The organism is Stenotrophomonas maltophilia, assembly GCF_003970865.1.
GTDB lineage: Bacteria > Pseudomonadota > Gammaproteobacteria > Xanthomonadales > Xanthomonadaceae > Stenotrophomonas > Stenotrophomonas maltophilia_AR.
On record NZ_RXLZ01000035.1, the window covers coordinates 1 to 52,045 of the forward strand.

A 52,045-nucleotide genomic window follows, 5' to 3' on the forward strand; every position below is an offset into this window, starting at 1 on the left:
GTGTTTCGCTTCGTGCTGCTGGTGGGATGGGGTGGTGGCCTTTGCTCTTTGCTCCTGGTAGATGTCGAGCTTGCTCGACTGCCCTTGATCTTCGCGAATAGCAGTCGAGCAAGCTCGACCTCTACCAAGGCAAGGCAACGGCAGGCGAGCAAGCTCGACATCTACCAGGGCAAGGCAACAGCAGTCGAGCAAGCTCGACATCTACCAGGGCAAGGCAACAGCAGTCGAGCAAGCTCGACCTCTACCAGGGCAAGGCAACGGCAGTCGAGCAAGCTCGACATCTACCAGGGCAAGGCAACAGCAGTCGAGCAAGCTCGACCTCTACCAGGGCAAGGCAACGGCAGTCGAGCAAGCTCGACCTCTACCAGGGCAAGGGCAACAGACGTCGAGCACGCTCGCCGCTACTGACAGAATCTGTCAGCAGGTGCGTTCCACCATAAGCGCTCCCAACAACGGAGCTTCCCCATGTTCAAGCCCAGCACCTTGATGCAGTACGTGCGCGACGTCGCCGCCAGCGCCACTTTCTACAGCGGCATCCTCGGCAAGCCACCGGTCGAGCTGTCGCCCGGCTTTGCCCTGTTCCTGCTCGGCGATGGCGCCGCACTGGGCCTGTGGCAGCGTGACGACGTGCAGCCACAGGTATCCGCGCAGGCCGGTGCCGCGGAACTGGCGATGGTGGTGGCCAACCCGGAGGCTGTGCAGCAGATGCACGATGCCTGGCGCGCGCTCGGCGTGCAGATCCTGCAGGCGCCGGTGACGCTGGAGTTCGGCCATACCTTTGTCGGGGCAGATCCTGATGGCCACCGCCTGCGTGTGTACAGCCGCGCCGAGGGATTGGTGGCGCGCAATTGATCGCCCGCATTGCGTAGATCCACGCCATGCGTGGATGCGGGCAAAAAAAACGCCGGGCAGTGCCCGGCGTTTTTCCAGTTCATGTGCCAACCAACGGTTGGCACCCACCGATAAGGTGGCCGATCAGCTGGCCAGCGCCAGGTCGTCCATCATCGCGCGCAGGAAGCGGGCGGCTTCACCACCCGTGGCTGCACGGTGGTCGAAGGTGACCGACAGCGGGATCACCTTGTGCGCTTCCACGCCGCCCATCACCGGGGTCATCTGGTGGCGGGCACGACCGGCACCGACGATGGCCACGCACGGCGGCACCACGACCGGGGTCGCGTAGCGGCCGGCGAACATGCCGAAGTTGGACAGCGAGATGGTGTAGCCGCTCAGTTCCGAGGCGGCGATGGAACGCGATTCCACCTGCTCGCGCAGGCGGTTGACGCCTTCGCGGATGCCACGTGCATCGAGCATGTCGGCATTGCGCAACGCCGGCACGAACAGACCGTCGTCGGTGTCCACGGCGATGCCGATGTCCACCTGCGCGTGCAGGGTACGGGTCAGCGCTTCACCGTCGAACCAGGCGTTCATCGCCGGCACCTTCTGCGCGGCGACCACGATCGAACGCACCAGGCGGGCGGTGACGTCGTTGCCGGGCAGCCAGGCATGGATGTCGGCGTCGTCGTTCAGCGTGGTCGGCACCACCTTGCTGTGCGCATCGGCCATTACGCGGGCCATGTTGCGGCGCACGCCCTTCAGCGGTTCCGGCTGGCCCTTGGCGACCACGCCCGGCGGCTGGGTGCGCATCGGCTTGCCGGCGGCGGACAGCGGGGTGCGGGCTTCGCTCTGCACCGGGGCAGATACCTGCGCCGGGGCCGGCGCGGCATACGCGGCGGCAGCGACCGGCGCCGGAGCAGCGCCGAGCTTGGCGGTGCCGTTGGCGGCAGCCTGCTTGACGTCGGCCATGGTGACCGCGCCATCGGTGCCGGTAGCGGCCACGCGGCTCAGGTCCACGCCCAGCTTGCGCGCCATCGCACGCACGGCCGGCACGGCCTTGACGCCACCGACGGCCAGCGCCTGTTCGGCGTGCACGGCATTGGAGCTCTGCATGGCGCCGACCACAGTACCGGCGTCATCACGCTCGGCCGCGGCGGGCTTGGCTTCTTCCGCGGCGACCGGTGCAGCCGGCAGCGGCGGCGGGGTCGGTGCCGCAGCCGGCGCGGCGTGGCCATGGCTGTGGCCGGTGTCCTGGCCATCGGCACGCTGCGGCAGGTTCGGGTCCAGCTCGAAGCTGGCCAGCACCGAGCCGGTCGGGATGATGTCGCCGGCGCCGCCGGACAGCTTCAGCACCTTGCCGGAGAACGGCGAGGGCACTTCCACCACGGCCTTGGCGGTCTCCATCGAGACCAGCGGCTCGTCCAGCTTGATCACATCGCCTTCCTTGACGAACCACTCGACGATGGTCGCGTCCGGCAGGCCTTCGCCCAGGTCGGGCAGGTTGAAGTTCTTGGTCTGGCTCATTTGCAGTTCTCTTCCAGCAGTTCCAGTTCGCGGGCCGGCAGCCAACCCGTCGCGCCATTGGCGCGCTCGGACCACCACCACCCGCCGTGTTCGTGATGAAGCTTCACCATCTCGCCGCTTTCCACATCCAGCTCGCGGGCGTCGTAGTCGCACAGGGCTTCGGCGCGACCCTCGTCCAGCAGCTGCAACCAGGCGATGGGCGCCCATCCAGCGCGCCCATCGTTGGTGCGTACCCAGGCAAACGCCGGCCATTCCTCGTCACGGACACCTACTTCGACGATCTGGCCGGTGCGGAACCGGAGCGGGTTGGGATACTGGCTGCGGTAAGCCCCCAGAAGGCGGGCCCGCATGTCAGCCGGCCGCCACCGCGCGCTTGGCCGCAGCCACGATCCGCTCAACGCTCGGCAGGTACTTCATTTCCAGGCGGAACAGCGGAATGTGGGTGTCGTAGCCAGTGACGCGCTCGACCGGGGCCAGCAGGTCGTAGATCGATTCCTCGGCCAGGCGCGCGGCGATCTCGGCGCCGAAGCCCGCGGTCTTCGGGGCCTCCTGCACGATCACGCAGCGGCCGGTCTTGGCCACCGATTCGGCGATGGTGGCGAAGTCCAGCGGACGCAGCGTGGCCACGTCGATGACTTCGGCACTGATGCCTTCACCGGCCAGCTTGTCGGCCGCTTCCAGCGCTTCCTTCACCTGCGCGCCCCAGGTCACCAGGGTCACGTCGGTGCCATCGCGCAGCACGAAGCAGACGTCCAGCGGCAAGGCTTCGCCGTCGTTGACGACCACTTCCTTGTACTGGCGGTAGATGCGCTTGGGCTCCATGTAGATCACCGGATCCGGTTCGCGGATCGCGGCCAGCAGCAGGCCGTAGGCGCGCTGCGGCGACGACGGCAGCACCACGCGCAGGCCCGGCACGTTGGTGAAGATCGCCTCGTTGGCTTCGCTGTGGTGTTCCGGTGCGCGGATGCCACCGCCCCACGGCACGCGCAGCACCATCGGGCAGTGCAGGCGGCCACGCGTGCGGTAACGCAGGCGTGCGGCGTGGCAGACGATATGGTCGACCATCGGGTACATGAAGCCGTCGAACTGGGCTTCGGCCACCGGCTTCATGCCCTGTGCGGCCAGGCCGATGGTCAGGCCGGCGATGGTGGTTTCATCCAGCGGGGTGTCGAGGATGCGGTCCGAGCCGAAGCGCTGCTGCAGACCGGCAGTGGCGCGGAACACGCCGCCGTTGACGCCCACGTCTTCGCCCAGCACCAGCACCGACGGGTCGTGTTCCAGCTCCCAGGCCAGCGCCTGGGTGATGGCTTCGATGAGGGTGATCGGGGTGGTGGTCATGCTGTCATCTCCGCGCGCGACGGCAGCGCTGTCGGCGGCGTTGGTGTGCGCGCCGGGCGCGCCGTTCTTGATCTCATCCATGGCGCTTCTCCAGGGCGATCGCCTGGGCACGCTGGGCCAGCAGGTCCGGCGGCGGATCGGCATACAGGAAGTCGAACATCGCCTCGACCGGCTGCACCGGCGTGTTGAGGTACAGGTTCACTTCCTCGTCCACGCGCTTGCCGCACTCGGCAACCCAGGCGGTCTCTTCGTCTTCGCTCCACACACCGGCGTTGATCAGGTACTTGCGCAGGCGCAGCATCGGCTCACGCTGCCAGGCATCCTTCACTTCGGCGTCGTCGCGGTAACGGCGCGCGTCATCGGCGGTGGTGTGGTCGGACAGACGGTAGGTCATCAGTTCCAGCACGGTGCCGCCGTCGCCGGCCAGCGCACGTTCGCGCGCCTGCTCCATTGCCGCCAGCACTGCGATCAGGTCGTTGCCGTCCACCTGCAGGCAGTGCAGGCCGCCGGCCAGGCCTTTCTGCGCCAGCGTTTCGGCACCGGTCTGGGCCGAACGCGGGACCGAGATGGCCCAACCGTTGTTGACGATGCACAGGATCAGCGGGAGCTTGTAGGCGCCGGCCGAATTCAGTGCTGCGTAGAAGTCGGTCTTGGAGCTGCCGCCGTCGCCGCACACGGCCACCGCGATCTGCGCTTCCTTGTTGAGCTTGAACTTCAGCGCCGCGCCGGCGGCATGCAGGCACTGGGTGGAAATCGGCACACAGAACGGGAAGTCCTTGGCCGCGTTGCCGCCGTAATCGTTGCCGCGTTCGTCGCCGCCCCAGTACATCAGCACGTCGTGCGGGCGCACGCCACGCATGAACATCGCGCCGTACTCGCGGTACGAAGGTGCGAACACGTCGTCCTTCTGCATCGCCGCGCCGATACCCACGTGCGCGGCTTCGTGGCCCAGGCAGGCGGCATAGGTGCCGAGCTTGCCAGTGCGCTGCAGCGCGATGGATTTGCTGTCGAACGTACGTACGAACAGCATCTGCTTGAACAGCGGTACCAGGACCTTGGGGTCGCGCAGCGACGCGGGCAGGTCATCGCGGACGAGCGTGCCGTCCGTATCCAGGTACTGCAGGTATTCGATCTTGAATTCAGCGGCAACCGTCATTGCGTACTGCACCTTCGACAGAGAAGTTACAAATGATATGAATCGCCATGTTAAGGAACGCGTACGGAATAGCCTTCCTGCGCCGCAACACGGCGATTCCCCGTTTTACCCCTGCCGGCGGGTGGGGGGCCAATAACAACAACGTATTCAGTCGTTGCTGCAAAGCATCAGAATACGCCTCTGGCTGACCGCCAGTACAACGGCCTGGACGGTTCCACGCGCAGGCCCGGGATCGGTCGATGCTCCACGGCCAACCGCACGCCCGGGTATGGATCTGGCGGCTGCCAGCGCGGCGGCAACGCGCTACCCTTGCCGCCCCCGATCTGGTCCCGCCCATGTCCGTCGACAACAACCAACGCGATCTCGAAGCCGGCATCCACACCGACCTGCAGGGACGCCTGACCTACGGCGGCTACCTGCGGCTGGACCAGCTGCTCAGCGCGCAGCAGCCGCTGTCCAACCCGCCGCACCATGACGAGATGCTCTTCATCATCCAGCACCAGACCTCGGAGCTGTGGCTGAAGCTGCTGGGCCATGAGCTGCGTGCCGCAATCGGCTTCCTGCAGCGCGATGAAGTCTGGCAGTGCCGCAAGGTGCTGGCGCGCAGCAAGCAGGTGCTGCGCCAGCTGACCGAGCAGTGGTCGGTGCTGGAAACGCTGACGCCGTCCGAGTACATGGGCTTCCGCGACGTGCTGGGCCCGTCGTCGGGCTTCCAGTCGCTGCAGTACCGCTACATCGAGTTCCTGCTGGGCAACAAGAACGCGCAGATGCTGCAGGTGTTCGAGCACGATGCGGCCGGGCAGGCGCAGCTGCGCACCGTGCTGGAGGCGCCCAGCCTGTACGAGGAATTCCTGAAGTACCTGGCCCGCTTCGGCCATGCCGTGCCGGCGGTCTACGAGGCCCATGACTGGACCCAGCCGCATGTGGCCGACGACGCACTGCAGCCGGTCTTCGAACGCATCTACCAGGATACCGACCGCTACTGGCGCGAATACTCGCTGTGCGAGGACCTGGTGGACCTGGAGACCGCCTTCCAGCTGTGGCGATTCCGACACATGCGCACCGTGATGCGGGTGATCGGCTTCAAGCGCGGCACCGGTGGCTCGTCCGGCGTGGGCTTCCTGGCCAAGGCGCTGGAACTGACCTTCTTCCCCGAACTGTTCCAGGTGCGCACCAGCCTGCAGGCCGCGCCCCCGGCAGAACAGGGCTGATCCGTATTCAGCTTGGATCCCGGCCGGCGGCTGGATCGTTTCAGATGCAAGTTCAGAGAGCAGGCTGGCACCTGCCTCAAATGGCGTGTATTTGACGTGAACGCCAGAAGTCGGTGATCCTCGCGCGTTGCTCCAACTGCACATCGGACGTGCTCGTCATCCACCGAACCAGGAAATCCGCATGAGCCTAAACGCCACTGCGAACACCCCAGAGCCGGCGCTGCCGGACTTCAAGACCACGCTGGGCCACCCGCGCCCGTTGTGGATGCTGTTCATGACCGAGTTCTGGGAGCGCTTTGCGTTCTATGGCATCCGTTGGGCCTTGGTGCTGTACATCGTCGCCCAGTTCTACAACGGCAGCGCTGCCGGTGAAGGCGATGCCAGCCGCATCTACGGCGCCTACCTGGCCCTGGTGTATGCCGCAGCGATCTTCGGTGGCTACGTGGCCGACCGGGTACTGGGCTATCAGCGATCGATCCTGACCGGCGCGATCATCATGGCCGCCGGCCTGTTCATGATCTCGCTGCCGCAGGAGCACATCTTCAAGCTCGGCTTGGCCACGATCATCGTCGGCAACGGCCTGTTCAAGCCCAACATCTCGACCATGGTCGGCAAGCTGTACGGCCTGAAGGACGAGCGCCGCGATTCGGGCTTCACCATCTTCTACATGGGCATCAACATCGGCGCGATGATCGCCCCGGTGCTGACCGAGTACCTGGCCCGCAAGGTCTTCGGTACCGATGCGATGCCGTCCTACAAGGTCGTGTTCATCGCCTCCGGCGTGGGCATGCTGATCTCGCTGGTGTGGTTCTACATCGGTCGCGCCGGCCTGAAGGGCATCGGTGCACCGCCGGCCGGCGCTGAAGGTTTCGGCCGCATCATCATGGTGCTTGTCGGCGCCGTGGTCGCCATCCCGGTCGCCTACTTCCTGCTGGCCACCGGCGCCACCGCACTGGCCTGGATCCTGGGTGCGATGTTCACCGCGCTGGCCATCCTGCTGCTGGTCGAGGGCATCCGCGAGGGCAAGGTGCAGCGCGACCGCGTGATCGCCATGCTGATCATCTTCGCCTTCAACGTGATGTTCTGGATGTTCTTCGAACAGGCCGGCAGCTCGTTCACCTTCCTGGCCGAGAACATCGTCAACCGCCAGATGGGTGACTGGACCTTCCCGACCGCGTGGTTCCAGTCGGTCAACTCGGTGGCCATCATCACCCTGGCGCCGATCATCGCCTGGATCTGGGTGGCCCTGGGCCGCGCCAATCCGTCCATTCCGCGCAAGTTCGGCCTGGGCCTGCTGTTCAACGGCGCCGCCTTCGCCCTGCTGATGTATGCGCTGTCGCAGATGGTCGTGGACGGCAAGATCCCGTTCTGGACCCTGTTCATGGTCTACGTCATCCAGTCCGTGGGTGAGCTGTGCCTGTCGCCGATCGGCCTGTCGATGGTGACCAAGCTGGCCCCGGTGCGCCTGGTTGGCTTCGGCATGGGTGGCTGGTTCCTGTCCACCGGCATCGGCAACAACCTGTCGGGCATCTTCGCTGGCGTGGTCAGTGGTGAAGGCGGCATGACGGTCGAGTCGGCCCTGAAGGGGTATACCTTCGGGTTCTGGGCCCTGATCGGCTCCGGCGTGGTGCTGTTCCTGGTCGCCCCGCTGATCAACAAGCTGATGCACGGCGTCAAGTAATGATGAGAGGGTAGAAGGCATGCGTAGCAAGCTCGGTGGTGCAATGGTGGTGGTCTGTGCGGCGCTGATCGGCGCCTGTTCCCAACCGCAACCGCCTGCAGCCGCCGAGCCTACGCAGCCTCTGGATACCCGACCCACCGAGCCACCGGTCGCTGACCCCAGCGAACCGGTGGCCTCGGGCAACACCCCGGTGGCGGCGGACATCGCCGCCATCGCCGGGCTCGGCGCGCAGTTCGATCCGGCCCGCAACCCCGCCGACGACCTGGCCACCGCCAAGGTGGAAGCGCAGCGCGGCAAGAAGCGCATCCTGCTCGAGGTCGGCAACGCCGCCTGCGACCGCTGCCGGGCGCTGGACGAGGTGGTGGAAGGCAACGGCGACCTGCGCCGCTTCCGCGATGCCCACTACGTGTGGGTGAAGGTCAACGCCAGCGACGAACAGCCCAACACCACTTTCTTCGCCCAGTTCCCGATGATGGAGCGCGACTACCCGTATCTGCTGGTACTCGATGCCGATGGCGGACTGCTGGTGTCGCAGGCCACCGGCGAGCTGCGCAAGGGCGAAGCCTTCCAGCCTGCGCGGGTGACCGCGTTCCTCAAGCAGTGGGCGCCTGACAAACCGGAATAGGGGTAGTGCCGGCCGCTGGCCGGCAAGCTCTGGTGGGTGCCGACCGCTGACCGCCAACCCCGGTGGGTGCCGACCGTTGGTCGGCACTGATGTCGGGTCGCATCCACGCATGGCGTGGATCTACTGTGGTTGCGGTCACATTCCCGGAATCGGCATCTCAATATCGCAACGCGCTCGCCGTTACCGGCAAGGACCTCAGTCGACATCCCGTCGATGCAACCTTCCGGAACGCCCATGCACAGCGACCACGCCGAACGATTGCCCGAACCTGCCAGCGACCTGGCCGAGGCTGGGGCAGGCGAGGGCGTGACCCTGCCCCCGCAGGAGGCGCTGCTGGATGATGCCGGTACCGGCGACGACACCGTTGAACTGGCGCCGCCGCGCCACCGCCTGCCGCAGATCGCGCTGCCCGACAACGTCGTGCTGAAGGGTGCGGTGCAGAAACTGGTCGAGCAGAAATCACGGCTCGATGCATTGGCCGCCGACGGCCAGCTGGCCGGGCTGCTGCCGCCGGAATGGCAGGGCCATGGCGTGCGCGCGATCGAACTGTCCACCTTCATCCAGGGCGTGCTGCCGTTCCTGCAGCCAGGCGAGCGTGGTGAGACCGCGCCTGCCCGCCTGCCGGTGCGCCATGTGCTGGGTGACGACAGCCGCTGGGGCCTGGACGATGTCGCCGAACCGAAATCGCTGGCCTGGTACCTGGCCAGTGACGAACGCGCCACCGCCGGCAGCAAGGACGTGGCCGAGGCGTATCTGGTGGGTGCACTGGGGCTGGCGTGGATGCAGGAAGGGCGCAGCCGCCCCGGTTTCCTGCGCGCGATGGGCCAGGACAGCCTGGCGGCACGGGTGACCATGCTCGGCTATCCGCCGGCCAACGAACTGGCGCTGTACAGCGTCACTGCGCACGGCCAGCCGCAGATCTGGTGCGTGCATGGCCGCCGCCGCATGCGCCTGCTGGTGGCGCCGTGGCTGAGCGTGCCGCTGCTGACCGCCTACGGCGTCCCGGCGCCGGTTGCGTGGCCGTCCAGTTTCCCGCCGGTGGAGGCGGTGGCCGAGCTGCTGGCGACCGCACGGCAGGGGCGCGCGCTGCCGGAAGTGGACCTGGCCAAGGCGGTGGCGAAGATCGCCGAAGATGCCGCATCCGACGCCTGGCAGCCGGTCAGCCTGCTGCAGCTCAACACCTGGTCGCCGCGTTGGCACTTCTTCCTGGGTACCTTCGTCGGCCTGCCGTCGCTGCTGCTCGTAGCTGCCGCGCTGGCGCTGCCGGGGGCGGTCGAAGCGGCCACGGTTGCCGCCTCGCTCGGCTTCGCCGGCGGTGCCATTGCCGCACTGGCGGTGCCGTGGATCCATGCACGCCGCAAGCATCTGAGTTGAAAAAAGGGACGGAGGGGATTAAGCCGCAATCAGCACAGATGTGCTCAAAACGACTTAATCCCCTCCGTCCCCTTTTTGCTCAGACCCCTTCGCCCATCCGCTCCAGGCCTTCGCCGGCCAGGCGCAGGATCAGCTTCTCCAGCACCTGCTCTTCCTCTTCGCTCAGCACCGACATCAGCTTGCGGGTGATCTCGATCACCATCGGCGCGATGGTCTCGTACACCTCGAAGCCGGCTGCCGACAGCGCCAGCACCGAGCGGCGGCGGTCGTCGCCGTGGGTCTCGCGCTTGATGAAGCCGCGCTCAAGCAGGCGGGCCACGGCGCGGCTGACCGCCACCTTGTCCATCGCCGTGCGGTCGGAGACCTCGCTGGCCGAGGAGCCCGGGTACAGCGCCAGGATGGTGATCACCCGCCATTCGGGGATCGCCAGACCGTAACGATCGCCATATAGCTTGGCGATGTTGCCGCTGACCCGGTTGGACAGCACGCTCAGCCGATACGGCAGGAACTGTTCCAGGTCGAGCAGGACGTGCGAGGAACGCAGGCGGGTCGAAACGGGATCGGCGGGGCTCATGTTGCGGTGCACCTTGCTGGTGGTTTCAAGTGTAACTATAAGGGGTAGGTCCAGACCCTGCATTCTCGCCGGGTCCCTACCTGCCCGCACCTGGTTTGTACCGATGCGGTACCGATTCGGAGCCACGCCATGAATACCGCAGTCCCGACCGCCTCGCACCCCAACCCCGGCATGCAGGTCACCACCTTCGAGAACCCGATGGGCATCGACGGCTTCGAGTTCGTCGAATTCGCCGCCCCGGCCGGCCGTGGCCAGGAGCTGCACGAGTACTTCCGGAAGATGGGCTTCAGCGCGGTGCTCAAGCACAAGCAGCGTCCGATTACCGTCTATCGCCAGGGCGACGTCAACTTCCTGGTCAATGAAGACCCCGATTCGTTCGCTTCGGACTTCGCTGAAAAGCACGGTCCGTGCGCCTGCGGCTTCGCCATTCGCTTCAAGAAGCCGGGCCAGGAGGTCTACCAGACCGCGCTGGGCAACGGCGCCGAAGCCATCGCCTTCAAGCCGGACAGCAAGGCGGTCAGCGCGCCGATCATCAAGGGCATCGGCGACTGCATGCTGTACCTGGTCGATCGTTACGGCAGCGCCGGCAGCATCTTCGACGGCGACTACGAGCCGATCGCCGGTGCCGACCTGCACCCGGTGGGCTTCGGCCTGACCTTCATCGACCACCTGACCCACAACCTGTACTTCGGCAACATGCAGCAGTGGTCGGACTACTACGAGCGTCTGTTCAACTTCCGCGAGATCCGCTACTTCGACATCAAGGGCCTGAAGACCGGCCTGGTGTCCAAGGCGATGACCGCGCCGGATGGCATCGTGCGCATCCCGCTGAACGAATCGTCCGACCCGAAGAGCCAGATCAACGAGTACCTGGATGCGTACAAGGGCGAGGGCATCCAGCACATCGCCTGCTTCACCGAGAACATCTACGAGACCGTTGAAGCGATGCGCGCGCAGGGCGTGGACTTCCTCGATACGCCGGAGACCTACTTCGACGTGATCGACCAGCGGGTACCGAACCACGGTGAAGACGTGGCGCGCCTGGCGAAGAACAAGATCCTGATCGATGCCGATCCGGAAACCCACCAGCGCAAGCTGCTGCAGATCTTCACCCAGAACTGCATCGGCCCGATCTTCTTCGAGATCATCCAGCGCAAGGGCAACGAAGGCTTCGGCGAAGGCAACTTCACCGCGCTGTTCGAGAGCATCGAGCGCGACCAGATCCGCCGCGGCGTGCTGTAAGGTCTGCAGGCAATGCCGGCTTCCCGCCGGCATTGCCTGTCCGAATGGTAGTGCCGGCCGCTGGCCGGCAATCTCTGGAGTTCCCATGTCCCCCGCCATCACCGCCCGCGGCTACCAGTCCGGCTTCGGCAACGAATTCGCCACCGAGGCCGTCGCCGGCGCGCTGCCGGTCGGGCAGAACTCACCGCAGAAGGTGGCCCACGGCCTGTACGCCGAACAGTTGACCGGCACCGCGTTCACCGCGCCGCGCGGCAGCAATCGCCGCAGCTGGCTGTACCGGATCCGTCCGGCGGTGACCCATGGCGAATTCACTCCGTTCGCGCAGTCGCAGCTGCAGTGTGATTTCGGCGCACAGCCGGCCTCGCCGAATCAGCTGCGCTGGAGCCCGCTGCCGCTGCCGCAGCTGCCGACCGACTTCGTCGAAGGCCTGTACACGATGGGCGGCAACGGCTCGCCCGACGCGCATGCCGGCGTGGGCATCCACCTCTATGCCGCCAACCGCGACATGGTCGGCCGCTACTTCTACGACGCCGATGGCGAGCTGCTGATCGTGCCGCAGCTGGGCGCGCTGCGCCTGCTGACCGAGCTGGGCGTGATCGAGATCGAGCCGCAGCAGATCGCGGTGATTCCGCGCGGCGTGCGGTTCCGCGTTGAACTGCCCGATGGCCCCAGCCGCGGCTACATCTGCGAGAACTACGGTGCGCTGCTGAAGCTGCCCGACCTCGGCCCGATCGGTTCCAACGGCCTGGCCAACCCGCGCGACTTCGAAACCCCGCACGCGGCGTTCGAGGACATTGATGGTGATTTCGAACTGATCGCCAAGTTCGAGGGCCGACTGTGGCGTGCACCGATCGACCATTCGCCGCTGGACGTGGTGGCCTGGCACGGCAACTACGCGCCGTACCGCTACGATCTGCGCCGCTTCAACACCATCGGTTCGATCAGCTACGACCACCCGGATCCGTCGATCTTCCTGGTGCTGCATTCGCCCAGCGACACGCCGGGGACCAGCAACATGGACTTCGCGATCTTTCCGCCGCGCTGGCTGGTGGCGCAGAACACGTTCCGCCCGCCGTGGTTCCACCGCAACATCGCCAGCGAGTTCATGGGGCTGGTGCATGGCGCCTACGACGCCAAGGCCGAAGGCTTCGTGCCGGGCGGCGCGTCGCTGCACAACTGCATGAGCGGTCACGGCCCGGATGCGCCGACCTTCGACAAGGCCTCCAATGCCGATCTGTCCAAGGCCGATGTGATCAAGGACACGATGGCCTTCATGTTCGAGACCCGCGCAGTGATCCGCCCGACCGCACAGGCGCTGGCCGCCGGTCACCGCCAGGGCGATTACCAGCAGTGCTGGAACGGCCTGCGTAACAACTTCCGCTGACCCGGAAAAGGGGACGGAGGGGATTAAGTCGTTTCAAGCGCACGTGTGCTTGAAACGACTTAATCCCCTCCGTCCCCTTTTTCTTCAGGCGGCCTCGGCGAACGCGTCGCAATGCTCCAGCGGCAGCGCCTCCAGCAGGCGTTGGCGCACGCGCTGGCAATAGCCATCCGAGGTCAGCCCGGGCAGCATCTGCATCGCCGATTGCAGCCGCTGCAGCACCTCGTCTTCCGCGCGCGCCTGCTGCAGGTCGCGGAACAATGCTGCTGCCTGCGGGTGCCGCTGCATCTCCAGGATGCCCAGCACATAGATGCGCGCGGCCACCAGCGAGCGGCGGCGTTCGACCACAGGTGCAGCAGGTGTGGCTGCCGGCGATGTGGGCACCGGCGCTACCGCGGCCGCGGGCGATGGTGCTGGGGCCGTGGCGCCCGTGCCGGTGCTCAGGTACCCCGCCTGCACCAGCTGGATGACCATCGCCGGCGCCTCCGGGCCGAGCAGGCTGGTCAGTTCGGCAATGCTGCGTTGACCGTCGCACAGGATCAGCAGCCTGCGCTGGCGCATGTCCAGCGGCGCGCGGTGGGCCTGCAGCGCGGTTCGGGCGAGATCGGTCTTGCGCGGTTGCATGGAAGGGACAGCCAAGTCGGTGCACGCCGAGCCTGAACGAAGGCGATGAAACGGCGATGACAATGCAGCGCCTGCACGCACCTTGCGCTAGCGTGCAGCCACCTTCGTGCCAGGGAACCGCACCGATGAAGCACCTCCCGATTGCTGGTCTGCTGTTGTTGTCGCTCACTGCCTGCAACCGCACGCCTGAGACACCTGCTGATGCCCCGGCCAAGGGCGCTACGCCGGCTGCCGCCGCAGCTGATGCCGATCTGGCGACCCGGTCGCCGGCCGATCCCCGCACCGACAGCCCGGCGCACCTGGACGGCTTCGCCGGTGCGAAGCTGGGCACCGGCATCGCCGAGGTCCGCGCCGGCTTCGGCACGCCGCTGCAGGGGCTGGGCACCGACACCAGCGGCAAGCCGCTGCCGGCCGACGACGGCAACGACGGCTGCTACTTCCTGCGCCCGCAGGATGCCGAAGACCCGCGCCTGATGATCGAGGGCCGCAAGCTGGTGCGCTACGACGTGCGCAGCGCCGCCATCACCGCACCGGGCGGCGGGAAGGTCGGCATGACCCTGGGCGAGCTGCAGGTGCTGTATCCCGAGCGCGGTGACGTCGGCCCCGACAAGTACGACGAGAAGGCCCAGCACCTGCGTGTGCGGCCGGCGCAGGAGGGCGGGTCGGTGATCGACTTCGCACTCGGTGCCGATGGCCGGGTGGGTGCCTGGCGTGTCGGGCAGACCCCGCAGGTCGACTATGCAGAAGGTTGTGGCTGATCCTTGATCCACCGCCCAGCCACGCGCTTGGGCCAAGCGTAGAATCGCGCCACCACTGCTGGGGGAGTGCTCGATGATCGCCATTGCCATTGCCTGGTTCCTGCTCGGCCTGCTGTTGCTGGCGCTGGGCGGGGACTCCATCGTCAAGGCCGTGTCCGGCCTGGCCCAGCGCTTCGGGGCCAGCCCGTTCACTGCCGGGCTGCTGCTGCTCGGGGTGACCACCTCGTTGCCGGAACTGGCGGTCAATGCGCGCGCGCTGGCGGTGGGCCAACCGGAGCTGGCACTGGGCAACGCGGTGGGCAGCAGCATCGTCAACCTGGGCCTGACCCTGGCCGTGGCGGCCATGGCTGCGCCACTGCTGCTGCGCGCGCGCCTGCAGACGGTGCTGTGGTGGTCGCTGCTGGCGGCCGGCGTGCTGCTGATCCTGTTCGGTCTTGATGGCGGACTCGCACGCTGGGAGGGCGGCGTACTGCTGGCCGGCTTCATCGTGGTGCAGGTGCTGCTGCTGCGCCGTGGTCGTAGCGAGAGCGCCGAGGTGCAGGCGGCCATCGCCGAGTCCGCACTGAGCCGCACCAGCCTGCCGTTGAACGTGCTGCGGGTGCTGATCGCCGCGCTGGCCCTGTACTGGGGCGCACGCCTGGTGGTGGGGGCCGCGGCGGACTTCGGCGCAGCCCTGGGTTGGACGCCGCTGCTGGTCGGCCTGTTGCCGGTAGCGATCGGCACCGCGTTGCCGGAGGTGGCAACCGCCATTGCTGCCGCACGCCGTGGTCATGGCGACATGGTGCTGGGTCACGTACTGGGTTCCAGCGTGGTCAACCTGTTGCTGGTAATTGGTGCGATGGCGGTGCTGCAGCCGCTGGCGCTGCCGGCCTCGTTCGTGCGCCTGGAACTGCCGGCGTTGCTGGCCTTCGCGCTGGTGCTGTACCCGATGCTGCGCGGCGACCTGAAGATCAGCCGAGGCGAAGGCGCGATCCTGCTGGTCGCGTTCGTTGGCTGGTTCGTGCTGGAGCTGCTGCTGGTAGGCGCACCGGCGTTGTAGATCCACGCCATGCGTGGATGCGGTTGGTTCGGTGCCGACCAACGGTCGGCACCTACCACCGATCACCCGGTGGGTGCCAACTTTGGTTGGCACTCGGGGAAACAAAGCGCCGACCAAGGTCGGCACCTACCGGGCATTGCGGTCGGTAGATCCACGCCATGCGTGGATGCGCATGATTTCGTGCCGACCAACGGTCGGCACCCACCACCGATCACCCGGTGGGTGCCAACCTTGGTTTGCACTCCGGGAAACAAAGCGCCGACCAAGGTCGGCCTCTACCGGAATTATCGGCTCTGCGTGGTTTCTTCTTCCCGCACCGGTTCCGGCGGCGGCAGCTGCTCTTCGGCGGCCGGCTCGTTGCCGGGCAGGCTGGGGCGGGTTTCCATCAGCAGCGACAGCGCGGCCTTGGCCATCATGTGTGCGCTGATCGGCGCGGTGATGAACAGGAACACGGTGATCAGCAGCTCGCGCGGCTGCGGGTCCTGGCCGAGGAAGATGTGGTAGCAGACCGAACACACCAGCACGCAGCCCACGCCCAGCGTGCTGGCCTTGGTCGGCGCGTGCAGGCGCTTGAAGAAGGTGGACAGCTTCACCAGGCCCAGTGCGCCGACCAGGATGAAGAAGCAGCCGAACAGCAGCAGGATCGACAAGCCGATCTGGATCGCGGTGATCATTCGACGATGTCCCGGCGCAGCACGAACTTGCTCAGCACCACGGTGCTGCCGAAGCCGAGCATGGCGATGATCAGCGCCGCCTCGAAGTAGATCGGCGAGTTGAGGTACATGCCGAACAGCATCAGCTCGGCGATCGCGGTCACCGACAGGGTGTCCAGCGCGAGGATGCGGTCGGGCACGGTCGGCCCGCGCAGCAGGCGCCAGGTGGCCAGCAGCATGGCCAGGCCGACCACATGCATGCACACCACCAGGGTGGTCTGGATGACTTCAAAACCGGTCATGGGAAGATCTCCATCAACGGCGCCTCGTAACGGCGCTTGATCGTATCGATCAGGTCCTGTGGGTCCTCCAGGTGCAGCACATGCACCAGCAGGAACTTGCGGTCGTCACTGAGCGCGGCCGAGACCGTGCCCGGGGTCAGGGTAATCATGCTGGTCAGCGCGGCAATGCCGTGGATGTTGGCGATGTCCAGCGGCAACCAGATGAACCCGGGGTGGATGTTCTTCTCCGGGCCCAGCACCTGGATGGCGACGCGGATGTTGGACATCAGGATGTCCCACAGGGTCACGCACAGCAGCTTGGGCAGCGGGCGCAGGGTGCCGATGCGGGCAAACTCGCGGTCCAGGCGTGCGGCAAACAGCGGCACCACCACGCCCAGTACCAGCCCCAGCACGATCTGGCCGAGGGTGAAGCTGTCGGACATCAGCAGCCAGAACGCCACCACCATGATGCTGAGCATCGGCGAGGGAATGACGCGGCGGAACAGGGAGCGCTGGGCGGTCATGGCTGGCGGATCTCCGGCGTGGTCGCGCGCAACTGCTGCACGTACTCGCTGGGTTGCAGCAGCTGTGCGGCGGTGGCGTCGGTGTAGCGCATCAGCGGTGCAGCGGCCAGGGTCATGCCGATGCCGTAGGCCAGCAGGATGCAGGCCGCGTACAGCTCGACCCGGCGCAGGCGTGCCTTGCGCGGCTTCGGTGCATCTGCCTCGACGGGCGGCACGCGCCAGAACAGGCGGATACCGCCGCGGGTCAGGCCCATGATCACCAGCAGGCTGCTGACCAGCACCGCAGTCCAGACCGGGGCGGTGTACTGCGCCGGCATGCCGGCCAGCAGCGCGGCCTTGGCCAGGAAGCCGGACAGCGGCGGCAGGCCGGCCACCGACACCGCGCCGATCAGGAACAGCACCGCCGGCGTTTCCTTGCCCGGCATCGGCGCTACCACTTCCTTGCGGTCGCTGGCACCACCGCGTCGGCGGCGGATCAGGTCGGCAATCAGGAACAGCGCGGCGGCGACGAAGCTGCTGTGTGGCAGGTAGTACAGGCCGGCCGACAGCACCTGCGGCGTGCCCACAGAGAAGGCGATGAACAGCGTGGCTGCCGACACGATCACCAGGTAGGAGATCAGCACGCGCAGGCGGGTTGCGGCCAGCGCACCCAGGCCGCCCAGCACCAGCGTTGCCACGCCGGCCCACAGCAGCCAGTCGCGGCCATAGCCGGCCATCGCGCCGGCATCGTCGCCGAACCACAGCATCTGGATGCGCAGCACCGAATACAGGCCGACCTTGGTCATGATCGCGAACAGCGCGGCCACGGCGGCCGGCGCGCGCGAATAGGCTTCCGGCAACCACAGGTACAGCGGTATCAGTGCGGCCTTGGCGCAGAACACCAGCAGCAACAGGCCCATCGTCGCCTTCACCAGGGTCAGCTGCGCCGGCGGCACCTCGGCGATGCGCTGCGACAGCTCGGCCATGTTCAGCGAACCCAGCGAGGCGTACAGCAGGCCCAGTGCGATCAGGAACAGGGTCGAGGCGGTGACGTTGAACACCACGTAGTGCAGGCCGATGCGCATGCGCAGGCCACGGCCGCCACTGAGCAGCAGGCCGTAGGAGGCGATCAGCATCACCTCGAAGAACACGAACAGGTTGAAGATGTCGCCGGTCAGGAACGCACCGTTGAGGCCGACCAGCTGGAACTGGAACAGCGCGTGGAAGTGCGGCGCGCGGCGGTCCCAACCCGAGCAGGCGTGCAGCAGGCAGGGAATGGCCAGCAGCAGGGTGGTCAGCAGCATCCACGCCGACAGCCGGTCGGCCACCAGCGCAATGCCCAGCCGCGACGGCCAGTCGCCGAGCAGGTAGACGTTGATCTCACCACTGGCGGTGGTGGCATACAGCAGGCCCACCGCCAGCGCCAGCGCCGACAGCGCGGTCCAGGCCACCGCGCGCTGTACCTTCGGGCCATAGCGGCGGTGTTCGACGAACAGCGACAGTGCAGCACCCAGCAGCGGAATCAGGATCGGCAGGATCACCAGGTGGTTCATGCGCGGTCCTCGCCCTGGCGCGGCGGCACACGCTCATCCTGCAGGTCGTCATCCGGCTCGTGGGCGTCCACATGGTCGCTGTGGTTGTCGCTGCGGCTGCGCATGGCCAGCACGATGCTCACTGCGGTCATCGCGAAGGCGATCACGATCGCGGTCAGTACCAGCGCCTGCGGCAGCGGGTCGGTGTAGTTGCCGAGGTGGCTGTCCACGCCCTCCTGCAGCACCGGCGCCTTGCCCAGCACCACGCGGCCACCGGCGAAGATCAGCAGGTTGGTGGCGTAGGACAGGAAGGTCATGCCGAGGATCACATCGAAGCTGCGCGCGCGCAGCAGCAGGTAGATGCCGATGGCGGTCAGCACGCCGATCGCGGTAGCCAGGGCCAGTTCCATCAGTGCATCTCCCCGGTGCGGGCCGAACGGCGTTGCAGGTCGATCTCACCCTTGCGGGCAGTGCGGGTACGCGACGGCTTGATCGTGCCCATCATCGACAGCATCAGCATGGCGCCGCCGAACACCACCAGATACACGCCGATGTCAAAACCAATCGCGCTGGCCAGCGGCACGTCGCCGATCAACGGCAGGTGCAGGTCGAGGTGGCCGCTGGTCAGGAACGGCACGCCGAACAGCATCGAGGCGCTGCCGCTGAGCAGGGCGATCAGCAGGCCCATGCCGATGCAGCGGATGTAGTCGAAGCCGAAGCGCGATTCCACCGACGCGGTGCCCTGGATCACGTACTGGATCAGCAGCGGCACCGCCAGCACCAGGCCGGCGATGAAGCCACCGCCCGGCGCGTTGTGGCCGCGCAGGAACAGGAAGATCGACACGGTAAGCGTCAGCGGGAACATGATCTGCGCCAGGTCGGCCGGCACCGGCAGCTTGATCGGCGGGCCGGGCATGATCTGTTCCGGCGCCATCCGCGTGCGCCGCAGCAGCGCATGTACCACCAGCGCGGCGATGCCGAACACGGTGATCTCGCCGAAGGTATCGAAGCCGCGGAAGTCGACCAGGATCACGTTGACCACGTTCTGGCCGTAGGCCTCGGGCAACGCACGGGCGAGCAGCTCGCCGGCCATGGTGTTCGGTGGCAGGGTCATGGCCGAATAGGCCAGCGCACCCAGGCCGGCACCGGCGATGATCGCGATCACCGCATCGCGGCGCTTGCGCCAGCGCGGCCGTTCCGGACCGGACTGCGCAGGCAGGTAGTTCATGCCCAGCAGCATCAGCACCAGGGTGACCATCTCCACCAGCAACTGGGTCAGGGCCAGATCGGGTGCGGACAGGAACACGAAGGTCAGCGCCACCATCAGGCCGACACCGCCCACCAGCAGTACCGCCAGCAGGCGCTGCTTGTAGACGCGCAGGGTGGCAACGGCGCAGGCCATCATCACCAGCCACAGCACCCAGCCCAGCAGCGGGATCGGCTGCGGCGCGGTCCAGTTCGGCGAGGCCGGGTTGGCCACGAACGGCGCGGCGGCGACGGCGATCGCCACCAGCACCAGGCCCAGCAGCATGCGCTGCAGGCTGCCATTGGCGATGCCGTTGGTCAGGCGCATGGCCAGCGCGGAAAGGGCATCCAGCTGCGCATGGAACACGTTGCGGCCGGTGGTGCGGGTTTCCACGCCATGCAGGTTGATCAGCTTGCGCAGGCCGAAGTACAGCGCCACGCCACCGACCACGCCGATCGCGCTCATCGCCAGCGGCAGGTTGAAGCCGTGCCATACCGCCAGGCTGTATTCGGGCATGGCATTGCCGAGGATCGAGGCGGCTGCGGCATGCAGCACCGGCGCCACGGTCAGTGCCGGGGCCACGCCCACGGCCACGCAGATCACCACCAGCAGCTCCACCGGCACCTTCATCCAGCGCGGCGGCTCATGCGGCACGCGATCCAGGTCGTGCGGGCCGGGGCCGAAGAAGGTGTCGTGCACGAAGCGCAGGCTGTAGGCCACGCCCAGTACGCCGGCCAGCAGCGCGGCGACCGACACCGCCGTGCGCATCGCACCTGGGCCGCCACCGGCGGTCAGGGCCTCGGCAAACAGCATTTCCTTGGACAGGAAGCCGTTGAGCAGTGGAATGCCGGCCATCGCCAGCGAGGCGATGATCGCCAGCGCGCTGGTGAACGGCATCAGCCTGCGCAGGCCACCCAGCTTGCGCATGTCACGGGTGCCGGTCTCGTGGTCGATGATGCCGGCGGCCATGAACAGCGAGGCCTTGAAGGTGGCGTGGTTGAGGATGTGGAACACACCGGCCACCACCGCCATCGGCGTGGACAGCCCGAACAGCAGGGTGATCAGGCCCAGATGGGAAATGGTCGAGTAGGCCAGCAGGCCTTTCAGATCGTGCTGGAAGATCGCATTCCAGGCACCGATCAGCAGGGTCAGCGCGCCGATGCCGCTGACCGTATAGAAGAACAGGTCGCTGCCGGCCAGCGCCGGGTGCAGGCGCGCCAGCAGGAATACGCCGGCCTTCACCATGGTGGCCGAGTGCAGGTAGGCCGAGACCGGGGTCGGCGCCGCCATCGCGTGCGGCAGCCAGAAATGGAACGGGAACTGCGCGCTCTTGGTGAAGATGCCGGCCAGCACCAGGAACAGCGCGTACGGGTACAGCGCGCTGGCGCGGATCTGCTCGCCGGCGGCCAGCACCACGTCCAGGTCGAAGCTGCCGACGATGCGGCCGATCAGCAGCACGCCACCGAGCAGGGCCAGGCCGCCGCCGCCGGTGATCACCAGCGCCATCCGCGCGCCTTCGCGGGCGTCCTGGCGGTGCGACCAGAAGCCGATCAGCAGGAACGAGCTGATGCTGGTCATTTCCCAGAAGATCATCAGCAACAGCAGGTTGCCCGACAGCACCATGCCCAGCATGGCGCCCATGAACAGCAGCAGGTAGCAGTAGAAGCGGTGCGCGTTGTCCTGCTGGCTCAGGTAGTAGCGCGCATACAGCACCACCAGCGCGCCGATGCCCAGCACCAGCCCGGCGAACATCCAGGCCAGCCCGTCCAGGCGCAGGGTGAAGTCCAGGCCGATCTGCGGCAGCCAGGGGACCAGGGTGCGGACCACCTGGCCATCGAGTACGGACGGGGTCAGCCAGCCGAGGATGGCCAGTCCGCCCAACGGCGCCAGCGCCGCCAGCCAGGCAGCAGTCGAGCGCGAACTACGGGGGAAGGCCGCAACAGCCGCTGCCATCAGGAACGGCAGGGCCAGCAGCAGGGGCAGGCTGGGGAGCATGCAGGGAATCCATGATTCACGAGCAGGTCAGGGAGAATAACAGGCCGCGAAATGTCGCCGAAACCCATCGAACAGCGATCAATTGCATGTAACGTTCGCTGATTCATTTTTTCTGCGGTGCAGCATCGCGTTCCTGCAGTCCCTCCCCGGTTGCCCTCGGGGGACACCCTACGCCCACGCAGGGAGACCGCAGGCCCTGTCGCACAGGGGCTGCCGTCGACGGGCGGGAAGTGGGGAGCGAGTCACCGGCGCAGGCTGGCAGGGCCGTCGTGGAGTGCGGGTGACGGAATCTGCCCGTTCAGGAAACGATGGGCGCCGTCGGCCATGGGCAGGTCAGTAGCGCCAGTCGAGCTTTCGGTAGAACTTGGCCATCACCCAGGCCGGGCCGATCAGCAGGTAGGTCAGGTCGGTCAGGAAGCTGGGCTTGCGGCCCTCGAACTTGTGGCCGATGAACTGCGCGATCCAGGCCACCACGAACACGCCCACCGCCAGCCAGAACAGGTTGTGCAGGCCGATCTCGGCCTCCAGCAGCCTGCACAGGCAGCCGAACACGAAGAACTGGATGAGCATGCCGATGCCCAGCGGGCGCGACAGCTTGTTGTAGAAGCACCAGGCGCTGAACATCGCGAACGCCGACCAGATGCCGTACTGGAACCAGGTGATCAGCGGTGGCAGGCACCACAGCAGGGCCACCACCGACCACAGGATCGCCGGTACCGCCACCACGTGGATGCGCTGGTTGATCACATTGCGGTGGTCGTCGGAATAGCTGGCGAAATAGCGGTCGATTGGCCGCGCAAGCTCGGTGGATGTCTGCATGCGGCCAGCATACTCCCGCCGGACCCGTCAGTAGAGCCAGGCCATGCCTGGCTGCAGGTGTTCGCCGAGGTTGCCGGCCAGCGGCCGGCACTACCCGGGGCAACCGGCAGTAGAGCCAGGCCATGCATGGCTGCAGGCATGCCGAGGTTGCCGGCCAGCGGCCGGCACTACCCGGGCAACCGGCAGTAGAGCCAGGCCATGCCTGGCTGCAGGTGTTCGCCGAGGTTGCCGGCCAGCGGCCGGCACTACCCCAGGCCACAGACAGTAGAGCCAGGCCATGCCTGGCTGCAGGCATGCCGAAGTTGCCGGCCAGCGGCCGGCACGCCCCTTTCAGAACGCCCCCCGGCCTTTCCGGCGGGGGGCGCAGGGGGATCAGTCGACGCTGATCCCGGCCAGGCGCTGCAGCGCCTCGGCGTACTTGGCGCGGGTGCGCTCAATGATTTCGGCCGGAATGGTCGGGCCCGGGGCGGTCTTGCCCCAGTCCAGCGTCTCCAGGTAATCACGCACGAACTGCTTGTCGTAGCTCGGCGGGCTGGTGCCCACTTCGTACTCGTCGGCCGGCCAGTAACGTGAGGAATCCGGCGTCAGCATCTCGTCCATGATGTACAGGCGGCCATCGGCGTCGGTACCGAACTCGAACTTGGTATCGGCCAGGATGATGCCGCGCTCGCGCGCGTAATCGGCGGCGAACTTGTAGATGCGCAGGGTGGCGTCGCGCACGCGCTCGGCCAGCTCCGCACCGACCTGCTTCACCATCGCATCGAAATCGATGTTCTCGTCATGGTCGCCCACGGCGGCCTTGGTCGAGGGGGTGAAGATCGGCTCGGGCAGCTGCTCGGCCTGGCGCAGGCCGTCGGGCAGGTCGATGCCGCTGACCTTGCCGGTGCGCTGGTAATCCTTCCAGCCGCTGCCGATCAGGTAGCCGCGGGCGATCGCTTCCACCGGCACCGGCTTCAGCTTGCGGGTCACCACCGCGCGCTTGGCGTACAGGGCCGGGTCCACGCCCTCGGGCAGCACGCTGGCCACGTCGATGCCGGTCAGGTGGTTGGGCATCAGGTGCGCGGTCTTGGCGAACCAGAAGTTGGAGACCTGGCAGAGCATCTCGCCCTTGCCCGGAATCGGGTCGGGCAGGACCACGTCGAACGCCGACAGGCGATCGGTGGCCACCATCAGCAGGTAGTCGCCCGGCGGGGTCCCTGCAGGCAGCCGCTCGCGCGGGATATCGAACACATCACGCACCTTGCCGCGGTGGCGCAAGGGCAGGCCGGGGAGATCGGATTGCAACAGCGTGGTTGGCACGGGCACTCCTGGGGCGTTGTCGATACGGCTGCCCAACGGACCCGGCGGGCCCGCTGACCAGCGGGCGGCCTAGTGTAAAGCCGTCCGGGCCCGCTGTGACGTAAAATGAGCGTCCATTTCGTCGGTCGACCCCGGAGCGCCATGCGCTGGTACGGAAAACTGCTCGGATTCATCGCCGGCGCCCTGCTGTTCCGGCCCAATCCGCTGTTTGGCGCGGTGATCGGCCTGCTGATCGGCCATGCATTCGATTCGGACTGGTTCCGCCTGAACAAGGAGAATCCGTACCGGGAGCTGGGGCTGACCTCCGAGGCCACCGATGCCGAGGTCGAGCGCGCCTACCGCAAGCTGATCTCGCAGTACCACCCCGACAAGCTTGGCGGCGCCGCCCCCGAGCTGCAGCAGCAGGCCGAGCAGAAGTCGCGGCGGATCAATGCCGCCTACGATCGCATCAAGACCCTGCGCAAGCGCTGACCCCTTTCCCCTCGTTGCAAGGCCCGGCCATGTCCCACTGCCTCATCGCCCCCTCCATCCTGTCCGCCAACTTCGCCCGCCTCGGCGAGGAAGTCGACAACGTCCTCGCCGCCGGCGCGGACTGGGTCCACTTCGACGTGATGGACAACCACTACGTGCCGAACCTGACCATCGGCCCGATGGTCTGCCAGGCGTTGCGCAAGCACGGCGTGACCGCACCGATCGACGTGCACCTGATGGTCGAGCCGGTGGACCGCATCATTCCGGACTTCGCCGAGGCCGGTGCCACCTACATCAGCTTCCACCCGGAGGCGAGCCGCCACGTGCACCGCACCATCCAGCTGATCCGCTCGCTGGGTTGCAAGCCGGGCATCGTGCTCAATCCGGCCACCCCGGTGGACATCCTCGACTGGGTGCTCGACGACCTGGACCTGGTGCTGCTGATGTCGGTCAACCCGGGCTTCGGCGGTCAGGCCTTCATCCCCTCGGCGCTGGACAAGCTGAAGGTGGTGCGCAAGATGATCGACGCCAGCGGCAAGGACATCCGCCTGGAGATCGACGGCGGCGTGAAGGCCGACAACATCGGGGAGATCGCCGCCGCCGGCGCCGATACCTTCGTTGCCGGTTCGGCCATCTTCAACGCCAAGACCAGCTACCAGGACGTGATCGCGCAGATGCGCGCGAATGTCGCTGCGGCACGCTGACAAAAAAGGGACGGAGGGGATTAAGCTCGCTTAATTCCCTCCGTCCCCCTTTTCCACCCATGGCTCTGTTGAACATCCGCCCGGCCACCGTCGCCGACGCCGGCCTGATCCTGCATTTCATCCGTGAGCTGGCGATCTACGAGAAGGCCGAGCATTCGGTGCAGACCGATGAGATCGGCATCGCCGAGAGCCTGTTCGGTGCCGATGCCACCGCCCGCGCGCTGATCTGCGAAGCCGACGGCGAGGCCATCGGCTACGCCGTGTACTTCTACAACTACTCCACGTGGCTGGGCCGCAAGGGCATCTACCTGGAAGATCTGTACGTGAGCCAGGAAAAGCGCGGCGCCGGTGCCGGCAAAGCGCTGCTGAAGTACATCGCACGCCAGGCCGTGGCCGAAGGCTGCGGTCGTTTCGAATGGTCGGTGCTGGACTGGAATTCCCCGGCCATCGAGTTCTATACCGCTGCCGGCGCCAAGCCCCAGGACGAGTGGACCGTGTACCGGCTGCAGGGCCAGGCGCTGCACGATTTCGCCAATGGTTGAAGCGAAGTGTATCCACGCATGGCGTGGATCTACCAACCGGATGGGAGCGAACCTTGGTTCGCACTCCCTGCACACCCCAAAAAAAAAGCCACGCCAATCACTGGCGTGGCCTCGCTGCATGCGTGGGAGGCTGATCCTGCCTCCATCCGTCGTCCCTGCTATGGCCTTCCATTCTCCGGGCCGGCAATGACATCTGCATGACATGACGGTTGCGGCACCGCGTCGGCTCCCCTGCATCATCATCCACGCATGGCGTGGATCTACTGCTTCCAAGCGTTGGCGTTCACTGGCAGCGAACGCGCGATTGCTAGCCTGTGCCACCCTGTCCTGGAAGCACCACATGGCCGCACCGCGCTGGCGCCTGATCCTCAATGGCAAATCCGCAGGCAATGACGAGCTGCGCGACGCCGTCGGTCATTGGCGCGGGCAGGGCGTGCAGCTGGAAGTGCGGGTGACCTGGGAAGACGGTGACGCCGAACGCTACGTGGCCGAGGCCATCGATCATGGTGTGGACGTGATCGTGGCCGCCGGTGGCGATGGCACGCTCAGTGCGGTGGCCGAGACCCTGGCGCACCGTGAGGAACCGGCAGATGCATTGCCCTCGCTGGCACTGATTCCAATGGGGACCGCCAACGATTTCGCCACCTCGGCCGGCATTCCGATCGCGCCGAAAGAGGCCTTTGCCTTGATCGCGCAGTCGGTGCCGCACGCCATCGATCTGCTGCGCGTGGATGCCGATGGCACGCAATGGTGGTGCGCCAATCTCGCCAGCGGGGGCTTCGGCACCCAGGTGACGGTGGAAACCGATGCCGGCTTGAAGAAGATGCTGGGCGGGCTGGCGTATGTGATCACCGGTATCGCCAAGCTGGGGCGGATCGAGCCGATCCATGCGCGCCTGTCAGGTCCGGATTTCGCATGGGAGGGCGACTTCATCGCGCTCGGCATCGGCAATGGCCGCCAGGCCGGCGGTGGCCAGCAATTGTGCCCGCAGGCACTGATCGATGATGGGCAGCTGGACGTGACGGTGCTACCGGAGCTGGAGGGGGAAGTCACCGCCACGCTCGGCCAGATGCTGAAGTCCGGCACCCAGGCCGCACTGGAGCAGCTGGCCACGCGCGCGCGGTTGCCGTGGCTGCAGGTGGAATCCGAGCGCCCGTTGACGCTCAACCTGGACGGCGAACCGGTACAGGCCCGCCAGTTCCACATCGAGTGCGTGCCGGGCAGAGTGCGCATGCATCTGCCTGCTGGGTGCGCCTTGCTGTCGACGCCACGTTGAGCTGCAATGGAAGCGCTACAGCGCCGGGATATCCTGTTCCGTCGCCGGGAACCCGAGCGCTTCGCGCTTCTCGCGGATGTACTGCGGCAGCGGCGGCCGGGCAATGCCGTGATCGATCAGCCACTGCTGGCACTTCTTCTGCCAGGGCAGCAGGTCCGGTGTGGTGATTTCCCAGTAGATCGCTTCGACCATGGCCATCCGATCCGGCGCACCGGGTTGGGCCGATGACGGCGATGCAATCGTAGGGTCCGCGCCGTGTTCGAGCAGCCAGTAAGCCTGCTCGAAGCCCCCGCGCCCGGTGTACCAGCTCAGGACCGTATCGGCCTGGCCGATGTTGGATTCGTTGACGTGCGCGCCGCGCTCCACCAGCAGCTGGATGTTCTGCCACAGGTTGCCGGAAATGAAGGCCTGGAACAGCAGTGTTTCGGTGTTGGAGTTGCGGGTGTCCGGATCGCCGCCATGATCCAGCAGCAGGGCCAGGTAGCGCGGATCATCCATCTTCGCGGCGTAGACCATGGCGTTGTTGTGGCGGAACGTCTCGCCGTCCAGCGTTTCACTACGCCGTGCATTCGGGTCGGCGCCGTTGTCGAGCATCGCGCGCAGGCCTTCCAGGTTCTGCGCGCGTAACGGCCACGCGATAAGCGGAATGCCATCCTGCTTCGAGAATTCCTTGTCGGGGTTCACGCCTTCGGTCTTGATCAGGCGCGTGATCGTCGCTGCGTCACCCTGTTCAGCGGCGATGGCCAGCTCAAGTGCCTTGCCTTCGAAATAGCGCTCCGCGCCGTGCGAAGACGTGCGCGCGCAGGCGTTCAGCATCAGCAGCATCAGCAGCATCAGCGCCACGCAGGAGAATGGCGTAAAGGAACTGTGAAGGTGGCGGCGCATGTGATTCCTTGACATGGACCCGTTCGGGGGATGATAGCGTTGGCCGTGGTCATTCCAGCAGGTCCTGGGTGACCGCGTCTTCACTGATGAGCAATGGAGTCTGCCATGAGCGGTCACGATCCCGAGCAGCAGGAACGCCTGCTGCAGGCACGGGCCAAGAGCATCCAGGCGCAGCAGCATCTGGTCGAGCAGCTGCAGGGAAATGGACACGCCACCGAAGCGGCGCGGTTGCGCGAGACCTATCACGCCCGCGAGTTGGGTTCGCTTGCCGGTGATGTGTATGCCTCGGCAAAGGGCAAAGGGGAACCGCCGGTCGGGTGGACGCGTGCAAGCGCCGTGACCGACCCGGACACGCTCAAGGCGGCAGGTATCACGCTGGGCGCGGCCGACCTGAAGAAGCTGATGCGACCGAACGACTCGGGTTTCCGTGCAGAGATCTATATTCCGGACAAAAGGGTGTTCGGTGATGACGCCAAGCCGGTGCTGGTGTTCAAGGGATCAACCGGCGAAATCATCGATCCCCGGGCCAAAGGCGGACGGCGCGAGTCGGGCGGTGAGGATTTCCTCAACAACGGGCGGCAGGGCGTCGGCATGCAGAGCGATTACTACGATCGCGCCATGGGTCTGGCGAGTCGACTGAAGACCTCGGGCCTCAGCTTTGAACTTGCGGGCCACTCCCTGGGCGGCGGCATGGCGTCGGCCGCGTCGGCCGTCACCGGTGCGCGTGCCACCACGTTCAACTCGGCAGGCCTGCATCCGGTCACCGCTGATCGCTACGCCAAATTCCACGGGTTGCCGGTGTTCAACACGCGCGACACGGTGCACACCTACCAGACGTCGGGCGAGGTGCTCAACGATGTGCAGAATGGATTGAAGCGGCTCAACGAGCATCATCGGCAGGGGTTTGGCCTGCTGGCCAGCGAGACCAGCCATCTGCTGCGCCAGCCGGGCGTGCAGCAGATGGTCACCCGCAAGCTGCAGGAAATGATGCCGGCCGGTGCACAGACCGCCACCGCCCAGCTGGTTGACCAGCTGGCCTCGAAGTCCGGTGCCGAGGCACTGCGCAATGTTCCGGTGGCTGCCGGCAGGATGGAGCTGCTGCTGGATGCCAAGACCGAGGTGAATGGCAGGGTCGTGGATCGCCGCCATCGCGAGGCACCGAGCCAACTTGCCGAGTACGGTGGGCCGTTGGCGGAGGTGCTGATTGCCGGTGCCCGGGGCATGCGTGTTGGCCGGGTTGCGGGTGAACACATCGAGCAGGCGGGCGCGCTGGCGGGCCGCGGCATGAGCCTGTCCGGCGTTGCCGTTGAACGTGCGTCGACCCTCCAGGGAAATGCCATCGGCACCGTGGTGGATTACGGTGGCAAGAGCATGCGGGTGGGCATCGAAGGCGGTGCGACGGTTGTTGCCAAGGGACGCGAGCTGCAGGGTCTGGTCGAATCGGTCAGCCACCGCGTGCAGGCCAAGGGCAGCTACGGCTGGAACATCGGAGCAAGCGTGCTGGGTGCACTCGGTGCCGATGACATGGCCAAGCAGTGGCGCGAGCACGGTGATGCAACGCGTGGCCAGCATGAGGCCAAGGCCCGTGAAGCCACCCGTGAAGCGACGGCAGACGCGGGTCGCATCCGCGCCGGTGGGCATCATCTGGGCGGCCAGGTGCAGGACGGCGTGCACGGTGTAGCCAACGGCCTGCGCAACGGCTATGCCGTGTATGGCGCAACCTTCCACATGGGCATGAACTGGAGCAGCCATCAGATCACCAGCCTGTCGTCGCAGGCGCCGGCCGTGCTGGCCGGCACCGTCGGGTTGGGCGCGATGGCCAACAAGGGCATCGCCACGCACCTGCCGACGCCGGCGTTGCCTCAGAACCTGATCAACCTGGCCAAGACGTCTTGGGTGGTTGGGCGTGGGGGGGCGACGCTGGGTGAATCCGTGGAGCGCCATGGCATGAGCGAGACCATGAATCCCAGCCTGGATGCGGCAATCGCCAGGCAGGAGGTGGCCGCACGCAAGCTGCTCGGCCAGCCGCATGCGCAGCTGCAGGATGGGGGCGCGAAAGTGCCTGCGCTGAACGATCCGGCCCACACCGATTTCCACCTGTTCAAGGGGGCGCAATCGGGGGTGTACGGCCTCGACACGCGCCATGGACGCATGCCCGACCTGCAGAGCGACCAGCTGGCCGGCGCGCTGGCTGCGCAGGCCAAGCGTGACGGGCTGCAGGCCATTTCCCATGTGCTGCTCAGTGATGACCGCACGCGGGCATTCGCGGTCGACACCCCGGATCTGGACGCAGCTCACCGTCGGCATGCGCATGTGGACGTGGCAACCGGAATGGCCCAGCCGCTGGCCGTCAGCACGGCCCAGGTCGACGCCCTCAACGCCGGTCGCGTCGCGGCCCAGGACGCCGGTCTGACCCAGCAGCAGGTGCAGGAGTCGCAGGAGCAGGCGCGACGCATGGGCTAGGGGCGCGGGGTTCCCCTCCCGTCCAAGCTGCGATACAGTCAAGGGGTGTCCAGCCTGACGACCCCGCATACCCTTTCTTCCGCACGCCGTTGGTGGCGATGGTGGCCCGTTGCCGTCGTCCGCCCCCATAACGCTGTGTCCCGGAAGGAAAGTCGTCTTGAACTCGCACGCTCAGTTTCAGCTGCAGGCCGCTGAAGGCCACACCCATATTCCCGTCGTCCGTGAAGTGCTGTCCGACCTGGACACGCCGCTTTCGGTCTATCTGAAGCTCGCCGACGGCCCCAATACCTACCTGTTTGAATCCGTCGAAGGCGGCGAGCGCTTTGGTCGTTACTCGATCATCGGCCTGCCGGCGCGCCGCGTGTATGCCTTCCATGGCCACACGCTGACCTTGCGCGAAGACGGCCAGGTGGTGGACACCCGCGAGGTGGCCGACCCGTTCGCCGAAGTCGAGGCGCTGCGCAGCGCCCACTCGGTGCCGAAGCTGGAAGGCCTGCCGGGCTTCACCGGTGGCCTGGTCGGCTGGTTCGGCTTCGAGTGCATCGGCTACATCGAGCCGCGCCTGGCCCCGCCGGCCGGCCGCGATGAACTGGGTACCCCGGACATCCTGCTGCTCGATTCCAACGAGCTGGCCGTGTTCGACAACCTCAAGGGCCGCCTGTACCTGATCGTGCACGCCGACCCGCGGGTCGACGGCGCCTTCGAGCAGGCCCAGGCCCGCCTGGATGCACTGACCGCCAAGCTGCGTGCGCCGGGTGCGGGCTATCCCGCGCCGCTGACCAGCGACGTGCTGGACGAATCCGATTTCATTTCCGGCTTCACCCGCGAAGGCTTCGTCGATGCGGTCCAGCGCAGCAAGGAATACATCCGCGCCGGTGACATCTTCCAGGTGGTGCTGAGCCAGCGCCTGAGCGTGCCGTTCAAGGCGCGGCCGGTGGATGTGTACCGTGCGCTGCGTGCACTGAACCCGTCGCCGTACATGTATTTCCTCGATGTTGGCGACCTGCAGGTGGTCGGTTCCTCGCCGGAAATCCTGGTGCGCCTGCAGGATGGCGAAGTCACCGTGCGACCGATCGCCGGTACCCGCCCGCGCGGTGCCACCGTCGAGCAGGACCTGGCGCTGGAAGCTGAGCTGCTGGCCGACCCGAAGGAACGCGCCGAGCACCTGATGCTGATCGACCTCGGCCGCAACGATGCCGGTCGCGTGTCCAAGGCGGGCACCGTGGAAGTGGGCGAGCAGTTCGTGATCGAGCGCTACAGCCACGTCATGCACATCGTCAGCGAAGTGACCGGGCAGCTGCAGCCGGGCCTGAGCTACGCCGACGTGCTGCGTGCCACCTTCCCGGCCGGCACGGTCAGTGGCGCGCCGAAGATCCGCGCGCTGGAAGTGATCCGCGAGCTGGAACCGATCAAGCGCAACGTCTACGCCGGCAGCATCGGCTACATCGGCTGGCACGGCGATGCCGATACCGCGATCGCCATCCGCACCGCGGTGATCAAGGACGGCCGTCTGTACGTGCAGGCCGGCGCCGGCATCGTCTACGACTCGGACCCGGACAAGGAATGGGACGAGACGATGAACAAGGGCCGCGCGCTGTTCCGCGCCGTCGCCCAGGCCGCAAAGGGCCTGTAAGCCTGCCTCGCCACGGCCGCTGCGCCGTGGTCGTTCCGCTGTTCCCGTTCAAGACAAGGAGTACTGCATGAAGCTGCTGAGCGCATTGCTGTGGTCGTCACTGCTGGCCACGATGGCCCCGTCTGCGTGGGCGCAGGCCAATACCATTCCCTCGCAGCCGCACCTGCTGGTGAAGGGCGAGGCGCGCCGCGTGGTGATGCCGGACCGGTTCGGCCTGCAGTTGAACATCGAAGAGACCGACATGGACGCCGATGCGGCGCGGCGCCGCGTGCAGGACAACGTCGCGCGCGTGCTGGCGCTGTTCAAGCAGCACAAGGCGGTGGAAGGCAGCGTGCGTGCGGACAACCTCCAGATCGGTCCAGCTACCCGCTACGAGCAGAGCCGGCAGGTCTTCATCGGTACCCGCGTGTCGCGTCAGCTGCGTGCCAGCTTCGCCAGCGTGAAGGCGATGCAGGACGTGCTGGGTGCGCTGAAGGCCAACGAGAACGTGCAGGTCAGCAGCATTGCCCCGACCTATTCGGGCGAAGTGGCGCTGCGACGCGAACTGAAAGGCGAGGCAGCGGCCAAGACCCGCGAGTCCGCGCAGGGCCTGGCCAAGGCCTATGGAACAAAAGTGCGTGGCCTGTACAGCATCTCCGACGTGGCGCCGGACTTCGCCTACGGCATCCAGGCCGGGCAATGGCCGCAGCCAGGCGAGGATGGTGAGTATCTGGACAGGATCTCGGTGACCGGCAGCTATGCACCGGCCCCGGCACCTGCGCCCGGTGCACCGGAGTCCATCGAAGCCGGCCCCATCACCTACACCGAAAACGTATACGCCATTTTCCTGATAAGCGACGGAACCTGACCATGTTGTGGATGATCGACAACTACGACAGCTTCACCTACAACCTCGTGCAGTACCTGCAGACGCTGGGCGCCGAGGTCAAGGTGGTGCGCAACGATGCGATGAGCGTGGACGAGATCGCCGCGCAGAAGCCCGAGCGCATCGTCATCTCACCCGGCCCGTGCACGCCCAACGAAGCGGGCGTGTCGCTGGAGCTGATCCAGCGCCTGGGCCCGACCACGCCGATCCTCGGCGTGTGCCTGGGCCACCAGGGCATCGGCCAGGTCTACGGCGGCACGGTCATCCGTGCCGGCAACATCATGCACGGCAAGACCTCGCCCATCCGCCATGAAGGCAAGGGCGTGTTCGCCGGCCTGCCGGACCGTTACCAGGCCACCCGCTACCACTCGCTGGTGGTGGACAAGCACAGCCTGCCCGATGTGCTGGAAGTGACCGCCTGGACCGAGAACGACGACGGTTCGATCGAAGAGATCATGGGCCTGCGCCACCGCCAGTTCCCGGTGGAAGGCGTGCAGTTCCATCCCGAATCCATCCTCACCGAACACGGCCACGCCCTGCTGCGCAATTTCCTGCAGCGCCCGGCGGCCTGATCCAAGGAGCATTCCCATGAGCTTCTCCCCCCAGGAAGCCCTGCAACGCACCATCGAGCACCGCGAAATCTTCTTCGACGAAATGGTCGACCTGATGCGGCAGATCATGCGCGGCGACGTGTCGCCGATGATGACCGCCGCCATCCTCACCGGCCTGCGCGTGAAGAAGGAAACCATCGACGAGATCGCGGCGGCGGCCACGGTCATGCGTGAATTCGCGCTGGCGGTGCCGGTGGCCGATACCACCCACCTGGTCGACATCGTCGGCACCGGTGGCGATGGCTCGCACACCTTCAACATCTCCACCTGCGCGATGTTCGTCGCTGCCGCGGCCGGTGCGCGCGTGGCCAAGCACGGCAACCGCAGCGTGTCGTCCAAGTCCGGCAGCGCCGATGCAGTCGAAGCGCTGGGCGCGGCCATCGAGCTGCAGCCGGCGCAGGTGGCCGCGGCCATCGAACAGACCGGTATCGGCTTCATGTTCGCGCCCATCCATCATCCGTCGATGAGGGTGGTCGCGCCGGTCCGCCGCGAGATGGGCGTGCGCACCATCTTCAACATCCTTGGCCCGCTGACCAATCCGGCCAGCGCACCGTCGGTGCTGATGGGTGTGTTCCACCCCGATTTAGTGGGTATCCAGGCACGGGTGCTGCGCGAGCTGGGCACCGAGCGCGCCATGGTGGTCTGGGGCCGCGACAACATGGATGAGATCTCGCTGGGTGCCGGCACCCTGGTGGGTGAGCTGCGCGACGGCAAGGTGCGCGAGTACGAGATCCACCCGGAGGACTTCGGCATCGCCATGTCGGCCAGTCGCAACCTGCGCGTGGATGGCCCGGAGCAGTCCATCCAGATGCTGCGTACGGTGCTGGATAACACCCCGGGCCCGGCACTGGACATCGTGGCGCTGAATGCCGGCGCCGCGCTGTACGTGGCCGGCGTGGCCAGCGACATCGGCGACGGCCTGGCCCGCGCCCGTGCCGCCATCGCCAATGGCAGCGCCCGCCAGCGCCTGCAGCAGTATGTGGAGACCACCCGCGCGCTGGTTGCCTGAGCGCGCGGTTCAGCCTGACCCTCTTGATGGCCGATAATGGCCGTCCTCACCGCCCCCGCACCGAACCGAAGACGATGAGCGACATCCTGCAGACGATCCTGGCCCGCAAGGCCGAAGAAGTGGCCCAGCGCCGCGCCCAGCGCCCGCTCGAGGAGCTGCAGGCCGCCCTGGCCAGTGCCCCGCCGGTACGTGGCTTCGTGCGCGCGCTGCAGGCGGCGGTGGCCAACGGCGACCCGGCGGTGATCGCCGAGGTGAAGAAGGCCAGCCCCTCCAAGGGCGTGATCCGCCCGGATTTCCGCCCGGCCGACATCGCCGTCAGCTACGAGTTCGGCGGCGCCAGCTGCCTGTCGGTGCTGACCGACGTGGACTTCTTCCAGGGCGCCGACGCCTACCTGCAGCAGGCCCGCGAGGCCTGCACGCTGCCGGTGCTGCGCAAGGACTTCGTGATCGACGCCTACCAGGTGTACGAGGCGCGCGTGCTGGGCGCCGACTGCATCCTGCTGATCGTCGCCGCGCTGGACGACACCCAGCTGGCCACGTTGTCCGAGCTGGCATTGTCGCTGGGCATGGACGTGCTGGTGGAAGTGCACGACATCGATGAACTGGAGCGGGCACTGCAGGTGCCGGCGCCGATGATCGGCATCAACAACCGCAACCTGCGCACCTTCGAGGTGTCGCTGCAGACCACGCTGGACATGCAGAAGGCGGTGCCGCGTGATCGCCTGCTGGTGACCGAGAGCGGCATCCTCGGCCCGCAGGACGTGGCGCTGATGCGCGATGCCGGCATCCATGCGTTCCTGGTCGGCGAGGCCTTCATGCGCGTGGAAGAGCCGGGTGAGGGCCTGCGTCAGCTATTCTTCGCGGCATGAAAACGCACTATCCGACGCCGCGCGACGATGCGCCGCTGGTGGTCTTCGATTTCGACCACACCCTCTACGACGGCGATTCGGGCACCCATCTGTTCGCCTCGCTGATCAAGCGCAACCCGTTGCGCATGCTGGCCGCGCTGCTGGTCACGCCGATCGCCGGGCCGATGGTGGCGCTGCTGCCGACCCGTCGTGCCGGTATTTCGGTCTATGTGTGGATCGGCAGCTTCGGCCTGCACCGTGCGCGTGATTTCAACAAGGTCATCGACGCCTATGTGCTGCGCAACGAGGCACAGATGCGCGCCAAGCTGCTGCCGCAGGCGCTGGAGGTGTTCGCCGCGCACCGGGCCAAGGGTGACCGCGTGGTGGTGGCCACCGGCGCGCCGCCGGAGCTGGCACGGGCGATCCTGGCCTTCGTGGCCCACCAGGACGTACCGGTGATCGGCACCGAGGTCGGCCCGCGGTTGGGCGGCGTCGGCCCGACCCGCCACTGCCACAACGAAGAGAAGATGCGCATGCTGCGCGAGCGCGGCTACGGCGACATCGACATCGCCTACTCCGACAGCACCGCCGACCTGCCGCTGCTGCTGGCAGCCAAGGCGCCAGTGGTGGTGAACCCGAAGCCGGGCCGGGTGGACTTCTTCCGCCGCGTGCTGCCGGCCGGCACCCGCATCCTCAACTGGGGCTGCGTGGACCGCGGTGGCGACAAGGCCTGATCCCGCCGCACGGTGATGGATCTGCCGGCCAGCGGCCGGCACTACCCCTTCTCCGTCCCGGTAGTGCCGGCCGCTGGCCGGCAAACGCTCAGCGGTACAGGTGCCCGTACACCGCATGGCCGATCTGGAACAGGCTGATCCCCAGCACCAGCACGCCAACGGCCACCAGCACCCAGCGCTCCTTCACCCGCTTGACCAGGATTGCCGCCACCGGCGCGGCCATCATGCCGCCGATCAGCAGGCCGGCGACGATCTGCAGGTGCTGCACGCCCATCGACAGCAGGAACGTGGCCGAGATGGTCAGGGTGACGATGAATTCGGCCGCGTTGACCGTGCCGATGGTGGTGCGTGCCTGGCCGCCACGGGCCAGCAGGGTGGAGGTGGCCACCGGCCCCCACCCACCGCCGCCGCTGGCGTCCAGCAGGCCGGCAAAGAAGCCCAGCACCGGTACCCGGCGGATCTCGCCCTTGGGCATCCAGCGCCCCGCAGCGCGGGCCAGGATGATGATCGCCAGCGCCAGCAGGTACAGGTAGATGAGGGGGCGGATGATGTCGCCGGGGATCTGCGTGAGCACGTAGGCGCCCACGGCGCCGCCCACCGCACCGGGCAGGGCCAGGCGCAGGAACAGGCGTTTATCGACATTTCCGGCGGCAAGGTGCGACACGCCCGAGGCGCCGGTGGTGAACACTTCAGCGGTGTGGATGCTGGCGCTGACCTGCGCCGGGGGCAGGCCCATGCTCAGCATCACCGACGAGGACACCAGGCCGAAGGCCATGCCCAAAGCGCCGTCCACCAGCTGCGCGCCCAGGCCGATGAGGATGAACCACCAGAATTCGCTGCTCAGTTCCATGCACCGAGCCTAGCGCGCGAAGGAGTGCGGACCAAGGTCCGCACCCACCGGGTGCTCAACGGGTGCCGTACAGCACCACGGTCTTGCCGCGGGCATGCAGCAGGCCGTCGGTCTGCAGTTTCTTCAGCACGCGGCCAGCCATTTCGCGTGAGCAACCCACCAGGCGTGCCAGTTCCTGGCGCGAGACGCGCAGCTGGCTGCCCTGCGGATGGCTCATGGCCTCCGGCTCCTGCGCCAGGTCGTGCAGGGTGCGCACGATCCGGTCGGTAACGTCCAGGAATGCCAGGCGGCTGGCCTTGCGGCTGGTGTCGAGCAGGCGCTTGGAGATCTGCTGGCCCAGCGCGTACAGCAGGCGCGGGGCATCGGCCGACAGCGGGCCGAGGAACAGCTGGTGCAGGCGCTCGTAGCTGATTTCGGCCAGCTCACAGGCGGTACGGGTCCTCAGGATCACCTCGCGGCGGTCCGATTCAACGAACAGGCCCATCTCGCCGACGAACTCGCCGGCACCGAAGTAGCCCAGCACCAGCTCGCGATCGTCATCTTCCTCGGCCATGATCGAAACCGAGCCGCTGATGACGTAATACAGGGTTCCCGCCGGGTCCCCGGGTCGGAAGACGTCGGTACGGGTGGGGTATCGCCGCCTGTGGCTGTGCGCCAGGAAACGATCGATTGTGGCGATATCCAGGGCCAGTGGACTGCTAGCTAGGCGCACGGTTGACACGATAGGAGCGCTCCCTCTGCGCATGAACGGATTCACGGGGTCGATAGCGGAGCTTAACCAGCGCAATTGTTAAGGGCAAACAGTGTGCCAGATGTGAGCGCTCTTCACGTTCCCCCCGGGGACAGTTTGCCCCATAATTCCCCCTTTCCCTTCTTACACAGGAATCGACCGCCGTGGTCAAGCCGTTGCCTCGCCTGAGGCTGCAGGGTTTCAACAACCTCACCAAGGCGCTGAGCTTCAACATCTATGACGTGTGTTACGCGCGCACCGAAGAGGAGCGTCAGCGTTACATTGAATACATCGATGAAGAGTACAACGCCGACAGGCTGACTCAAATCTTGACCGATGTCGCCGAGATCATCGGCGCCAACATCCTGAACGTGGCCCGCCAGGACTACGACCCGCAGGGTGCCTCGGTGACCATCCTGATCTCCGAAGAACCGGTGATCGACAAGAAGCAGGCCGGCAAGGAGCTGATCTCCGACGCCGTGGTCGCGCACATGGACAAGTCGCACATCACCGTGCACACCTATCCGGAAACGCACCCGCAGGAAGGTATCGCCACCTTCCGCGCCGACATCGACGTGGCCACCTGCGGCGTCATTTCGCCGTTGAAGGCGTTGAACTACCTGATCGAAAGCCTCGAGTCGGACATCGTGATCATGGACTACCGCGTCCGTGGCTTCACCCGCGATGTGAAGGGCAAGAAGCACTACATCGATCACAAGATCAACTCGATCCAGAACTTCCTGGCCAAGAACATCAAGTCGCGTTACGAGATGTTCGACGTCAACGTCTACCAGGAAAACATCTTCCACACGAAGATGCACCTGAAGGACTTCGACCTGGACCAGTACCTGTTCGAGGAAAAGGCCAAGAACCTGTCGTTCAAGGAACGCATGAAGATCGAAGCGCTGCTCAAGCGCGAGATCGAAGAGCTGTTCCACGGCCGCAACCTGTCCGAGTAAGCCCCGTGTGCGATGCCCGCAGGCATCGCCACCCTGGCGGGACGACCCGCCCCGCGGAGCTGGCGTCGCGCAGGCGGCATGGTTCCACGGTGATGTACCGACTCACGGCCCGGTGTGAAAACACCGGGCCGTTTCGTTTTTCTCAAAAAAGGTAAGGAGCCCCCACCCATGCCCTGGATCTACCTGCTGCTGGCCGGCCTGTTCGAGATCGGTTTCGCCCTCGGAATGAAGTACTCCGAAGGCTTCAGCAAACCCCTTCCCACCGCTGCCACGGTCGTTTCCGCGCTGATCAGCCTGTACCTGATGAGCCAGGCGATGAAGAGCATCCCGGTCGGCACGGCCTACGCGATCTGGACCGGTATCGGCGCCATGGGCGTGGCGGTGCTGGGCATCTACCTGTTCAACGACAGCGCATCGCCGGCCCGCCTGGCCTGCGTGGGCCTGATCGTGGCCGGTGTGATCGGCCTGAAGCTGGTCTCGCCGAACTGATTGATGGCCCGACCAACGATCGGGCCCCACCGTCTGATTCGGTAGTGCCGGCCGCTGGCCGGCTACCTTCTGATCTTCAGCAGTACCTGCGTGGTTGCCGGCCAGCGGCCGGCACTACCTGGCGGTCACAGCCGGTAGGCGATGGTCTTCATCACCTTGGAGGCCAGCGCCATCGCGCCCGGAATCGGGAACGGCAGGCGGCGTGCGCCGGCCTGCTCGGCGTGCTCCGCATGGCGGGCCTCGTCTTCCTTCATCACCTGGATGACCGCGCGGCTGCGCAGGTCGCCGGCCGGCAGGTCGACCAGGTGCTCGTCCAGGTGCGCCTCCACCTGGCGCTCGGTCTCGACCACGAAGCCCAGGTTCCAGCCATCGCCCCGCAGCCCGGCCAGGGTGCCGATGGTGTAGCTGCCGGCATACCACAGCGGATTGAACAGGCTCGGACGGCTGTCCAGCTCGCCCAGGCGGGTGGCGCACCAGGCCAGGTGGTCGGTTTCTTCCTGGGCCGCTTCCAGCAGGTGTTCACGCGTGGCCGGGTCGCGGGCCACGGCGGCCTGGCCGAAGTACAGGCCCTGCGCGCACACCTCGCCAACATGGTTGATCCGCATCAGGCCGGCCGCGTGGCGGCGTTCGGTACTGTCCATGCCCGGCTCGTCGGTGTCCGCAGCCGGGTAGGGGCGGGCCGCCGGCGGGTTGCCGAACACCGTGTCCAGGGCGCGCTGCGCCTCGGTCAGCAGGTGGTCCAGCGGGGTGATCTGGCGGAGCACGGTCATGGCGGTACACGGTGGGGCGGAAGACCCCGCGATTCTCGCCCGGCCCCGTCCCCCTGCCAACCCGGTCAGGGGCCGGCTTGCAACGGGGGTCTGACCTGCGTACAATCTCGCCTCTTACGCTTCACCTTTTCACAACGCGTGGCAGAGTTCCGGCGAGCCTTTCGCCGCAATGAGCCCGACCTAACCTAGAGTTCTTCATGAGCACTTTCACTGCCAAGAACGAGACCGTCCAGCGCGACTGGTACCTCGTCGACGCCGAGGGCAAGACCCTGGGCCGTCTCGCCACCGAGCTGGCCCGCCGTCTGCGCGGCAAGCACAAGCCGGTCTACACCCCGCACGTTGATACCGGCGACTACCTGGTCGTCATCAATGCAGAAAAGATTGCCGTCACCGGCAAGAAGCTGCAGGACAAGATGTATCACCGTTTCACCGGTTACATCGGCAACCTGAAGACCGAATCCCTGGCACAGGCGCTGGAGCGCCACCCGGAGCGCGTGATCGAGATCGCCGTGAAGGGCATGCTGCCGAAGGGCCCGCTGGGTCGCCAGATGTACCGCAAGCTCAAGGTCTACGCCGGCACTGAGCATCCGCACGCCGCACAGCAGCCGCAGGTTCTGGATATCTAATCATGGCTATCACTCAAAACTACGGCACTGGCCGCCGCAAGTCCTCCACCGCTCGCGTGTTCCTGCGCAAGGGTTCGGGCAACATCACCGTCAACGGCCGTCCGCTGGACGAGTTCTTCGGTCGTGAGACTGCGCGCATGATCGTGCGCCAGCCGCTCGAGCTGACCAAGAACACCGAAAGCTTCGACATCCTGGTCACCGCCGCTGGCGGCGGCACCACCGGCCAGGCCGGTGCGATCCGTCTGGGCATCGCCCGTGCTCTGGTCGAGTACGACGAAACCCTGAAGTCCGAGCTGCGCAAGGCTGGCTTCATGACCCGTGACGCCCGTGAAGTCGAGCGTAAGAAGGTCGGCCTGCACAAGGCCCGCCGCGCCACCCAGTTCTCCAAGCGCTGATTTACCGCGCCTGGTTGGGCTCCTTCGGGAGCCCGCTGGATGGAAAAGCAAAAGCCCGGCTTCGGCCGGGCTTTTGTCGTTCTGGGGTCGTGGATTTCCTGGTTGCCGGCCAGCGGCCGGCACTACCCGTGGTCCGCATACCTGACCCCGACCCCGGTTTCTATCTGGAGGAGAGCCCCCTTGTTGTTCAAGGGGGCGCGCCGACAGGCGCGGGGATAAGGTGGAATGCGCGACCAAATTAAAAGCAAAAGGCCAGATCTTTCGATCTGGCCTTTTGCTTTTAATTTGGCTGCCCCGGATGGATTCGAACCACCGAATGCCTGAGTCAGAGTCAGGTGCCTTACCGCTTGGCGACGGGGCAAAACGTGTAACTATTTTCTCACTTTTCACACTGAAAAACAACTTGATTTTCAGTGTGGTGGCTATGGGTGGACTCGAACCACCGACCCCAGCATTATGAGTGCTGTGCTCTAACCGGCTGAGCTACATAGCCTTGGTGAGCCCGCTATTCTGCGGATGTGTATCGCCCCTGTCAACACTTTTGTATCGTGCTTGTGGGCCGACAGGCGGCATGGGATAGTCCCAACCAGTAGATTTTTTAGGAGTCCGCATCGTGATCGATCCGGACGGCTATCGACCGAACGTCGGCATTGTGCTGATGCGGCAGGACGGCCAGGTGTTCTGGGCACGACGTGTGCGCCGGGACGGCTGGCAGTTCCCGCAGGGTGGCATGAATACCGACGAGACGCCTGTCGAGGCCATGTATCGTGAACTGCAGGAAGAGACCGGCCTGCTGCCTGAGCACGTGGAAGTGCTCGGGGCAACGCCCGGCTGGCTGCGCTACAAGCTGCCGGCGCGGGCCATCCGCCGCAATGAACGGCAGGTCTGCATCGGCCAGAAGCAGGTCTGGTTCCTGCTGCGCCTGACCGGCGACGAATCGCATGTGCAGCTGGACCATACCGATTCGCCCGAGTTCGACCACTGGCGTTGGGTGGACTTCTGGTACCCGGTGGAGCACGTGGTGATGTTCAAGCGTGGCGTCTACGCGCGCGCGCTGCGACATCTGGCGCCGTTGGCGCGCGGGGTGGCCGGGCAGGGCGTCACCGCCATGCCCAAGAGCGCTGCGGAGGCCTGGATGCCGGGTCACGCGGCCGGCCACGACAGACCCCGCAAGCGCACGCCCAAGCGCGGTGGCTACTGGCCGCGCAAGGCCAAGGGTGAGCCGGGGGCGGTGTGATGCGGAGCCCGCGCAGACTGCGGGCCGATCCCTCACAACGCGCCCCCGGGTGTTTCCAGCAGGTCTTGGCTGTCCGGCTGGCAGTCTGCCCTGGATGGCGATGGGCGCTTGCCCTGCTGTATTCCATCGCACTCTGAACCGTATCGAGAATGGTTCAGGTCTCTGATTGACAACCATTCTCGTTTCCATTGGAATAGCCAACAGGCCACTCTTGGCCTGTCAGCCCGGTTCACGCCTGTGTACGTCTGCATCTGCAACGGAGTCACCGACCACCAGATCCGCGAAGCCGCCAGCCATGGCGTCAGCACGGTGGCCGAACTGACCATGCGTACCGGTTGTGGTGCCACCTGCGGTTCCTGCCTGGACATGGCCGGCGATCTGCTGGCCAAGGCGCGTGCCACCCACGATCTGCCGCTGCCGGTCCTCGGTCTGGCCCAGGTCGCCTGATCGTCTCTTTCGCGGCGCGTTGACGCCGCGCTTTCGCATTCTTCACGCGTGGCCGCACAGGCCAATGCGCACGATTCGCGTTCCTTCACGGCCGCACGCAAGGCGTTAAAGTGCCTGCGTTTTCAGCGTGCAGGAGCACCCCCATGAAGGGCGACACCAAGGTCATCGAATTCCTCAACAAGGTCCTCTACAACGAGCTGACCGCGATCAACCAGTACTTCCTGCACGCCAAGATGCTGAAGAACTGGGGCATCAAGGAGTTGGCCGAACACGAGTACAAGGAATCGATCGACGAGATGAAGCATGCCGACATGCTCGCCGACCGCATCCTGTTCCTCGAAGGCCTGCCGAACTTCCAGGCGCTGGGCAAGCTGCGCATCGGCGAGAACCCGACCGAGATCCTGCAGTGCGACCTGTCGCTGGAACGCGACGGCGTGGTGACCCTGCGCGAGGCCGTGGCCTATTCCGATTCGGTCGGTGACTACGTCAGCCGCCAGCTGTTCGTGAAGATCCTCGACTCGGAAGAAGAACACATCGACTGGCTGGAAACCCAGCTCGACCTGATCGAGCGCATCGGCGAGCCGAAGTACCTGCTCAGCAAGCTGGAAGAGTGACGTAGGGTCGAGCGTGCTCGACTGTGACCAGCATGGCGATGGTCGAGCAAACTCGACGCTACCGATGCTGTGCCAGGTAGCCCGTCAGCGCCACGCGCGCACGGGCGAATTCGGCCACCAGCAGCGCCACCGCCACTGCGGGGCGCTGCAGGCTGCCACTCCGGGCTTCGTGCTCGATCCGCTGCGCGATTGCCGACAGCGACAAGGCCCCCACGTTCGCGCTTGATGATTTCAGGCTGTGCGCGACCGCCTGCAGGCGAGGTTCGTCGCCGCTCTGCGCGGCCTGCTGCAGCTGCTGCACCATCGCCGGTGCATCCTCCAGGAACACCGAGACGATCTGGAGGGCGGTTTCGCCGATCACCGCGTGCAGTTCGTCCAGCACATCACGGTCCAGCACCGGTTGCGGCTTGGAGCTGACTCGGCTGTCATCGTCCTGTAGAGCCGAGCCATGCTCGGCTGATGGAGCGCGACTGCTATTGGCCGTCAGCCGAGCATGGCTCGGCTCTACAGAAGGCCGTGCAGGTGATGCAGCTCTACCGTCCCCCCAGCGCCTCAACAGCGCATGCAAGGTGGCACGTGCGATCGGCTTGGACAGGTAGTCGTCCATGCCGGCCTGCAGGCAGCGCTCGCGGTCACCGGCCATGGCGTTGGCCGTCATCGCGATGATCGGCAGCCGCGTGCGCCCGCTTTCCGTTTCCTCCGCACGCCAGTGGCGCGTGGCGGCGTAGCCGTCCAGCACCGGCATCTGGCAATCCATCAGCACCACGTCCACGCCGCCTTCGCGAAGGGCGGCCAGCGCCTGCTCGCCATCGGCGGCGTTGCACACCTCGCACTGGAACACGCGCAGCAGATGCTCGGCCACCATCCGGTTGACCGTGTTGTCTTCCACCAGCAGCACGCGCAGGTGCAGTGGCGGTAGCGCCGGTGCGGGCAAGCCGTCTTCGGCATTGGCCAGCAGGGCGGCAGGGCGGGCAGGCGTGGCAGGCGCCGCCAGCAGTGCATGCAGGGCTGCATCATCGAAATGCGGGGGCAGCTGGCGTTGGCGCGCGCGTTGCGCAGGCGCGTCTTCCTGCAGCCACAGCACCTGCAGTGCATCATCGTCGCCGCGCTCGGCCAGTGCCTGCTGCAGCGTGACCTCGCCGTTGCGGCGCGTGCGGGAATCGACCAGCAGCCACGCTGGTGCCGGTTGCCCTGGCCGTGGCATCGCGCGCAGGCGTTCGACCACAACGTCCAGCTGGCTCAGCATCTGTACCAGCAGCCCATGGTGGGCGGCGATGCGCTCGATGCGTGCCTGCAGCGTTGCATCGGCGCTGAACAACAGCAGCGCTGCGGGCGCGCGCGCCATTGCAGGCAGGTCGCCGGGTACCTTCAGCAGCGGGATCTCGAACCAGAACGTTGCGCCCTGGCCGGGCGTGGACTGCACGCCGATATGCCCGTGCATCAGGTCGATGATGCGCTTGCAGATGGCCAGGCCCAGGCCGGTGCCACCGTAGATGCGCGTGGTCGAGGCATCGGCCTGGCTGAAGGACTGGAACAGGCGTGCCTGCAGTGCCTCATCGATGCCGATGCCGGTGTCGATGATCTCGAAGCGCAGCTGGTGCTGGGCCGCGCCTTCGCCCAGCCGCTGCACGCGCAGCTGCACCTGGCCGCGGGCGGTGAACTTGATCGCATTGGCCAGAAGATTGCTCAGCACCTGGCGCAGGCGTACCGGGTCGCCGCGCACCGGCAGGCGCACCGATGGGTCAAGCTGCAGGGCCAGGGACAGGCCCTTGGCGTCGGCGGCGCGCTGCATCAGCTGCACCACGCCATCGAGCAGGTCGCGCAGGTTGAAGCTGGTGATCTCCAGTTCCAGCGCCTGTGCCTCCAGCCGGGAGTAGTCGAGGATGTCGTCGACGATGCGCAGCAGCTGCTGTGAACTGGCCGAAGCGGTGGCCAGCATCTGCCGCTGGTCCTCGCCCAGCGGGCCGCGCGCGATCAGCTCCAGCATCGGCAGGATGCCGTTGAGTGGCGTGCGGATCTCGTGGCTCATCGTGGCCAGGAACTCGCCCTTGGCCAGCACGGCCGCTTCGGCGGCCTGCTTGGCCTGCAGCAGCTGCTGTTCCAGCTGGCCCTGGCGTTCGGTGGTGTGGCGCAGCTGGTCGCGGTCGGCGGCCAGCGCGCTGTGCTCGCGCTGCAGCTGGGCCAGTGCGCGGCTGCGCGTGCGCAGGCGCAGGCCCAACAGCAGCGCAATGGTGGCCGCGACAAGGGCAACCAGCAGCACGCCCCACAGCGGCACGTCAGAGCACCGCGTTGTGGAAGTCGAAGTTCAGGTCGCTGCCGGCCGACTGCACCATGTTGCCCTGGATGTAATCGACGCCGCCGACCCACATCGCTGCCGCGGCCTGCGGGTCCTCGATCTGCTGGCCGATGATCTGCAGCCCGGCCGCATGCGCCTGTTCGATCGCCTTGCGCAGTTCCTCGCGCGTGGCCGGGTTGGAATGGCTGCTGGAGAAGCGCGCGGCCATGCGCACGAACGACAGCGGCAGCTGGGTCAGCAGTGCATCGGCTTCGCCACTGGGCTCGAACTGGCTCAGGCAGAAGCGCACGCCGGCGCCGGCCATGCGCTGGCAGAACTGCTGCAGCGGCACGGTGTGGATCAGCGCGTCGGGCAGGCGTACGTCGATCACCAGCGCACTGCCGGGCAGGTCACGCTGCTGCAGCGATTCCAGCAGCCAGTCGCCAAAGGCATCGCGCTGCAGGGTGCGCAGCGACTGCGAGACGAACAGGTTCAGCGGCTGCGTTGCGTGCCGGTACAGATCCAGCAGGCCCAGCGCATGGTCCATCACCTGCTGGTCGAGGTCGGCGATGCGGCCTGCCGCTTCGGCGGCCGGAATCACCTGGCCGGCCGCCAGCACCGTGCCATCGGCCTGGCGCAGGCGCAGCAGCAGCTGGTACTGCGCGGTGTTGCCACCGGCGACGGCGACGATCGGCTGATAGGCCAGCTCCAGCTGGCCTTCCAGCAGTGCCAGGTGTTCCTGTTCGGTGACCACCTGGCGGTGCACATGGCCTGCCACGCCGGCGCTCAGCAGGCGTGCCTGCAGGGTGGTGCGCTCGACTGCTTCCAGTGCAGCGTTGGCATCGTCGAAGCCCGGCGACAGCGGCGCGTAACCCACCACGCCGCGCAGGTGCACCGATTCATCGTCGCGGATCACGAAGGCGCGCGCCGAGAGCTGCTCACGCAGGGTCGCGGCGATGCTTTCCAGGCTGTCTTCATCGGTATTGCGGGCCAGCAGCAGGAAGCTGTTGTCGTTCAGGCGTGCCAGCAGGTGTGGATGGCCGGCCTCGGCCAGGCGCTGCCCGGCCTGCACCATCAGGCGCTCGAAGGCGGCGTAGCCATAGCGTTCGCGCAGGCCCAGCGCGCTGGCTACTTCAATGAAGAACACGCCGCCCCGGTCGCGATGGGCGAGGGTGGCATTGAGTTGCTGCAGCACGTGGTGACGCGTCGGCAGGCCGGTTTCCGGATTGCTGGTGGCCGGTGCGCCGGTAGCACCGGGCAGGGTTGCTGCCTGCGCACGTGCGCGACGGATGCGGTTGGCCACGGCGGCGATCAGGTGGCGCGGGCGGATCGGCTTGCTCAGGTAGTCGTCGGCGCCGCTGTCGAGCACTTCGAACTGGCGTTCCGGGTCCGGATCGCCGCTCAGGAACACGATCGGCAGCAACTGCAGGCCAGGCTGCTGGCGGATCAGCGCGGTCAGGCGCATGCCGTCCAGGCCGGGCAGGTGCAGGTCCATCAGGATCAGGTCGGGACGATGTTCCTTGATCGCCTGCAGCGCACCGTCGGCATCACTGTGCACGATGGCCTGCATGCCGGCGCCATGCAGCACGCTCTGTGCAAACAGGGCCTGCGCGCGGTCATCCTCGACGATCAGCACGCGGTAGGGCGAATCGGAGGGCGGCGGCGCCTGGTCGTTGTTGCCAGCCTCGGCCAGCATGGCCGGGCCCGGCAACGGCGGCGGTGCGCTGCCGATCGATGCGGGCGCGTCGGAGGCAGCCAGCGGCGGAACTGCTGCCGGTGCTGCGGCGACGGCGCTCGCCGGTTCAGCGGTCCAGCGTTGCCAATGATCGGCCGGAGGGGTTTCAGCGCGTCCCGGGCGGGCGCCCGCGGGGGATTCGTTTGCGGCCATCGGTGCTCCTGGTGTTCGCGTCCATTATGCGACAAGCCCGGCGATCAACCGGTGCCGGGCTGGCGTGGACTGTCGGGTGACGCGCTGCGTGCCAGCCAGCGCACGCCCTTCCACAGGGTGCGCCAGACCAGCCACACCAGCAGCGCGCCGGCCAGGCTGCAGGCCAGCACCACGATCAGCGCAATCCACGGGTGTGCCAGGGCCAGGGCCAGGCCACCGACCACCACGGTGTCTTCGGCGGCGGAGGCCACCCAGTTGCTGGCAGGCTCGGGCGAGGTATTGAGCAGGGCGCGGGTACCGGCCTTCAGGCCATGGCTGGCCAGGGCGACACCGGCGCCTGCAGCAAGTGCGCCGGTGCCCAGCTGGCCATCCGGCGACAGCGTGGCTGCGGCAAGGAAGGCACCTGCGGGTACGCGTGCCAGGGTCTGCACCAGATCCCACGCCGAGTCGACGCCGGGAATCTTGTCGGCGAAGAATTCGGTCACCGCCAGCGCCGCCGAGGTGCCCAGCACCCACCACGATTCAGTGGCCTGCAGGGCCGGTGGCAGGTCGACCCAGCCGAGCAGGCCGGCCAGGCCGACACCGAACACGGTGAGGTAGACGCGGATGCCGGCCAGCCAGGCCAGCAGGATGCCGATCACGAACAGGTGGGCTTCGGTCATGGCGATGCTCCGGCGACGGAACTGTGCAGGGGACCACACTATCGACGATGGCATGCCTGAACGCCACAGACCGTGGCTCGCCACTGCGCAGGAAACCCACCCGTCCTGTCATACACTAGCCCGTCGTTTGCCACAGGGGCCGTACCGGTGTCGCCCTCGCGATGCCCCGGAATCCACCCATGACCAACCGTCCTCCCATGCGCGTGCAGGTCCGCCTGCCCGGCGCGCCGCAACCGCCGGCCGACCGTCGCCGCCTGCTGGTGATCGGCGGCATCTGGCTGCTCAGCCTGGTGCTGGCCGTGCTGGGTGGCTGCTGGATGGCCACGCCGCGCGATGCACAGGGCCAGCGCCTGCAGGCCGCCGAGAAGCGTGCCGAGACGTTGCAGGTGCAGTTGACCGAACTGCGCCAGAAGCAGGCCACGCTGGAAGCCTCCGATCGCATCAGCCGCGCCGCCAACACCGAGGTGCAGTCCTCGCTGGCCGAGCGCGATGAGGAGATCGCCGGCCTGCGTGCCGACGTTGCCTTCTATGAGCGCCTGGTGGGTTCGACCAGCCAGCGCAAGGGCCTGAACACCCATTCGATCGAGTTCAGCCCGGAAGCGGCCGGTACCTGGCAGTACACCGCCGTGCTGACCCAGAACCTCAACCGCGGTGCCATCAGCCAGGGGCAGATGCGCTTCACCGTGGAAGGCGTCAAGAACGGCAAGCTGGCCACGATCAGCTGGGATGATCTGCACCAGCGCAGCAAGGTACCGGGACAGGATTACTCGTTCCGGTACTTCCAGCAGCTCACCGGCAGCGTGATGCTGCCGGCTGACTTCACCCCGCAACGCGTGCGGGTGACATTGGGGAGTGGTACGGGGGGTACCACCCAGGTATTCGACTGGAAACAGGCCGGTGCGCCGGCCGCCAAAGGGGAGTAGGCAGATGTTCGGAAGCAGCAAATCCAACCGTGAAGGCCAGCTGGTGGTGGATGCCCTGATCGGCAACCAGGTGGTGATCCGCGGTGATGTGGAATTCAGTGGGGGCCTGTATGTGGAAGGCCGCATCCATGGCAAGGTGATCGCCGCCGAAGGCGCCAGTGGCGCGACGCTGACGGTTGCCGAGCATGGCGTGATCGAGGGCGAGATCCGTGCCCAGGTGGTGGTCATCAGCGGCCGCCTGGACGGCGACGTGCACGCCACCGAGAAGGTCGAACTGACCCCGAGCGCGCGGGTCAACGGCAACGTCCACTACCAGGTGGTGGAGATGAATGCGGGTGCCCAGCTGAACGGTCGCCTGATCCATGCCAGCGCCCCGATGGCCGCCCTGCCGGCCCCGGAAGGTGATGAGGCCAATGGCGGCAAGGGTGACACGGCCGCACGCCGCAAGCTGGCCGAGGCGATGGCTTGAAAGCCATCGTCGGCACCCCCATGCTGACACCATGAGCACGCTAGTCTCCCTGCCCGGCGCCACCCCGGTTGCCGCGCCCGATTACCAGTCGCTGGAGCGCCCGCTGAACTTCACCGAGTCGGCGGCCTCCAAGGTCAAATCCCTGATCCAGGAAGAGGGCAACCCCGACCTGGCCCTGCGCGTGTACATCGAAGGTGGTGGCTGTTCGGGCTTCCAGTACGGGTTCGAGTTCGACGAGAACCGTGCCGAGGACGACCTGGCGGTACAGACCAGCGGGGTGACCCTGCTGGTCGACCCGCTGAGCCTGCAGTACCTGATGGGCGCCGAGGTGGACTACACCGAGAGCCTGACCGGTGCCCAGTTCGTGATCCGCAACCCGAACGCGAAGACCACCTGCGGCTGCGGCAGCAGTTTCAGCATGTAGGCGGAGCGCGGGGCCTGCGTCCCGCGCGACAAGGTGTGTGGAGCAAGCTCCACACCCACAGACGGCTTCGGCAAAGCCCGCGGCTTGCCACCCGCATCGATTGGCGGCACGCTTGCCGGATGCCCAATACTTCTTCGCCGCTTTCCGGTTTCGCCTTCGTTGGCGAACCGCTGGAGCGCGCCGATGCCCTGCGCGACGATGCCGATGCACTGGCGCGCCTGTGGCCGGGCGCGCGCATTCTCGTGCTCGATCAGGACGGCAGCGCCTTCACCGGCGATGACGACCAGCCGCTGGCGCTGACCGGCGCCGACATCGGGGGTGGCCCGGGGGCCGCGATCTTCCTCGGCCTGCGTGGCGAACAGGCCTGGTTCTCGGTCGAAGCCGCCAACATCACCGTCAGCGCACCGCGCCGCCTCGACCTGCGCCAGGCCGCTCTGCTGTGGTCGATGGCCGATGCAACCGCCTTCAGCTATGCCCGCGGCATGTCCTACTGGCACTCGCGCACCCGCTTCTGCGGCGTGTGCGGCGGCGCCGTGGCGTTTGCCCGTGGCGGCTTCGTCGGTCGTTGCGCGCAGTGTTCCACCGAGCACTACCCGCGTGTCGATCCCGCCGTGATCGTCGCCGTGGAAAACCAGGGCCGGCTGCTGCTGGGCCGGCAGTCGAACTGGGCGCCGCGGCGTTACTCGGTGCTGGCCGGCTTCGTCGAACCCGGCGAGACCTTCGAGCAGACCGTGGTGCGCGAAGTGCATGAGGAGAGCAAGGTGCGGGTGACCGCCTGCCAGTACCTCGGTTCGCAGCCGTGGCCTTTCCCGGGCGCGCTGATGATCGGTTTCCGTGCACAGGCGCAGGATGACCTGCCGACCGTGGATGGCGAGCTGGAAGATGCGCGCTGGTTCAGTGCCGACGAGGTCGGCGCGGCACTGGCGCGCGATGTGGAGGACGATGGCCAGGGCATCCGCCTGTCGCCGCCGATCTCGATTTCGCGCGGCCTGATCGAACACTGGTACCGCCAGCAGAAGGGCTGAACCCGATCCGCTGCCGGTCCGGTCGTGGCAGCTGTATTGCCGCCACCTGAACACGGCCCGGGTTACAGTCCGGTTCACCGCTAAGGGCGCCGCTGCGACAGGTAAGGTAGCGGCGCCGAGCGTTCTGTTTCGTAGGGAGACCTGCCATGTTCACCACTCTGGCCGCCGTGCTGGTGGCACTGGCCCTGGGCCATGTTGCCCCGGCCGCTGCCGCCTCGCTGCGCCGTTTCGACGGCTTCCGGCGTTGGCTGGGCTGGCTGGATGCGCGGGGTGGCAAGGCCTGGCAGGGACCGGCCGGCGTTGCCTTGGCACTGTTGCCGCCGCTGTTGCTGATGGCGCTGCTGGCGTGGCTGTTGCGCGGGGTGCTGTTCGGCCTGCCGTCGCTGCTGCTGGGCGTGGCGGTGCTGGCGTGGTGCTGGGGCCCGCGCGATCTGGACCGCGATATCGAGGCCATCATCGATGCCGATGACGCGGCGACGCGCCAGGCCGCGGTGCGCAATCTGCAGGCGGCCGGTGGCAGCCTGCGCGAGGACATTCCGTCACTGGTCGAGGCAACCGTGCTCAACGCCTTGCGGCGCTGGTTCGCGGTGCTGTTCTGGTTCCTGCTGCTGGGCCCGGTCGGTGCGCTGGGTTACCGGCTGCTGGCGCTGATGGCGGAAAGCCCGATGCGTGCCCGCGTGCCGGTGGAGCCGCTGGCGCTGGCGCAGCGCCTGCTGGGCTGGATCGAATGGCCGGTGGCGCAGCTGATGGCGTTTTCGATGGCGCTGGTGGGCAACTTCGATACGGCGTGGAAGGCCTGGCGCCAGGCCCATGGCGAGCGCCTGGCCGGCAACATCGGCTTCCTCGGCGCGGTGGCGCGGGCCAGCGTCAACGCCGAACTGCGCGAGGATGCGCACGATTACACCGAGGCGGGATTGTTGCCGGTGTGGCAGCGGCTGCCGGACCTGCGTGATGCGATGAGCCTGGTGTGGCGGATGCTGCTGCTGTGGCTGGCGATCCTCGCCCTGCTGGTGATTGCAGGCTGGGTGACGTAGTTGCTTTGCAGGGCTTGCAGCCCTGCACCTGCAGAGGCAAAGGCCGGAGCAACAGCAACAGCGGCTCTGGATTGTTGATGCTCTGGCGGGGCGGTGTGGGGTTGCAGGACACGCCGTAAACCCGTCCCTGGGGGCTCGATGGCGCCATCCATGGCGCCAACGGTCCTGCAGCCCCACACCGCCCCACCCCCGACAGATTCCGGCGGCTGTTGGTAGGTGTCGACCTTGGTCGACACGGTAGATCCACGCCATGCGTGGATGCAGAGCGAAGCGATCCGCTTCCGCTTTTGATCTTCTCTTTCTTTTCCGTGGTGGACGCGCACGGAAACTGTCCGTGGCCGGGCGGGTGGGCTGCGCAGGGGCGTGAGCCGCATGGGCCCGAGGCATGCCTCGGGCGGGTAGGGCAGGACGCCCAACCCGGGGTTTGCGCGTTGGCCTGGCACGTGCCGACAGACCAGGGCGGCCGGGTTTACAGGGGCGTGTTTTTTTTACCCCTCC

54 protein-coding genes and 2 tRNA genes are annotated in these 52,045 nt (G+C 66.7%); 33 read left to right on the top strand and 23 right to left on the bottom strand.

All coding sequences use genetic code 11. The features are described from left to right. Together EKL94_RS22550 and EKL94_RS12775 are read left to right on the top strand one after the other, a co-directional pair. Positions 1 to 408, top strand: a 408-nt coding sequence (locus tag EKL94_RS22550; RefSeq protein WP_221767984.1) for a hypothetical protein, incomplete at its 5' end; no start/stop codon positions are given. 57 nt (positions 409 to 465) lie between these two features. Further along, complete coding sequence (locus EKL94_RS12775; RefSeq protein WP_126929380.1) at positions 466 to 852, top strand: VOC family protein; 387 nt, start codon at positions 466 to 468, stop codon at positions 850 to 852. Positions 853 to 975: 123 nt separating this feature from the next. On the opposite strand, the gene EKL94_RS12780 is transcribed toward EKL94_RS12775, so the two are convergent. From EKL94_RS12780 to pdhA, 4 genes are read right to left on the bottom strand one after another with little or no spacing between them, the layout of a single operon-like run. Then, positions 976 to 2,358, bottom strand: coding sequence for a dihydrolipoamide acetyltransferase family protein (locus EKL94_RS12780; protein WP_126929381.1), 1,383 nt, complete (start codon positions 2,356 to 2,358; stop codon positions 976 to 978). Beyond that, the gene (locus EKL94_RS12785; protein WP_012512332.1) at positions 2,355 to 2,708 is read right to left on the bottom strand and encodes an SH3 domain-containing protein; all 354 of its coding nucleotides are present in this window, start codon (positions 2,706 to 2,708) and stop codon (positions 2,355 to 2,357) included. Before EKL94_RS12785 ends, EKL94_RS12780 begins: the two co-directional genes overlap by 4 nt. A 1-nt stretch (position 2,709) precedes the next feature. Next, positions 2,710 to 3,777: an alpha-ketoacid dehydrogenase subunit beta gene (locus EKL94_RS12790; protein WP_005419896.1), complete on the bottom strand. Its 1,068-nt coding sequence runs from the start codon at positions 3,775 to 3,777 to the stop codon at positions 2,710 to 2,712. Further along, on the bottom strand, positions 3,770 to 4,852 hold the full coding sequence (gene pdhA / locus EKL94_RS12795) for a pyruvate dehydrogenase (acetyl-transferring) E1 component subunit alpha (RefSeq protein ID WP_099554048.1): 1,083 nt from the start codon (positions 4,850 to 4,852) through the stop codon (positions 3,770 to 3,772). Before pdhA ends, EKL94_RS12790 begins: the two co-directional genes overlap by 8 nt. A 335-nt stretch (positions 4,853 to 5,187) precedes the next feature. Between pdhA and EKL94_RS12800 the strand changes: the two genes are divergently transcribed. The 4 genes from EKL94_RS12800 (at position 5,188) to EKL94_RS12815 (ending at position 9,743) form a co-directional block, all read left to right on the top strand. After that, positions 5,188 to 6,063, top strand: coding sequence for a tryptophan 2,3-dioxygenase (locus EKL94_RS12800; RefSeq protein WP_049417474.1), 876 nt, complete (start codon positions 5,188 to 5,190; stop codon positions 6,061 to 6,063). Between the two features lie 181 nt (positions 6,064 to 6,244). Beyond that, entirely contained in the window at positions 6,245 to 7,744 is a 1,500-nt protein-coding gene (locus EKL94_RS12805; protein ID WP_126929382.1) for a peptide MFS transporter, read from the top strand. Positions 7,745 to 7,763: 19 nt separating this feature from the next. Then, positions 7,764 to 8,369 (top strand): thioredoxin family protein, encoded by a 606-nt coding sequence (locus tag EKL94_RS12810; RefSeq protein WP_126929383.1) that lies wholly within the window; start codon positions 7,764 to 7,766, stop codon positions 8,367 to 8,369. Between the two features lie 234 nt (positions 8,370 to 8,603). Beyond that, a complete protein-coding gene (locus EKL94_RS12815) occupies positions 8,604 to 9,743 on the top strand; it encodes a hypothetical protein (protein WP_126929384.1) in 1,140 nt (379 codons plus the stop codon). A 79-nt stretch (positions 9,744 to 9,822) separates the two neighbouring features. Here the strand turns inward: EKL94_RS12815 and EKL94_RS12820 are convergent, their stop codons facing one another. Continuing rightward, a complete protein-coding gene (locus EKL94_RS12820) occupies positions 9,823 to 10,380 on the bottom strand; it encodes a MarR family winged helix-turn-helix transcriptional regulator (RefSeq protein ID WP_005411341.1) in 558 nt (185 codons plus the stop codon). A gap of 66 nt (positions 10,381 to 10,446) precedes the next feature. On the opposite strand from EKL94_RS12820, the gene hppD reads away from it, so the two are divergent. Together hppD and hmgA are read left to right on the top strand one after the other, a co-directional pair. Continuing rightward, complete coding sequence (gene hppD, locus EKL94_RS12825) at positions 10,447 to 11,559, top strand: 4-hydroxyphenylpyruvate dioxygenase (RefSeq protein ID WP_185830026.1); 1,113 nt, start codon at positions 10,447 to 10,449, stop codon at positions 11,557 to 11,559. A gap of 85 nt (positions 11,560 to 11,644) precedes the next feature. Then, positions 11,645 to 12,943, top strand: a complete 1,299-nt coding sequence (gene hmgA, locus EKL94_RS12830) for a homogentisate 1,2-dioxygenase (protein WP_126929385.1) — start codon at positions 11,645 to 11,647, stop codon at positions 12,941 to 12,943. An 84-nt stretch (positions 12,944 to 13,027) separates the two neighbouring features. Here hmgA and EKL94_RS12835 read toward each other — a convergent pair whose 3' ends face one another. Then, a complete protein-coding gene (locus EKL94_RS12835; protein WP_126929386.1) occupies positions 13,028 to 13,564 on the bottom strand; it encodes a hypothetical protein in 537 nt (178 codons plus the stop codon). 125 nt (positions 13,565 to 13,689) lie between these two features. On the opposite strand from EKL94_RS12835, the gene EKL94_RS12840 reads away from it, so the two are divergent. Continuing rightward, positions 13,690 to 14,322, top strand: a complete 633-nt coding sequence (locus tag EKL94_RS12840; protein WP_126929387.1) for a hypothetical protein — start codon at positions 13,690 to 13,692, stop codon at positions 14,320 to 14,322. Positions 14,323 to 14,395: 73 nt separating this feature from the next. Beyond that, positions 14,396 to 15,361 carry a sodium:calcium antiporter gene (locus EKL94_RS12845; protein WP_126929388.1) on the top strand — a complete coding sequence of 322 codons (966 nt, stop codon included), beginning with the start codon at positions 14,396 to 14,398 and terminating at the stop codon, positions 15,359 to 15,361. 284 nt (positions 15,362 to 15,645) lie between these two features. Here the strand turns inward: EKL94_RS12845 and EKL94_RS12850 are convergent, their stop codons facing one another. The 8 genes from EKL94_RS12850 to EKL94_RS12890 form a co-directional block, all read right to left on the bottom strand. Further along, positions 15,646 to 16,035 carry a Na+/H+ antiporter subunit G gene (locus tag EKL94_RS12850; protein WP_126929389.1) on the bottom strand — a complete coding sequence of 130 codons (390 nt, stop codon included), beginning with the start codon at positions 16,033 to 16,035 and terminating at the stop codon, positions 15,646 to 15,648. Continuing rightward, positions 16,032 to 16,316, bottom strand: a complete 285-nt coding sequence (locus tag EKL94_RS12855) for a K+/H+ antiporter subunit F (protein WP_005411334.1) — start codon at positions 16,314 to 16,316, stop codon at positions 16,032 to 16,034. The genes EKL94_RS12850 and EKL94_RS12855 overlap by 4 nt, the downstream gene beginning before the upstream one ends. Continuing rightward, positions 16,313 to 16,819: a Na+/H+ antiporter subunit E gene (locus EKL94_RS12860; RefSeq protein ID WP_019338585.1), complete on the bottom strand. Its 507-nt coding sequence runs from the start codon at positions 16,817 to 16,819 to the stop codon at positions 16,313 to 16,315. The genes EKL94_RS12855 and EKL94_RS12860 overlap by 4 nt, the downstream gene beginning before the upstream one ends. Continuing rightward, a complete protein-coding gene (locus EKL94_RS12865) occupies positions 16,816 to 18,351 on the bottom strand; it encodes a monovalent cation/H+ antiporter subunit D (protein WP_126929390.1) in 1,536 nt (511 codons plus the stop codon). The genes EKL94_RS12860 and EKL94_RS12865 overlap by 4 nt, the downstream gene beginning before the upstream one ends. Beyond that, positions 18,348 to 18,740 (bottom strand): Na+/H+ antiporter subunit C, encoded by a 393-nt coding sequence (locus tag EKL94_RS12870; protein WP_005419863.1) that lies wholly within the window; start codon positions 18,738 to 18,740, stop codon positions 18,348 to 18,350. The genes EKL94_RS12865 and EKL94_RS12870 overlap by 4 nt, the downstream gene beginning before the upstream one ends. Beyond that, positions 18,740 to 21,571 carry a monovalent cation/H+ antiporter subunit A gene (locus tag EKL94_RS12875; protein ID WP_126929391.1) on the bottom strand — a complete coding sequence of 944 codons (2,832 nt, stop codon included), beginning with the start codon at positions 21,569 to 21,571 and terminating at the stop codon, positions 18,740 to 18,742. The genes EKL94_RS12870 and EKL94_RS12875 overlap by 1 nt, the downstream gene beginning before the upstream one ends. 333 nt (positions 21,572 to 21,904) lie before the next feature. Next, complete coding sequence (locus EKL94_RS12880; RefSeq protein WP_005411329.1) at positions 21,905 to 22,390, bottom strand: Mpo1 family 2-hydroxy fatty acid dioxygenase; 486 nt, start codon at positions 22,388 to 22,390, stop codon at positions 21,905 to 21,907. Between the two features lie 372 nt (positions 22,391 to 22,762). Next, a complete protein-coding gene (locus EKL94_RS12890; protein WP_185830027.1) occupies positions 22,763 to 23,689 on the bottom strand; it encodes a phosphoribosylaminoimidazolesuccinocarboxamide synthase in 927 nt (308 codons plus the stop codon). Between the two features lie 141 nt (positions 23,690 to 23,830). Here EKL94_RS12890 and EKL94_RS12895 point away from each other — a divergent pair, with 141 nt between their 5' ends. The 4 genes from EKL94_RS12895 (at position 23,831) to yegS (ending at position 26,682) form a co-directional block, all read left to right on the top strand. Further along, positions 23,831 to 24,160: a J domain-containing protein gene (locus tag EKL94_RS12895; protein WP_006399039.1), complete on the top strand. Its 330-nt coding sequence runs from the start codon at positions 23,831 to 23,833 to the stop codon at positions 24,158 to 24,160. A 29-nt stretch (positions 24,161 to 24,189) separates the two neighbouring features. Continuing rightward, a complete protein-coding gene (rpe, locus tag EKL94_RS12900; RefSeq protein WP_005414702.1) occupies positions 24,190 to 24,864 on the top strand; it encodes a ribulose-phosphate 3-epimerase in 675 nt (224 codons plus the stop codon). Positions 24,865 to 24,923: 59 nt separating this feature from the next. Next, on the top strand, positions 24,924 to 25,406 hold the full coding sequence (locus EKL94_RS12905; RefSeq protein WP_126929394.1) for a GNAT family N-acetyltransferase: 483 nt from the start codon (positions 24,924 to 24,926) through the stop codon (positions 25,404 to 25,406). A gap of 340 nt (positions 25,407 to 25,746) precedes the next feature. Continuing rightward, the gene (gene yegS / locus EKL94_RS12910) at positions 25,747 to 26,682 is read left to right on the top strand and encodes a lipid kinase YegS (RefSeq protein ID WP_126929395.1); all 936 of its coding nucleotides are present in this window, start codon (positions 25,747 to 25,749) and stop codon (positions 26,680 to 26,682) included. 15 nt (positions 26,683 to 26,697) lie between these two features. Here yegS and EKL94_RS12915 read toward each other — a convergent pair whose 3' ends face one another. Further along, on the bottom strand, positions 26,698 to 27,507 hold the full coding sequence (locus EKL94_RS12915; protein WP_440087507.1) for an ankyrin repeat domain-containing protein: 810 nt from the start codon (positions 27,505 to 27,507) through the stop codon (positions 26,698 to 26,700). 165 nt (positions 27,508 to 27,672) lie between these two features. On the opposite strand from EKL94_RS12915, the gene EKL94_RS12920 reads away from it, so the two are divergent. The 7 genes from EKL94_RS12920 (at position 27,673) to EKL94_RS12950 (ending at position 35,730) form a co-directional block, all read left to right on the top strand. Further along, positions 27,673 to 30,030, top strand: coding sequence for a Tle-like phospholipase domain-containing protein (locus EKL94_RS12920; protein ID WP_126929396.1), 2,358 nt, complete (start codon positions 27,673 to 27,675; stop codon positions 30,028 to 30,030). A gap of 157 nt (positions 30,031 to 30,187) precedes the next feature. Beyond that, positions 30,188 to 31,663: an anthranilate synthase component I gene (gene trpE / locus EKL94_RS12925; protein ID WP_126929397.1), complete on the top strand. Its 1,476-nt coding sequence runs from the start codon at positions 30,188 to 30,190 to the stop codon at positions 31,661 to 31,663. Positions 31,664 to 31,730: 67 nt separating this feature from the next. After that, complete coding sequence (locus EKL94_RS12930) at positions 31,731 to 32,510, top strand: SIMPL domain-containing protein (protein WP_126929398.1); 780 nt, start codon at positions 31,731 to 31,733, stop codon at positions 32,508 to 32,510. 2 nt (positions 32,511 to 32,512) lie between these two features. Further along, positions 32,513 to 33,100: an anthranilate synthase component II gene (locus EKL94_RS12935; protein WP_126929399.1), complete on the top strand. Its 588-nt coding sequence runs from the start codon at positions 32,513 to 32,515 to the stop codon at positions 33,098 to 33,100. 16 nt (positions 33,101 to 33,116) lie between these two features. Continuing rightward, positions 33,117 to 34,148, top strand: coding sequence for an anthranilate phosphoribosyltransferase (gene trpD, locus EKL94_RS12940; protein WP_126929400.1), 1,032 nt, complete (start codon positions 33,117 to 33,119; stop codon positions 34,146 to 34,148). 74 nt (positions 34,149 to 34,222) lie between these two features. Then, the gene (trpC, locus tag EKL94_RS12945; protein WP_049426871.1) at positions 34,223 to 35,017 is read left to right on the top strand and encodes an indole-3-glycerol phosphate synthase TrpC; all 795 of its coding nucleotides are present in this window, start codon (positions 34,223 to 34,225) and stop codon (positions 35,015 to 35,017) included. After that, on the top strand, positions 35,014 to 35,730 hold the full coding sequence (locus EKL94_RS12950; RefSeq protein WP_010482651.1) for a haloacid dehalogenase-like hydrolase: 717 nt from the start codon (positions 35,014 to 35,016) through the stop codon (positions 35,728 to 35,730). Before trpC ends, EKL94_RS12950 begins: the two co-directional genes overlap by 4 nt. Before the next feature lie 88 nt (positions 35,731 to 35,818). On the opposite strand, the gene EKL94_RS12955 is transcribed toward EKL94_RS12950, so the two are convergent. Further along, a complete protein-coding gene (locus EKL94_RS12955; RefSeq protein WP_126929401.1) occupies positions 35,819 to 36,580 on the bottom strand; it encodes a sulfite exporter TauE/SafE family protein in 762 nt (253 codons plus the stop codon). A gap of 55 nt (positions 36,581 to 36,635) precedes the next feature. Continuing rightward, positions 36,636 to 37,325 carry a cAMP-activated global transcriptional regulator CRP gene (gene crp / locus EKL94_RS12960; RefSeq protein ID WP_010482649.1) on the bottom strand — a complete coding sequence of 230 codons (690 nt, stop codon included), beginning with the start codon at positions 37,323 to 37,325 and terminating at the stop codon, positions 36,636 to 36,638. Between the two features lie 149 nt (positions 37,326 to 37,474). Between crp and speD the strand changes: the two genes are divergently transcribed. Then, complete coding sequence (gene speD / locus EKL94_RS12965; RefSeq protein WP_006473908.1) at positions 37,475 to 38,269, top strand: adenosylmethionine decarboxylase; 795 nt, start codon at positions 37,475 to 37,477, stop codon at positions 38,267 to 38,269. Positions 38,270 to 38,437: 168 nt separating this feature from the next. Next, positions 38,438 to 38,758, top strand: a complete 321-nt coding sequence (locus EKL94_RS12970; protein ID WP_005411314.1) for a DMT family transporter — start codon at positions 38,438 to 38,440, stop codon at positions 38,756 to 38,758. 125 nt (positions 38,759 to 38,883) lie between these two features. On the opposite strand, the gene coq7 is transcribed toward EKL94_RS12970, so the two are convergent. After that, positions 38,884 to 39,528, bottom strand: coding sequence for a 2-polyprenyl-3-methyl-6-methoxy-1,4-benzoquinone monooxygenase (gene coq7 / locus EKL94_RS12975; protein ID WP_126929402.1), 645 nt, complete (start codon positions 39,526 to 39,528; stop codon positions 38,884 to 38,886). 197 nt (positions 39,529 to 39,725) lie between these two features. Here coq7 and rplM point away from each other — a divergent pair, with 197 nt between their 5' ends. Together rplM and rpsI are read left to right on the top strand one after the other, a co-directional pair. After that, on the top strand, positions 39,726 to 40,154 hold the full coding sequence (gene rplM, locus EKL94_RS12980; protein ID WP_005414692.1) for a 50S ribosomal protein L13: 429 nt from the start codon (positions 39,726 to 39,728) through the stop codon (positions 40,152 to 40,154). 2 nt (positions 40,155 to 40,156) lie between these two features. Further along, positions 40,157 to 40,549, top strand: a complete 393-nt coding sequence (gene rpsI, locus EKL94_RS12985; RefSeq protein WP_005411311.1) for a 30S ribosomal protein S9 — start codon at positions 40,157 to 40,159, stop codon at positions 40,547 to 40,549. A 286-nt stretch (positions 40,550 to 40,835) separates the two neighbouring features. Here the strand turns inward: rpsI and EKL94_RS12990 are convergent. Further along, a tRNA-Gln gene (locus EKL94_RS12990) sits at positions 40,836 to 40,910 on the bottom strand. A 55-nt stretch (positions 40,911 to 40,965) separates the two neighbouring features. Continuing rightward, positions 40,966 to 41,042, bottom strand: a tRNA-Met gene (locus EKL94_RS12995). Between the two features lie 120 nt (positions 41,043 to 41,162). On the opposite strand from EKL94_RS12995, the gene EKL94_RS13000 reads away from it, so the two are divergent. The 3 genes from EKL94_RS13000 (at position 41,163) to bfr (ending at position 42,847) form a co-directional block, all read left to right on the top strand. Next, a complete protein-coding gene (locus EKL94_RS13000) occupies positions 41,163 to 41,786 on the top strand; it encodes an RNA pyrophosphohydrolase (RefSeq protein ID WP_010482644.1) in 624 nt (207 codons plus the stop codon). A 237-nt stretch (positions 41,787 to 42,023) separates the two neighbouring features. Continuing rightward, positions 42,024 to 42,233, top strand: coding sequence for a (2Fe-2S)-binding protein (locus EKL94_RS13005; RefSeq protein ID WP_005411309.1), 210 nt, complete (start codon positions 42,024 to 42,026; stop codon positions 42,231 to 42,233). A 143-nt stretch (positions 42,234 to 42,376) separates the two neighbouring features. Further along, the gene (gene bfr, locus EKL94_RS13010) at positions 42,377 to 42,847 is read left to right on the top strand and encodes a bacterioferritin (protein WP_005419804.1); all 471 of its coding nucleotides are present in this window, start codon (positions 42,377 to 42,379) and stop codon (positions 42,845 to 42,847) included. Positions 42,848 to 42,905: 58 nt separating this feature from the next. On the opposite strand, the gene EKL94_RS13015 is transcribed toward bfr, so the two are convergent. From EKL94_RS13015 to EKL94_RS13025, 3 genes are read right to left on the bottom strand one after another with little or no spacing between them, the layout of a single operon-like run. Beyond that, positions 42,906 to 45,122, bottom strand: coding sequence for an ATP-binding protein (locus EKL94_RS13015; protein ID WP_126929403.1), 2,217 nt, complete (start codon positions 45,120 to 45,122; stop codon positions 42,906 to 42,908). A 1-nt stretch (position 45,123) separates the two neighbouring features. Then, on the bottom strand, positions 45,124 to 47,010 hold the full coding sequence (locus tag EKL94_RS13020; RefSeq protein WP_126929404.1) for an EAL domain-containing protein: 1,887 nt from the start codon (positions 47,008 to 47,010) through the stop codon (positions 45,124 to 45,126). 44 nt (positions 47,011 to 47,054) lie between these two features. Beyond that, positions 47,055 to 47,672 (bottom strand): DUF4126 domain-containing protein, encoded by a 618-nt coding sequence (locus EKL94_RS13025; protein WP_005411305.1) that lies wholly within the window; start codon positions 47,670 to 47,672, stop codon positions 47,055 to 47,057. A 179-nt stretch (positions 47,673 to 47,851) separates the two neighbouring features. Between EKL94_RS13025 and EKL94_RS13030 the strand changes: the two genes are divergently transcribed. The 5 genes from EKL94_RS13030 (at position 47,852) to ampE (ending at position 51,547) form a co-directional block, all read left to right on the top strand. Next, entirely contained in the window at positions 47,852 to 48,595 is a 744-nt protein-coding gene (locus EKL94_RS13030) for a DUF6776 family protein (protein WP_032127174.1), read from the top strand. 4 nt (positions 48,596 to 48,599) lie between these two features. After that, the gene (locus EKL94_RS13035) at positions 48,600 to 49,064 is read left to right on the top strand and encodes a bactofilin family protein (RefSeq protein WP_006398829.1); all 465 of its coding nucleotides are present in this window, start codon (positions 48,600 to 48,602) and stop codon (positions 49,062 to 49,064) included. A gap of 31 nt (positions 49,065 to 49,095) precedes the next feature. Continuing rightward, positions 49,096 to 49,488, top strand: coding sequence for an iron-sulfur cluster insertion protein ErpA (gene erpA, locus EKL94_RS13040; protein ID WP_126929405.1), 393 nt, complete (start codon positions 49,096 to 49,098; stop codon positions 49,486 to 49,488). 119 nt (positions 49,489 to 49,607) lie between these two features. After that, entirely contained in the window at positions 49,608 to 50,513 is a 906-nt protein-coding gene (nudC, locus tag EKL94_RS13045; RefSeq protein ID WP_126929406.1) for an NAD(+) diphosphatase, read from the top strand. A 146-nt stretch (positions 50,514 to 50,659) separates the two neighbouring features. Continuing rightward, positions 50,660 to 51,547 (top strand): regulatory signaling modulator protein AmpE, encoded by an 888-nt coding sequence (ampE, locus tag EKL94_RS13050; RefSeq protein WP_126929407.1) that lies wholly within the window; start codon positions 50,660 to 50,662, stop codon positions 51,545 to 51,547. Positions 51,548 to 52,045: the final 498 nt, after the last annotated feature.

What these genes read in the sequence shown, in the direction of transcription:
- EKL94_RS12775 (WP_126929380.1), top strand. Translation starts at nt 466, where the DNA reads ATGTTCAAGCCCAGCACCTTGATGCAGTACGTGCGCGACGTCGCCGCC.
- EKL94_RS12780 (WP_126929381.1), bottom strand. Translation starts at nt 2,358, where the DNA reads ATGAGCCAGACCAAGAACTTCAACCTGCCCGACCTGGGCGAAGGCCTG.
- EKL94_RS12785 (WP_012512332.1), bottom strand. Translation starts at nt 2,708, where the DNA reads ATGCGGGCCCGCCTTCTGGGGGCTTACCGCAGCCAGTATCCCAACCCG.
- EKL94_RS12790 (WP_005419896.1), bottom strand. Translation starts at nt 3,777, where the DNA reads ATGGATGAGATCAAGAACGGCGCGCCCGGCGCGCACACCAACGCCGCC.
- pdhA (WP_099554048.1), bottom strand. Translation starts at nt 4,852, where the DNA reads ATGACGGTTGCCGCTGAATTCAAGATCGAATACCTGCAGTACCTGGAT.
- EKL94_RS12800 (WP_049417474.1), top strand. Translation starts at nt 5,188, where the DNA reads ATGTCCGTCGACAACAACCAACGCGATCTCGAAGCCGGCATCCACACC.
- EKL94_RS12805 (WP_126929382.1), top strand. Translation starts at nt 6,245, where the DNA reads ATGAGCCTAAACGCCACTGCGAACACCCCAGAGCCGGCGCTGCCGGAC.
- EKL94_RS12810 (WP_126929383.1), top strand. Translation starts at nt 7,764, where the DNA reads ATGCGTAGCAAGCTCGGTGGTGCAATGGTGGTGGTCTGTGCGGCGCTG.
- EKL94_RS12815 (WP_126929384.1), top strand. Translation starts at nt 8,604, where the DNA reads ATGCACAGCGACCACGCCGAACGATTGCCCGAACCTGCCAGCGACCTG.
- EKL94_RS12820 (WP_005411341.1), bottom strand. Translation starts at nt 10,380, where the DNA reads ATGCAGGGTCTGGACCTACCCCTTATAGTTACACTTGAAACCACCAGC.
- hppD (WP_185830026.1), top strand. Translation starts at nt 10,447, where the DNA reads ATGAATACCGCAGTCCCGACCGCCTCGCACCCCAACCCCGGCATGCAG.
- hmgA (WP_126929385.1), top strand. Translation starts at nt 11,645, where the DNA reads ATGTCCCCCGCCATCACCGCCCGCGGCTACCAGTCCGGCTTCGGCAAC.
- EKL94_RS12835 (WP_126929386.1), bottom strand. Translation starts at nt 13,564, where the DNA reads ATGCAACCGCGCAAGACCGATCTCGCCCGAACCGCGCTGCAGGCCCAC.
- EKL94_RS12840 (WP_126929387.1), top strand. Translation starts at nt 13,690, where the DNA reads ATGAAGCACCTCCCGATTGCTGGTCTGCTGTTGTTGTCGCTCACTGCC.
- EKL94_RS12845 (WP_126929388.1), top strand. Translation starts at nt 14,396, where the DNA reads ATGATCGCCATTGCCATTGCCTGGTTCCTGCTCGGCCTGCTGTTGCTG.
- EKL94_RS12850 (WP_126929389.1), bottom strand. Translation starts at nt 16,035, where the DNA reads ATGATCACCGCGATCCAGATCGGCTTGTCGATCCTGCTGCTGTTCGGC.
- EKL94_RS12855 (WP_005411334.1), bottom strand. Translation starts at nt 16,316, where the DNA reads ATGACCGGTTTTGAAGTCATCCAGACCACCCTGGTGGTGTGCATGCAT.
- EKL94_RS12860 (WP_019338585.1), bottom strand. Translation starts at nt 16,819, where the DNA reads ATGACCGCCCAGCGCTCCCTGTTCCGCCGCGTCATTCCCTCGCCGATG.
- EKL94_RS12865 (WP_126929390.1), bottom strand. Translation starts at nt 18,351, where the DNA reads ATGAACCACCTGGTGATCCTGCCGATCCTGATTCCGCTGCTGGGTGCT.
- EKL94_RS12870 (WP_005419863.1), bottom strand. Translation starts at nt 18,740, where the DNA reads ATGGAACTGGCCCTGGCTACCGCGATCGGCGTGCTGACCGCCATCGGC.
- EKL94_RS12875 (WP_126929391.1), bottom strand. Translation starts at nt 21,571, where the DNA reads ATGCTCCCCAGCCTGCCCCTGCTGCTGGCCCTGCCGTTCCTGATGGCA.
- EKL94_RS12880 (WP_005411329.1), bottom strand. Translation starts at nt 22,390, where the DNA reads ATGCAGACATCCACCGAGCTTGCGCGGCCAATCGACCGCTATTTCGCC.
- EKL94_RS12895 (WP_006399039.1), top strand. Translation starts at nt 23,831, where the DNA reads ATGCGCTGGTACGGAAAACTGCTCGGATTCATCGCCGGCGCCCTGCTG.
- rpe (WP_005414702.1), top strand. Translation starts at nt 24,190, where the DNA reads ATGTCCCACTGCCTCATCGCCCCCTCCATCCTGTCCGCCAACTTCGCC.
- EKL94_RS12905 (WP_126929394.1), top strand. Translation starts at nt 24,924, where the DNA reads ATGGCTCTGTTGAACATCCGCCCGGCCACCGTCGCCGACGCCGGCCTG.
- yegS (WP_126929395.1), top strand. Translation starts at nt 25,747, where the DNA reads ATGGCCGCACCGCGCTGGCGCCTGATCCTCAATGGCAAATCCGCAGGC.
- EKL94_RS12915 (WP_440087507.1), bottom strand. Translation starts at nt 27,507, where the DNA reads ATGCTGCTGATGCTGAACGCCTGCGCGCGCACGTCTTCGCACGGCGCG.
- EKL94_RS12920 (WP_126929396.1), top strand. Translation starts at nt 27,673, where the DNA reads ATGAGCGGTCACGATCCCGAGCAGCAGGAACGCCTGCTGCAGGCACGG.
- EKL94_RS12930 (WP_126929398.1), top strand. Translation starts at nt 31,731, where the DNA reads ATGAAGCTGCTGAGCGCATTGCTGTGGTCGTCACTGCTGGCCACGATG.
- EKL94_RS12935 (WP_126929399.1), top strand. Translation starts at nt 32,513, where the DNA reads ATGTTGTGGATGATCGACAACTACGACAGCTTCACCTACAACCTCGTG.
- trpD (WP_126929400.1), top strand. Translation starts at nt 33,117, where the DNA reads ATGAGCTTCTCCCCCCAGGAAGCCCTGCAACGCACCATCGAGCACCGC.
- trpC (WP_049426871.1), top strand. Translation starts at nt 34,223, where the DNA reads ATGAGCGACATCCTGCAGACGATCCTGGCCCGCAAGGCCGAAGAAGTG.
- EKL94_RS12950 (WP_010482651.1), top strand. Translation starts at nt 35,014, where the DNA reads ATGAAAACGCACTATCCGACGCCGCGCGACGATGCGCCGCTGGTGGTC.
- EKL94_RS12955 (WP_126929401.1), bottom strand. Translation starts at nt 36,580, where the DNA reads ATGGAACTGAGCAGCGAATTCTGGTGGTTCATCCTCATCGGCCTGGGC.
- crp (WP_010482649.1), bottom strand. Translation starts at nt 37,325, where the DNA reads ATGCGCAGAGGGAGCGCTCCTATCGTGTCAACCGTGCGCCTAGCTAGC.
- EKL94_RS12970 (WP_005411314.1), top strand. Translation starts at nt 38,438, where the DNA reads ATGCCCTGGATCTACCTGCTGCTGGCCGGCCTGTTCGAGATCGGTTTC.
- coq7 (WP_126929402.1), bottom strand. Translation starts at nt 39,528, where the DNA reads ATGACCGTGCTCCGCCAGATCACCCCGCTGGACCACCTGCTGACCGAG.
- rplM (WP_005414692.1), top strand. Translation starts at nt 39,726, where the DNA reads ATGAGCACTTTCACTGCCAAGAACGAGACCGTCCAGCGCGACTGGTAC.
- rpsI (WP_005411311.1), top strand. Translation starts at nt 40,157, where the DNA reads ATGGCTATCACTCAAAACTACGGCACTGGCCGCCGCAAGTCCTCCACC.
- bfr (WP_005419804.1), top strand. Translation starts at nt 42,377, where the DNA reads ATGAAGGGCGACACCAAGGTCATCGAATTCCTCAACAAGGTCCTCTAC.
- EKL94_RS13020 (WP_126929404.1), bottom strand. Translation starts at nt 47,010, where the DNA reads ATGGCCGCAAACGAATCCCCCGCGGGCGCCCGCCCGGGACGCGCTGAA.
- EKL94_RS13025 (WP_005411305.1), bottom strand. Translation starts at nt 47,672, where the DNA reads ATGACCGAAGCCCACCTGTTCGTGATCGGCATCCTGCTGGCCTGGCTG.
- EKL94_RS13030 (WP_032127174.1), top strand. Translation starts at nt 47,852, where the DNA reads ATGACCAACCGTCCTCCCATGCGCGTGCAGGTCCGCCTGCCCGGCGCG.
- EKL94_RS13035 (WP_006398829.1), top strand. Translation starts at nt 48,600, where the DNA reads ATGTTCGGAAGCAGCAAATCCAACCGTGAAGGCCAGCTGGTGGTGGAT.
- erpA (WP_126929405.1), top strand. Translation starts at nt 49,096, where the DNA reads ATGAGCACGCTAGTCTCCCTGCCCGGCGCCACCCCGGTTGCCGCGCCC.
- nudC (WP_126929406.1), top strand. Translation starts at nt 49,608, where the DNA reads ATGCCCAATACTTCTTCGCCGCTTTCCGGTTTCGCCTTCGTTGGCGAA.
- ampE (WP_126929407.1), top strand. Translation starts at nt 50,660, where the DNA reads ATGTTCACCACTCTGGCCGCCGTGCTGGTGGCACTGGCCCTGGGCCAT.